The sequence below is a fragment of the Bradyrhizobium sp. 160 genome (assembly GCF_023073735.1).
Classification (GTDB): domain Bacteria; phylum Pseudomonadota; class Alphaproteobacteria; order Rhizobiales; family Xanthobacteraceae; genus Bradyrhizobium.
In genome coordinates, this window is record NZ_JADPKD010000015.1 from 1 (window position 1) to 56,163 (window position 56,163).

Annotated in this window: 58 protein-coding genes, 1 tRNA gene and 1 pseudogene (1 of these 60 only partly in view); 56 read left to right on the top strand and 4 right to left on the bottom strand. The window is 63.5% G+C overall.

What is annotated here, in order from left to right; translation table 11 throughout:
- Positions 1-225: 225 nt before the first annotated feature.
- Positions 226-1,011, bottom strand: a complete 786-nt coding sequence (locus IVA98_RS08240; protein WP_247337582.1) for an SDR family NAD(P)-dependent oxidoreductase — start codon at positions 1,009-1,011, stop codon at positions 226-228.
- 133 nt (positions 1,012-1,144) lie between these two features.
- Here IVA98_RS08240 and IVA98_RS08245 point away from each other — a divergent pair, with 133 nt between their 5' ends.
- Positions 1,145-1,843: a histidine phosphatase family protein gene (locus tag IVA98_RS08245; RefSeq protein ID WP_247307066.1), complete on the top strand. Its 699-nt coding sequence runs from the start codon at positions 1,145-1,147 to the stop codon at positions 1,841-1,843.
- A 70-nt stretch (positions 1,844-1,913) separates the two neighbouring features.
- Positions 1,914-2,681, top strand: a complete 768-nt coding sequence (locus tag IVA98_RS08250; RefSeq protein WP_247307067.1) for an SDR family NAD(P)-dependent oxidoreductase — start codon at positions 1,914-1,916, stop codon at positions 2,679-2,681.
- Between the two features lie 118 nt (positions 2,682-2,799).
- Here the strand turns inward: IVA98_RS08250 and IVA98_RS08255 are convergent, their stop codons facing one another.
- Positions 2,800-4,023, bottom strand: coding sequence for a serine hydrolase domain-containing protein (locus IVA98_RS08255; protein ID WP_247337583.1), 1,224 nt, complete (start codon positions 4,021-4,023; stop codon positions 2,800-2,802).
- Between the two features lie 150 nt (positions 4,024-4,173).
- Between IVA98_RS08255 and IVA98_RS08260 the strand changes: the two genes are divergently transcribed.
- The 45 genes from IVA98_RS08260 (at position 4,174) to IVA98_RS08480 (ending at position 44,249) form a co-directional block, all read left to right on the top strand.
- Positions 4,174-4,249: transfer RNA gene (locus IVA98_RS08260), tRNA-Trp, on the top strand.
- Between the two features lie 258 nt (positions 4,250-4,507).
- Positions 4,508-4,699, top strand: coding sequence for a preprotein translocase subunit SecE (gene secE / locus IVA98_RS08265; protein WP_027564420.1), 192 nt, complete (start codon positions 4,508-4,510; stop codon positions 4,697-4,699).
- Entirely contained in the window at positions 4,699-5,253 is a 555-nt protein-coding gene (gene nusG, locus IVA98_RS08270) for a transcription termination/antitermination protein NusG (RefSeq protein WP_018647229.1), read from the top strand. The genes secE and nusG overlap by 1 nt, the downstream gene beginning before the upstream one ends.
- Positions 5,254-5,385: 132 nt before the next feature.
- Positions 5,386-5,814, top strand: a complete 429-nt coding sequence (gene rplK / locus IVA98_RS08275) for a 50S ribosomal protein L11 (RefSeq protein WP_012045056.1) — start codon at positions 5,386-5,388, stop codon at positions 5,812-5,814.
- A 6-nt stretch (positions 5,815-5,820) separates the two neighbouring features.
- Complete coding sequence (gene rplA / locus IVA98_RS08280; RefSeq protein ID WP_018647230.1) at positions 5,821-6,513, top strand: 50S ribosomal protein L1; 693 nt, start codon at positions 5,821-5,823, stop codon at positions 6,511-6,513.
- Between the two features lie 101 nt (positions 6,514-6,614).
- Positions 6,615-7,568 carry a 2-hydroxyacid dehydrogenase gene (locus IVA98_RS08285; RefSeq protein ID WP_247337585.1) on the top strand — a complete coding sequence of 318 codons (954 nt, stop codon included), beginning with the start codon at positions 6,615-6,617 and terminating at the stop codon, positions 7,566-7,568.
- Positions 7,569-8,153: 585 nt separating this feature from the next.
- Positions 8,154-8,672 carry a 50S ribosomal protein L10 gene (gene rplJ, locus IVA98_RS08290; RefSeq protein WP_247279356.1) on the top strand — a complete coding sequence of 173 codons (519 nt, stop codon included), beginning with the start codon at positions 8,154-8,156 and terminating at the stop codon, positions 8,670-8,672.
- Positions 8,673-8,726: 54 nt separating this feature from the next.
- A complete protein-coding gene (gene rplL, locus IVA98_RS08295) occupies positions 8,727-9,104 on the top strand; it encodes a 50S ribosomal protein L7/L12 (RefSeq protein ID WP_124157674.1) in 378 nt (125 codons plus the stop codon).
- A 480-nt stretch (positions 9,105-9,584) separates the two neighbouring features.
- Positions 9,585-13,703 (top strand): DNA-directed RNA polymerase subunit beta, encoded by a 4,119-nt coding sequence (gene rpoB / locus IVA98_RS08300; protein WP_247337586.1) that lies wholly within the window; start codon positions 9,585-9,587, stop codon positions 13,701-13,703.
- A gap of 128 nt (positions 13,704-13,831) precedes the next feature.
- A complete protein-coding gene (gene rpoC / locus IVA98_RS08305) occupies positions 13,832-18,028 on the top strand; it encodes a DNA-directed RNA polymerase subunit beta' (RefSeq protein ID WP_247307074.1) in 4,197 nt (1,398 codons plus the stop codon).
- A 192-nt stretch (positions 18,029-18,220) separates the two neighbouring features.
- Positions 18,221-20,281, top strand: coding sequence for an FAD-dependent oxidoreductase (locus IVA98_RS08310; protein ID WP_247337588.1), 2,061 nt, complete (start codon positions 18,221-18,223; stop codon positions 20,279-20,281).
- A 131-nt stretch (positions 20,282-20,412) separates the two neighbouring features.
- Positions 20,413-22,437, top strand: coding sequence for an ABC transporter ATP-binding protein (locus tag IVA98_RS08315; RefSeq protein ID WP_247337590.1), 2,025 nt, complete (start codon positions 20,413-20,415; stop codon positions 22,435-22,437).
- Positions 22,438-23,328: 891 nt separating this feature from the next.
- Positions 23,329-23,700, top strand: a complete 372-nt coding sequence (gene rpsL / locus IVA98_RS08320; RefSeq protein WP_007603006.1) for a 30S ribosomal protein S12 — start codon at positions 23,329-23,331, stop codon at positions 23,698-23,700.
- Between the two features lie 15 nt (positions 23,701-23,715).
- The gene (gene rpsG / locus IVA98_RS08325) at positions 23,716-24,186 is read left to right on the top strand and encodes a 30S ribosomal protein S7 (protein WP_035709569.1); all 471 of its coding nucleotides are present in this window, start codon (positions 23,716-23,718) and stop codon (positions 24,184-24,186) included.
- Between the two features lie 33 nt (positions 24,187-24,219).
- On the top strand, positions 24,220-26,292 hold the full coding sequence (gene fusA / locus IVA98_RS08330; RefSeq protein WP_247337592.1) for an elongation factor G: 2,073 nt from the start codon (positions 24,220-24,222) through the stop codon (positions 26,290-26,292).
- A gap of 40 nt (positions 26,293-26,332) precedes the next feature.
- Entirely contained in the window at positions 26,333-27,523 is a 1,191-nt protein-coding gene (gene tuf, locus IVA98_RS08335) for an elongation factor Tu (protein WP_211406468.1), read from the top strand.
- Positions 27,524-27,610: 87 nt separating this feature from the next.
- On the top strand, positions 27,611-27,919 hold the full coding sequence (rpsJ, locus tag IVA98_RS08340) for a 30S ribosomal protein S10 (RefSeq protein WP_002712302.1): 309 nt from the start codon (positions 27,611-27,613) through the stop codon (positions 27,917-27,919).
- Between the two features lie 52 nt (positions 27,920-27,971).
- Positions 27,972-28,685, top strand: a complete 714-nt coding sequence (gene rplC, locus IVA98_RS08345; RefSeq protein WP_247306305.1) for a 50S ribosomal protein L3 — start codon at positions 27,972-27,974, stop codon at positions 28,683-28,685.
- A gap of 1 nt (position 28,686) precedes the next feature.
- The gene (gene rplD, locus IVA98_RS08350; protein WP_018647243.1) at positions 28,687-29,307 is read left to right on the top strand and encodes a 50S ribosomal protein L4; all 621 of its coding nucleotides are present in this window, start codon (positions 28,687-28,689) and stop codon (positions 29,305-29,307) included.
- The gene (locus tag IVA98_RS08355) at positions 29,304-29,606 is read left to right on the top strand and encodes a 50S ribosomal protein L23 (RefSeq protein WP_008136362.1); all 303 of its coding nucleotides are present in this window, start codon (positions 29,304-29,306) and stop codon (positions 29,604-29,606) included. Before rplD ends, IVA98_RS08355 begins: the two co-directional genes overlap by 4 nt.
- A gap of 12 nt (positions 29,607-29,618) precedes the next feature.
- Positions 29,619-30,452 (top strand): 50S ribosomal protein L2, encoded by an 834-nt coding sequence (gene rplB / locus IVA98_RS08360; protein WP_247337593.1) that lies wholly within the window; start codon positions 29,619-29,621, stop codon positions 30,450-30,452.
- A 12-nt stretch (positions 30,453-30,464) separates the two neighbouring features.
- Positions 30,465-30,743 carry a 30S ribosomal protein S19 gene (gene rpsS, locus IVA98_RS08365; RefSeq protein ID WP_008136357.1) on the top strand — a complete coding sequence of 93 codons (279 nt, stop codon included), beginning with the start codon at positions 30,465-30,467 and terminating at the stop codon, positions 30,741-30,743.
- Between the two features lie 10 nt (positions 30,744-30,753).
- Positions 30,754-31,143 (top strand): 50S ribosomal protein L22, encoded by a 390-nt coding sequence (gene rplV / locus IVA98_RS08370; protein ID WP_035729589.1) that lies wholly within the window; start codon positions 30,754-30,756, stop codon positions 31,141-31,143.
- Between the two features lie 17 nt (positions 31,144-31,160).
- Positions 31,161-31,886 carry a 30S ribosomal protein S3 gene (gene rpsC / locus IVA98_RS08375; protein WP_247279364.1) on the top strand — a complete coding sequence of 242 codons (726 nt, stop codon included), beginning with the start codon at positions 31,161-31,163 and terminating at the stop codon, positions 31,884-31,886.
- Between the two features lie 30 nt (positions 31,887-31,916).
- Positions 31,917-32,330, top strand: coding sequence for a 50S ribosomal protein L16 (gene rplP, locus IVA98_RS08380; protein ID WP_018647247.1), 414 nt, complete (start codon positions 31,917-31,919; stop codon positions 32,328-32,330).
- A 5-nt stretch (positions 32,331-32,335) separates the two neighbouring features.
- Positions 32,336-32,542 carry a 50S ribosomal protein L29 gene (gene rpmC / locus IVA98_RS08385; RefSeq protein ID WP_011088144.1) on the top strand — a complete coding sequence of 69 codons (207 nt, stop codon included), beginning with the start codon at positions 32,336-32,338 and terminating at the stop codon, positions 32,540-32,542.
- A gap of 13 nt (positions 32,543-32,555) precedes the next feature.
- Positions 32,556-32,804, top strand: coding sequence for a 30S ribosomal protein S17 (gene rpsQ, locus IVA98_RS08390; protein WP_008549247.1), 249 nt, complete (start codon positions 32,556-32,558; stop codon positions 32,802-32,804).
- 83 nt (positions 32,805-32,887) lie between these two features.
- Positions 32,888-33,256, top strand: a complete 369-nt coding sequence (gene rplN / locus IVA98_RS08395; protein ID WP_008549246.1) for a 50S ribosomal protein L14 — start codon at positions 32,888-32,890, stop codon at positions 33,254-33,256.
- A complete protein-coding gene (rplX, locus tag IVA98_RS08400; RefSeq protein WP_011088142.1) occupies positions 33,256-33,570 on the top strand; it encodes a 50S ribosomal protein L24 in 315 nt (104 codons plus the stop codon). The genes rplN and rplX overlap by 1 nt, the downstream gene beginning before the upstream one ends.
- On the top strand, positions 33,563-34,120 hold the full coding sequence (gene rplE / locus IVA98_RS08405; RefSeq protein ID WP_247354633.1) for a 50S ribosomal protein L5: 558 nt from the start codon (positions 33,563-33,565) through the stop codon (positions 34,118-34,120). The genes rplX and rplE overlap by 8 nt, the downstream gene beginning before the upstream one ends.
- A gap of 46 nt (positions 34,121-34,166) precedes the next feature.
- Complete coding sequence (rpsN, locus tag IVA98_RS08410) at positions 34,167-34,472, top strand: 30S ribosomal protein S14 (protein WP_018647251.1); 306 nt, start codon at positions 34,167-34,169, stop codon at positions 34,470-34,472.
- Between the two features lie 14 nt (positions 34,473-34,486).
- On the top strand, positions 34,487-34,885 hold the full coding sequence (gene rpsH, locus IVA98_RS08415; RefSeq protein WP_008549240.1) for a 30S ribosomal protein S8: 399 nt from the start codon (positions 34,487-34,489) through the stop codon (positions 34,883-34,885).
- A gap of 16 nt (positions 34,886-34,901) precedes the next feature.
- Positions 34,902-35,435 carry a 50S ribosomal protein L6 gene (rplF, locus tag IVA98_RS08420; protein ID WP_247354634.1) on the top strand — a complete coding sequence of 178 codons (534 nt, stop codon included), beginning with the start codon at positions 34,902-34,904 and terminating at the stop codon, positions 35,433-35,435.
- Between the two features lie 11 nt (positions 35,436-35,446).
- A complete protein-coding gene (rplR, locus tag IVA98_RS08425; protein ID WP_247337597.1) occupies positions 35,447-35,809 on the top strand; it encodes a 50S ribosomal protein L18 in 363 nt (120 codons plus the stop codon).
- A 47-nt stretch (positions 35,810-35,856) separates the two neighbouring features.
- A complete protein-coding gene (gene rpsE / locus IVA98_RS08430; RefSeq protein WP_247306313.1) occupies positions 35,857-36,453 on the top strand; it encodes a 30S ribosomal protein S5 in 597 nt (198 codons plus the stop codon).
- A gap of 24 nt (positions 36,454-36,477) precedes the next feature.
- The gene (gene rpmD / locus IVA98_RS08435) at positions 36,478-36,672 is read left to right on the top strand and encodes a 50S ribosomal protein L30 (RefSeq protein ID WP_011088137.1); all 195 of its coding nucleotides are present in this window, start codon (positions 36,478-36,480) and stop codon (positions 36,670-36,672) included.
- A gap of 76 nt (positions 36,673-36,748) precedes the next feature.
- Positions 36,749-37,234 (top strand): 50S ribosomal protein L15, encoded by a 486-nt coding sequence (gene rplO, locus IVA98_RS08440; RefSeq protein ID WP_247279368.1) that lies wholly within the window; start codon positions 36,749-36,751, stop codon positions 37,232-37,234.
- Positions 37,235-37,506: 272 nt separating this feature from the next.
- Positions 37,507-38,838: a preprotein translocase subunit SecY gene (gene secY / locus IVA98_RS08445; protein ID WP_247279369.1), complete on the top strand. Its 1,332-nt coding sequence runs from the start codon at positions 37,507-37,509 to the stop codon at positions 38,836-38,838.
- A 271-nt stretch (positions 38,839-39,109) separates the two neighbouring features.
- On the top strand, positions 39,110-39,979 hold the full coding sequence (locus IVA98_RS08450) for an adenylate kinase (protein WP_247337600.1): 870 nt from the start codon (positions 39,110-39,112) through the stop codon (positions 39,977-39,979).
- A gap of 185 nt (positions 39,980-40,164) precedes the next feature.
- On the top strand, positions 40,165-40,533 hold the full coding sequence (gene rpsM / locus IVA98_RS08455; protein WP_247279371.1) for a 30S ribosomal protein S13: 369 nt from the start codon (positions 40,165-40,167) through the stop codon (positions 40,531-40,533).
- 132 nt (positions 40,534-40,665) lie between these two features.
- Positions 40,666-41,055, top strand: a complete 390-nt coding sequence (gene rpsK / locus IVA98_RS08460) for a 30S ribosomal protein S11 (protein WP_007603045.1) — start codon at positions 40,666-40,668, stop codon at positions 41,053-41,055.
- Positions 41,056-41,164: 109 nt separating this feature from the next.
- Positions 41,165-42,196, top strand: a complete 1,032-nt coding sequence (locus tag IVA98_RS08465) for a DNA-directed RNA polymerase subunit alpha (RefSeq protein ID WP_247306321.1) — start codon at positions 41,165-41,167, stop codon at positions 42,194-42,196.
- 121 nt (positions 42,197-42,317) lie between these two features.
- The gene (rplQ, locus tag IVA98_RS08470) at positions 42,318-42,734 is read left to right on the top strand and encodes a 50S ribosomal protein L17 (RefSeq protein ID WP_247337602.1); all 417 of its coding nucleotides are present in this window, start codon (positions 42,318-42,320) and stop codon (positions 42,732-42,734) included.
- Positions 42,735-43,156: 422 nt separating this feature from the next.
- A complete protein-coding gene (locus IVA98_RS08475) occupies positions 43,157-43,945 on the top strand; it encodes an SDR family NAD(P)-dependent oxidoreductase (RefSeq protein ID WP_247337603.1) in 789 nt (262 codons plus the stop codon).
- A gap of 7 nt (positions 43,946-43,952) precedes the next feature.
- Positions 43,953-44,249 carry a DUF1330 domain-containing protein gene (locus IVA98_RS08480; protein WP_247337617.1) on the top strand — a complete coding sequence of 99 codons (297 nt, stop codon included), beginning with the start codon at positions 43,953-43,955 and terminating at the stop codon, positions 44,247-44,249.
- A 50-nt stretch (positions 44,250-44,299) separates the two neighbouring features.
- On the opposite strand, the gene IVA98_RS08485 is transcribed toward IVA98_RS08480, so the two are convergent.
- Positions 44,300-45,313, bottom strand: a complete 1,014-nt coding sequence (locus IVA98_RS08485) for a zinc-binding alcohol dehydrogenase family protein (protein WP_247337604.1) — start codon at positions 45,311-45,313, stop codon at positions 44,300-44,302.
- A 123-nt stretch (positions 45,314-45,436) separates the two neighbouring features.
- Between IVA98_RS08485 and IVA98_RS08490 the strand changes: the two are divergent.
- Positions 45,437-45,814: pseudogene (locus tag IVA98_RS08490) on the top strand (winged helix-turn-helix transcriptional regulator).
- A 41-nt stretch (positions 45,815-45,855) separates the two neighbouring features.
- Here the strand turns inward: IVA98_RS08490 and IVA98_RS08495 are convergent.
- Positions 45,856-47,472, bottom strand: a complete 1,617-nt coding sequence (locus IVA98_RS08495) for an OprO/OprP family phosphate-selective porin (RefSeq protein WP_247306335.1) — start codon at positions 47,470-47,472, stop codon at positions 45,856-45,858.
- A gap of 311 nt (positions 47,473-47,783) precedes the next feature.
- Here IVA98_RS08495 and IVA98_RS08500 point away from each other — a divergent pair, with 311 nt between their 5' ends.
- The 8 genes from IVA98_RS08500 to IVA98_RS08535 all read left to right on the top strand — a co-directional run.
- On the top strand, positions 47,784-49,190 hold the full coding sequence (locus IVA98_RS08500; RefSeq protein ID WP_247306338.1) for a DegQ family serine endoprotease: 1,407 nt from the start codon (positions 47,784-47,786) through the stop codon (positions 49,188-49,190).
- Positions 49,187-50,518 (top strand): replication-associated recombination protein A, encoded by a 1,332-nt coding sequence (locus tag IVA98_RS08505; RefSeq protein WP_247354635.1) that lies wholly within the window; start codon positions 49,187-49,189, stop codon positions 50,516-50,518. Before IVA98_RS08500 ends, IVA98_RS08505 begins: the two co-directional genes overlap by 4 nt.
- A gap of 56 nt (positions 50,519-50,574) precedes the next feature.
- Positions 50,575-51,789, top strand: a complete 1,215-nt coding sequence (locus IVA98_RS08510; protein ID WP_247354636.1) for an RluA family pseudouridine synthase — start codon at positions 50,575-50,577, stop codon at positions 51,787-51,789.
- Between the two features lie 139 nt (positions 51,790-51,928).
- Positions 51,929-52,723 carry an ATP12 family chaperone protein gene (locus tag IVA98_RS08515; RefSeq protein ID WP_247337606.1) on the top strand — a complete coding sequence of 265 codons (795 nt, stop codon included), beginning with the start codon at positions 51,929-51,931 and terminating at the stop codon, positions 52,721-52,723.
- Between the two features lie 57 nt (positions 52,724-52,780).
- Positions 52,781-54,403, top strand: coding sequence for a flagellar hook-length control protein FliK (locus IVA98_RS08520; RefSeq protein ID WP_247354637.1), 1,623 nt, complete (start codon positions 52,781-52,783; stop codon positions 54,401-54,403).
- Positions 54,400-54,663: an EscU/YscU/HrcU family type III secretion system export apparatus switch protein gene (locus tag IVA98_RS08525; protein ID WP_247337609.1), complete on the top strand. Its 264-nt coding sequence runs from the start codon at positions 54,400-54,402 to the stop codon at positions 54,661-54,663. The genes IVA98_RS08520 and IVA98_RS08525 overlap by 4 nt, the downstream gene beginning before the upstream one ends.
- A gap of 149 nt (positions 54,664-54,812) precedes the next feature.
- Entirely contained in the window at positions 54,813-55,631 is an 819-nt protein-coding gene (blaOXA, locus tag IVA98_RS08530) for a class D beta-lactamase (protein ID WP_247306350.1), read from the top strand.
- A 63-nt stretch (positions 55,632-55,694) separates the two neighbouring features.
- Positions 55,695-56,163 carry the 5' portion of a carboxymuconolactone decarboxylase family protein gene (locus tag IVA98_RS08535; protein ID WP_247337613.1) on the top strand. 188 nt of this gene lie beyond the right edge of the window, so only the first 469 of its 657 coding nucleotides appear in the window; it begins with the start codon at positions 55,695-55,697; the stop codon falls past the right edge of the window.

The window sequence follows — 56,163 nt, forward strand, 5'->3', positions numbered from 1 at the left end:
TTCCGAAAGATCCCACGGTCGGGACGAAGAGCTGGCCTGCAATCGAACAAAGAGCTGATCATAAATCTTGACACACCAAACCCCCATGTGAGCAATCCAAAAATGTATCCGCGGAAAGATTCTGGATTGCTTCGCGGAGCCTGTCACCGGACCGCGCTTCGCGCGGACCCGTTGGCTCGCAAAGACGACGTTGAGCCAGCTGTGCGCAAAAACTCCGGGTTCTTGTTAAACCGGCTTGCCCGTATACGGCATCGATGCCGTCAGGCCGCCGTCGACCGGGAATGCCTGACCATTCACGTACGAGGCCTCGTCGCTGGCCAAAAACAGTCCCATCGCCGCGAGCTCGTGCGGCTGGCCGGGACGCTTGAGCGGGTTGAGCTGGCCGATCTTGTCTTGAGTGCCGCGCTCCTTGGCGCGGTCGAAGATCGGTTTGGTCATGCCGGTCTCGATCAGGCCGGGGCACACCGCGTTGATGCGCACGCCGGTGCCGGTGAGCGAATAGGCTGTGGTCTGCACCAGGCTGATCACGCCCGCCTTGCTCGCCGCATAGGGATGTCCGCTGGCGCCGGCCTTGAGGCCGGCGACGGACGCCGTCAGCACGATCGCGCCGGACTGCTGCTTGACCATGTGCGGCATCGCGTATTTCACGGCGAGGAAGGGCCCGATGAGGTTGACGCGCAAAATCTCCTGCCAGTGCTCCACCGTCTGCTCGGCGAGCGGGATGAGCCCGCCCGAGACGCCGGCATTGGCCCAGATCACGTCGAGCCGGCCGTGCGCCTTCACCGCCTTGTCGATCATCGCGACGACGTCCGTCTCGGAGCCGGCATCCGCGATCATGGCTTCCGCGATGCCGCCGGCCTTCTTGACCTCCTCGACGGTCTCCTTCACCGCTTCGGTGCGATCGACGGCGATGAGCTTTGCGCCTTCCCTGGTGAAAAGCAGCGCAGCGGCGCGGCCGATGCCGCTGCCGGCGCCGGTGATGATGACGGATTTGCCTTGCAAGCGGCCCATGCGCTTCTCCCTTTGGCTCGCACGCGGCCCTTGCCGCGCGACGGAATTTCAAACAACATTTCAAACGGCAAAGTGTCTTGAGACACGTTCGCTACTGACGTACAGCGACATAACGCGGGATGGAAGGGTTTCGATGGCAGGCGCAGACAGGCCGAATGTGGTCACGACACGGTGGTGGTGGGTCCGGCACGCGCCGGTGCGCAATGACGGCGGCAACATCTACGGCCAGTCCGACATCGCCTGCGACATCAGCGACACCTATGTATTCAACGCTGTTGCCAAGGTGCTGCCACGCAACGCAGTCTGGTATTCGAGCAATCTAATGCGCACACATCAGACGGCCGCGGCGATCTGGGCAACAGGCTTTCCACGGCCTGCGTCGATGAAATGGGAAGCGGATCTCGCCGAGCAGAATCTCGGCCGTTGGCAGGGCATGAACCGCGCCGAGTTCATCGCGAGCCGCCCCGTCGGCGCCAGCTGGTTCGCCGACATCAATGAGCCTGCGCCCGGCGGCGAAAGTTTCATGGACCTCTATAATCGCACGCGACGCACCATCGAACGGATCAATGTGGAAGCGGCCGGGCAGGACATCATCGCGGTCGCGCATGGTGGCACCATCAAGGCGGCCGTCGGCCTTGCGCTCGGCGGCTTGCCGGAGCAGGGACTCGCATTCGATATCGACAATTGCTCGGTGACGCGGCTCGATCATTTCGCAAGCCCCGAGCGCACGGTCTGGCGGTTGCCGATGGTGAACCAGCAGCCGTGGATCGCCGATGCTGCGCACGCAGCGATGCACCAGCCTGCGGGACCGGAAGTCAAGAAGCTTGCGTGAGCCGTTGTCCCGCCGCGCGCCTGCGGCGTAAGGTTCAAAGCCAAGTCAAATCATACTCTGGGAGAGAAACATGACCTTGTTCGACATGAAGGGGAAAGTTGCCGTCATCACCGGCTCGACCCGCGGCATCGGGCTCGCGATCGCCGAGCGCATGGCCGAGCACGGCGCCAAGGTGGTGATCTCCTCGCGCAAGGCCGACGTTTGCGAGCAGGTGGCCAATAGCATCAACGATAGATTCGGCAAGGGCACCGCGGTCGCGATCGCCGCCAACATCTCCTCAAAAGAGAATCTGCAAAACCTCGTCGACGAGAGCAACCGCGCTTTCGGCAAGATCGACGTGCTGGTCTGCAACGCGGCGTCGAACCCGTACTACGGTCCGCTCGCCGGCATCTCCGACGATCAGTTCAGAAAAATCCTCGACAACAATATCGTCGCCAACAATTGGCTGATCTCGATGGTGGTGCCGCAGATGATCGAGCGCAAGGACGGCTCGATCATCATCGTCTCGTCAATCGGCGGCCTCAAGGGCTCGACCATCCTCGGTGCCTACGCGATCTCGAAAGCCGCCGACATGCAGCTCGCGCGCAATCTCGCCTGCGAATACGGCAAGCACAATATCCGCGTGAACTGCATCGCGCCCGGCCTGATCAAGACCGATTTTGCGAAAGCGCTTTGGGACAATCCGGAGAATCTGAAAGCCTCGACCTCGCGCTCGCCTCTCTTGCGCATCGGCATGCCCGACGAGATCGCGGGCGCGGCGGTGTTCCTGGGCTCTGCGGCCGGCGACTTCATGACCGGGCAGACCATGGTGATCGACGGCGGCGCGACGATCAGTTGAAGCTTTGGCGTCATCCCGGGGCACGCGAAGCGTGAACCCGGGATCTCGAGATTCTCAAGGTGCGCAATTGCGCACCATAGTTCGATGCTTTGCATCGAACCCGGAATGACCCTTCGGGTCACTCCACCGCCGCGTAAACCAGATCCCGCACCAGCGTGCGCGTATAGTCGCGTTGGCCTGGGCCTTGGCTCATGAACACCGCGAACAGATCCTCCTTCGGATCGATCCAGAAGAACGTGCCCGCAATGCCGCTCCAGAAATACTGGCCTATGCTGCCGGGGAAGGGCGCAATGCCGGCCTCACGGCGCACGGCAAAGCCGAGACCGAAGCCGTGGCCGGGCGACAGCAGCGTGCCATTTGTTGCAACATGCGGCCCGAGATGATCGGACGCCATCAGCTCCAGCGTCTTGCGGCCGATGATCCTGTTGCCGTCGAGCGTGCCGCCGTTGCGCAGCATCAGGCAGAAGCGGGCATAATCCATCGTGGTCGAGACCAGCCCGCCGCCACCGGACTGCATCACCGGCTGCTCGAGCATGTTGAAGAGCGCGACCTTGTCGCCGGTCCAGGGATCGGCCGCGAACGGTTCGGCGAGGCGGCCGGCATTGGTCTCGGACGTCGCAAAGCCGGTCTCGGCCATCTGCAAGGGCGCGAGGACGCGTTCGGCAAGGTACGCGCCGAGCGATTTGCCGCTGACGACTTCGATGATGCGGCCGAGGATGTCGGTGGAGCGGCTGTAGTTGAACTCGTCGCCGGGATGGCAGATCAACGGAAAGCTCGCCACCAGCGCGGCGTGCTCGGCATTGGTGATCTTGCGGCTGCGGACGCGGGACTCCTGGTAGAGCTTGTGCACGGGGCCGTCGCCCTGGTGCTCGTAGGTCAGGCCCGAGGTGTGACGGAGCAGGTCCTGCACCGTCATCGGCCGCCTCGGCGGAACCAGGTCGAGCCGGCCGCCGCTGACCACGCCGACCTTTTGCTCGGCGAACTCCGGAATGAACTTGGCGACCGCGTCGCTGAGAAGGAGATGGCCATCCTCGATCAGCGCCATGATAGCGACCGAGACAATCGGCTTGGTCATCGAGAAGATCCGGAAGATCGAATCGCGCGCCATCGGCGCCGCACCCGCCGGGCTCTGCCGTCCTAGCGCCTCGAACCAGCCGATTTCGCCGCGGCGGGCCACCAGCACGGTGACGCCGGGAACGGTTCCCTTGTCGATCTCGCGCTTGAATGCGTCCGACATGGCCCGGAGGCGGGGACGCGACAGCCCGAGCGTCTCGGGGCGGGCTTCCGGCAGAGGCGGGGTCTGCGGCGCGATCGTGGCGTGTTGGGCGGCTGTGGCGGTCATGGGCGCTCCCGGTTGCTCTTGATTATCTGGAATGGACTGTGGCCCCAAAACCCCGGCACAAACAAGCGAAGCCGGCGCGGTTCACCCTTGCAAACCGGCCGTCCCCTGTGCTTGAAAGCGGCCCTGATCCTAAGGCGACGCGGGGTCTGTAGGAGTGTAGCTCAATTGGTAGAGCACCGGTCTCCAAAACCGGGGGTCGCAGGTTCGAGCCCTGCCACTCCTGCCAGCAAAATCAATTAGGCGGCTCGATCCGCTCGCTTGCGGCGCAAGCCGTCCCCATATCTTGACCTTTGGCCCCATCCGCAGTATTTACCCCGCACTCGCAGCCGGCCCGTTAGACGCGGATTTCCGGCGCGGCTTTGAATCCCCGAACAATCGAGCCCGGTTTCCGGCTCATCCTTCAGACGAGGGCTGGGCCAAAGGCGGCTGTTCGGATCCCTTTGAAATCAGTAGCCGTCTTGCGACGGACGTTGGACATCAAACGATGGCAGTCAGCCCGTTCAAGTTCTTGCAGGAAGTGCGCTCGGAGACCGCCAAGGTCACCTGGCCGACCCGTCGTGAGACCACGATCACCACCATCATGGTGTTCGTCATGGTCGCCGTGGCCTCGGTCTTCTTCTTCGCCGCAGACCAGATCATCCGTTACCTCATCACCTTCCTTCTGGGCATCCACTGATGGCAACAGCAACCGCTCAAGTGTCCGACAAGCGCTGGTACATCGTCCACGCCTATTCGAACTTCGAGAAGAAGGTCGCCGAATCGATCCGCGAGCAGGCCAAGCAGCGCGGGCTCGAGGAGCTGTTCGAGCTGGTACTGGTGCCGACCGAGAAGGTCACGGAAGTGCGCCGCGGCCGCAAGATCGACGCCGAGCGCAAGTTCTTCCCCGGCTATGTGCTGGTGAAGATGAAGCTGACCGACGAGGCGTTCCATCTGATCAAGAACACGCCGAAGGTGACGGGATTCCTCGGCGCCGAGAACAAGCCGATGCCGATCTCGGAAGCCGAGGCTATGCGCATCCTGCATCAGGTGCAGGAGGGCGTGGAACGGCCGAAGGCGTCGGTCTCGTTCGAAATCGGCGAGAACGTGCGCGTTGCCGACGGCCCGTTCGCCTCGTTCTCGGGTGTGGTCGAGGAAATCGACGAGGCGCGCTCGCGCGTGAAGGTCGCGGTGTCGATCTTCGGCCGCGCCACGCCGGTCGAACTGGAATTCGGTCAGGTCGAGAAGGTCTGACCGGGTAGGCGTGAGACTTCGGTCTTGCGCAGCAAGAGGCCGTGGGAGGGAGAGGGCGGTTGCCAGCCGCATCCGACCCAGACCACGAACCTGAAACCGCCGGCGGATATGCCGGCACAACAGGAGTGATACATGGCAAAGAAAGTGACCGGATACCTGAAGCTTCAGGTCCCGGCCGGTGCGGCGAATCCTTCGCCCCCGATCGGTCCCGCGCTCGGTCAGCGCGGTCTCAACATCATGGAGTTCTGCAAGGCGTTCAACGCGCAGACCCAGAAGGAAGAGAAGAACACCCCAATCCCGGTGGTCATTACCATCTATGCGGACCGTTCCTTCACTTTCGAGATGAAGACGCCGCCGATGTCCTACTTCCTCAAGCAGGCCGCCAAGATCCAGTCCGGCTCGAAGGCGCCGGGCCGTGACAAGGCGGGCAAGGTGACCAAGGCGCAGGTGCGCGAGATCGCCGAGAAGAAGATGAAGGACTTGAATTGCGACAGCATCGAATCGGCCATGAAGATGGTCGAGGGCTCCGCCCGTTCGATGGGTCTGGAAGTTGCGGGGTAAGCGGTCATGGCAATCGGAAAGCGTTTGAACAAAGCCCGCGAAGGTATTGACCGCGAAAAGCTTTACCCGCTCGCGGACGCCATCAAGATGGTCAAGGAACGCGCCAAGGCGAAGTTCGACGAGACCATCGAGGTCGCGATCAATCTCGGCGTCGATCCGCGTCACGCCGACCAGATGGTTCGCGGCGTCGTGACCCTGCCGAACGGCACCGGCCGTACGCTCCGCGTCGGCGTGTTCGCCCGTGGCGCCAAGGCCGACGAGGCCAAGGCGGCGGGTGCTGACGTCGTCGGCGCCGAGGACCTGGTCGAGAAGGTGCAGAACGGCTCGATCGATTTCGACCGCTGCATTGCAACCCCCGACATGATGCCGCTGGTCGGCCGCCTCGGTAAGGTGCTCGGCCCGCGCGGCCTGATGCCGAACCCGAAGATCGGCACCGTGACCATGGATGTCACCGGCGCGGTGAAGGGTGCCAAGGGTGGCTCGGTCGAGTTCCGTGTGGAGAAGGCCGGCATCCTGCAGGCCGGCGTCGGCAAGGCGTCGTTCTCCGAGGAGAAGCTGGTTGAGAACATCAAGGCCCTGGCAGACGCCGTCTCCAAGGCGAAGCCGGCCGGCTCCAAGGGCACCTACATCCAGCGCGTTGCGGTGTCCTCGACGATGGGCCCCGGCGTGAAGGTCGAGCCGGGCACCATCCTCGGCTAGGGCTTGCCTCGGCTGAGATTTGCAAAATCCATGAGGGGCGGAATTGGGCAACCGATTCCGCCCCTCGTCGTTTGTGACCGCGTTCACGGGAAACAAGAACAATGGCTGACAAGGTCCTGATCTACTCCCGCTTTCCCAAGACGATGATGGTGCGTTTCGCCGAGCGCTTCGAACTGCTCGACACTGGCGGCAAGCCCGCGCGCGAGGTGTTTTCGGCTGACGAGCTCGGCGGCATCCGCGCGGTACTGACGGCAGGCGGCACCCCGCTGGGAGCGGAGGCGATGGACCTGTTTCCCAAGCTCGGTGCGATTGTCTGCTACGGCACCGGCTATGACGGCGTCGACTTGGAGGCGGCCGCCGCGCGCAAGGTTGCGGTCGGCCACAGTCCGGGCGCCAACGCAGCTTCGGTCGCCGATATTGCGATGACCCTGATGCTGGCGACGACGAGGCGGATCCTGGTTGCCGACCAATATGTCCGCAGCGGCGATTGGGCGGCGTCAAAACCCTCGCCGATGATGCGGCCACAGACGGGCATGCCCGGCCGCCGCATCGGCGTCTACGGCATGGGTGAGATCGGCCGCAAGATCGCGGCGCGCTGCGCCGCTTTCGAGAGTGAAGTCGGCTATTTCAGCCGCACCAAATACGATTTGCCATATCAATATTTCCCGTCACTGGAAGAACTCGCCGACTGGTGCAGCGTGCTGATGATTGCGGTCCGGGCCGGAGCCGAGACCCAGCACGTCGTCAGCGCCGACATCCTGAGGCGCCTTGGCGCGGACGGGTATGTCGTCAATATCTCCCGCGGCTCGGTCATCGACGAGAAGGCCCTGGTCGCGGCGCTGACGGACAAGACCATCGCCGGCGCCGGCCTCGACGTCTATGAGAGGGAACCGCACGCGCCCGACGCGCTGACCGCGCTGCCCAATGTGGTGCTCGCCCCTCATCTCGGCGGCCATACCCTCGAATCGCACGTCGCCATGCAGAATTGCGTGCTGGCCAACCTGACCGCATTTTTCGATGGCAGGCCGCTGCCCTATGAGGTCAAAAAGGCCTGAAGCGATCCTTCTCTGCCCTAATTGGTCAAACGCTTGCGGCAACGGATTGGAACTGGTGTGAATTTTGCTCTTGGCAAGCCGGCTCCGAGCGGTTAAAGAGCCGCTTCCGGACGTGCCGACCTCGGCTGGCGCGTTCGTGCTCGCATTCCGAAAACCCGACACGACAGGAGATCATTCCTTTCCAGGACGTCCGTAAGGATTTTCCGGACAAGGAAAGAGAGCCCTTCATTTGGTGGAATGCGGACAGAGGTCGGACGGTTCGCCGGCTGACCTTGTCCTGTCCAAGACTGCAGGCGCCCGCGGGGAATTTCGATTTCTCAACGGCTTAATCGCATGGCCTGCATAGACGGGTGAAGACCGGATTTCACTTCGCGCCCCAGCTTCAAACTGGTTTCGCGAAACGGGGTCTGGTTCGGACCTCGACACGCCGTGGGCCTCATGGGCTCCCGGAGGGCAGGCTTTGAATTGTCGTCTTGCCCGGCGTGTCCGATGGGTTTGGCCCGGAGGTTCAGGTTTGGGCGGGAGGATGGGTGCAACCCGGCGGTCCCGCTTCTCGCGATGACCGCCAACCGGAGAGAGCTTGCTGTGGAACGAGCGGCAAAAAAGGAAGCGGTCGAACAGCTCAACGAGGTCTTCAAGACCACGAGCGTCGCGATCGTTGCTCAATATTCCGGCCTCACCGTTGCCCAGATGCAGAAGCTGCGCACGCAGATGAAGCAGGCTGGCGCCTCGGTGAAGGTCTCGAAGAACCGTCTCGCCAAAATTGCTCTTGAAGGCACTGACGTCGTTGCCATCGGCCCCATGCTGAAGGGGCCGACCGTGATCGCGACTTCCAACGATCCGGTAGCGGCGCCAAAGGTCGCCATCGAATTCGCCAAGGCGAACGAAAAGTTCGTCATCGTCGGCGGCTCGATGGGCAAGACCGTCCTGAATGTCGACGGGGTGAAGGCGCTTGCCTCGCTGCCGTCGCTTGACGAACTGCGCGGCAAGATCGTCGGCCTCATCGTGGCCCCGGCGACCAAGCTCGCTCAGCTCGCCAACGCGCCCGCGGGCAAGCTCGCGCGCGTCATCCAGGCTCATGCCTCAAAGGGCGAAGCGGCCTGACGCCCTTCGCAAAACTCAAACCCGAACCAGACTTACACGTAAGGAAACTGAACAATGGCTGACTTGCAGAAGATCGTTGACGACCTCTCGAGCCTCACCGTGCTCGAAGCTGCCGAACTCGCGAAGCTCCTCGAAGAGAAGTGGGGTGTTTCGGCTGCCGCGGCTGTCGCCGTGGCTGGCCCGGCCGCTGGCGGCGCCGCTGCCGCTCCGGCGGAAGAGAAGACCGAGTTCACGGTCGTTCTCGCCAGCGCTGGCGACAAGAAGATCGAGGTCATCAAGGAAGTCCGCGCCATCACCGGTCTCGGCCTGAAGGAAGCAAAGGACCTCGTCGAGGGTGCTCCGAAGCCGCTGAAGGAAGGCGTGAACAAGGAAGAAGCCGAGAAGATCAAGGCGCAGATCGAGAAGGCTGGCGCCAAGGTCGAGCTCAAGTAAGCGCAGCTTGCTGGTGAGGTCCCGGGCGAGCATCAGCGCGACCCGGGGTCTTGGTCCGCTCCTCATCAAAGGGGTGAGCCGGATGCAAAAGGCGTGCGACGGAACGTCCCGACGCAGGCCGAACACGAAAAAGTGTGGGGATTTGAGGGTTTACCCCTCGAATCTCCACTATTGTCGCCCCATATCGGGTCGGCAGCACGAAAGCGCGGTGGGCAGGGACGGATTTCCCTGTAAGCCGTTGGGAGAGCAGGCTATTTCGGGCTTTTGCAGTCCGTGAAGACAATCGTTGTGACGGGCGGGCGCGCTTCTGCGCCCCGCGCGTCGTTTTGCGTTTTGAAGGTCTGAAGAACAGATTCAGGACATTCCCGCCTGAACTGAGCTTCTGGCCCCCAAGACGGGTTCGAAAAAATTCAACCCGGGAGCGGCGGCAGCCGCGTTCCGGACGGCGCGCCCAAGCGGGCGACGAAATGAGAGGCCACGATGGCGCAGCAGACATTCACCGGTCGCAAACGCGTTCGCAAGTTCTTCGGACACATCAAGGAAGTCGCCGAGATGCCGAACCTCATCGAGGTTCAGAAGGCGTCGTATGACCAGTTCCTGATGGTCGACGAACCGCCGGGCGGCCGTCTTGACGAGGGTCTGCAGGCGGTGTTCCGCTCGGTGTTTCCGATCTCCGACTTCTCGGGCACCTCGATGCTGGAATTCGTCCGCTACGAGTTCGAGCAGCCGAAATACGACGTCGACGAGTGCCGCCAGCGCGGCATGACCTTCGCGGCTCCGCTCAAGGTAACGCTGCGCCTCATCGTATTCGATATCGACGAGGAAACCGGCGCGAAGTCGGTGAAGGACATCAAGGAGCAGGACGTCTACATGGGCGACATCCCGCTCATGACGATGAACGGCACCTTCATCGTCAACGGCACCGAGCGCGTCATCGTCTCGCAGATGCACCGTTCGCCCGGCGTGTTCTTCGACCACGACAAGGGCAAGACCCATTCCTCGGGCAAGCTGCTGTTCGCCGCCCGCGTGATCCCGTACCGCGGCTCCTGGCTCGACATCGAGTTCGACGCCAAGGACATCGTCTATGCGCGTATCGACCGTCGCCGCAAGATTCCGGTGACGTCGCTGATGTTCGCGCTCGGCCTCGACGGCGAGGCGATCCTGTCCACGTTCTACAAGAAGATCCTCTACAAGCGGACCAAGGAAGGCTGGCGCGTTCCGTTCGACGCCAATCGCTTCCGCGGCTACTCGACCGTCAACGATCTGGTCGACGCCGATACCGGCAAGGTCGTGCTCGAGGCCGGCAAGAAGCTCACCGTCCGTGCCGCCCGCCAGCTCCAAGAGAAGGGGCTGAAGGCGCTGCGCATGGCCGATGAGGAACTGGTCGGCAACTACGTCGCCGAAGACCTCGTCAATCCGAAGACGGGCGAGATCCACGCTGAAGCCGGCGAGGAAATCACCGACAAGCTGATGAAGGCGCTCAACGAGCAGGGCTACAAGGAGCTGCCGCTGCTCGACATCGACCACGTCAATGTCGGCCCCTACATTCGCAACACGCTCTCGGCCGACAAGAACATGACGCGTGAGGACGCGCTGTTCGACATCTACCGTGTCATGCGTCCGGGCGAGCCGCCGACGCTGGAATCGGCGCAGGCCATGTTCCAGTCGCTGTTCTTCGACGCCGAGCGCTACGACCTCTCCGCGGTCGGCCGCGTCAAGATGAACATGCGCCTCGACCTCGATGCGCCCGATACTCAGCGTACCCTGCGCAAGGAAGACATCCTCTCCGTCATCAAGACGCTGGTGGATTTGCGCGACGGCAAGGGCGAGATCGACGACATCGACCATCTCGGCAACCGCCGCGTGCGTTCGGTCGGCGAGCTCATGGAGAACCAGTACCGCATCGGCCTCCTGCGCATGGAGCGCGCGATCAAGGAGCGCATGTCCTCGGTCGACATCGACACGGTGATGCCGCAGGACCTGATCAACGCCAAGCCGGCGGCCGCCGCCGTGCGCGAGTTCTTCGGCTCCTCGCAGCTCTCGCAGTTCATGGACCAGACCAACCCGCTCAGCGAGATCACCCACAAGCGACGCCTGTCGGCGCTCGGACCGGGCGGTCTGACCCGCGAGCGTGCCGGCTTCGAGGTGCGCGACGTGCATCCGACGCATTACGGCCGCATCTGCCCGATCGAGACGCCGGAAGGCCCGAACATCGGCCTGATCAACTCGCTCGCGACCTTCGCGCGCGTGAACAAGTACGGCTTCGTCGAGACGCCGTACCGCAAGGTCAAGGACGGCCGAGTCACCGACGAGGTCGTGTACCTCTCGGCGATGGAGGAGGGCCGCTACACGGTCGCGCAGGCCAACGTGCCGCTCGACCCGAAGGGCCGTTTCACCGAAGACCTCGTGGTCTGTCGTCACGCCGGCGAAGTCTTGCCGGTGACGCCCGACAAGGTCGACTACATGGACGTGTCGCCGAAGCAGCTCGTTTCGGTGGCCGCGGCGCTGATCCCGTTCCTCGAGAACGACGACGCCAACCGCGCGCTGATGGGCTCGAACATGCAGCGCCAGGCGGTGCCGCTGGTTCGCGCCGAGGCGCCGTTCGTCGGCACCGGCATGGAAGGCGTGGTTGCGCGTGACTCGGGTGCCGCGATCGCGGCGCGCCGTTCGGGCGTGATCGACCAGATCGACGCGACCCGCGTCGTCATCCGCGCCACCGAAGATCTCGATCCGACCAAGTCGGGCGTCGATATCTACCGGCTGATGAAGTATCAGCGCTCCAACCAGTCGACCTGCATCAACCAGCGTCCGCTGGTGAAGGTCGGCGACGTCGTCAAGAAGGGCGACATCATCGCCGACGGTCCCTCGACCGATCTCGGCGAGCTCGCTCTGGGGCGCAACGTGCTGGTCGCGTTCATGCCGTGGAACGGCTACAACTTCGAAGACTCGATCCTGCTCTCCGAACGGATCGTGAAGGAAGACGTCTTCACCTCGATCCACATCGAGGAGTTCGAGGTGATGGCCCGCGACACCAAGCTCGGGCCCGAGGAAATCACCCGCGACATTCCGAACGTCTCGGAAGAAGCGCTGAAGAACCTCGACGAAGCCGGTATCGTCTACATTGGTGCGGAAGTGCGCGCCGGCGACATCCTGGTGGGCAAGATCACGCCGAAGGGTGAAAGCCCGATGACGCCGGAAGAGAAGCTCCTGCGCGCCATCTTCGGCGAGAAGGCTTCCGACGTTCGCGACACCTCGCTGCGCGTTCCTCCGGGCGTGCAGGGCACCATCGTCGAAGTGCGCGTGTTCAACCGTCACGGCGTCGACAAGGACGAGCGTGCGCTGGCGATCGAGCGGGAAGAGATCGAGCGTCTGGCCAAGGACCGCGACGACGAGCAGGCGATCCTCGACCGCAACGTCTACAACCGTCTTGCCGAGCTGCTCGAAGGGCGGCAGGGCATCGCCGGTCCGAAGGGCTTCAAGAAGGACACCAAGATCACCCGTGCGGTGCTCGAGGAGTACCCGAAGTCGCAGTGGTGGCTGTTCGCTTCGCCGAACGACAAGCTGATGGCCGAGATCGAGGCCATGCGGAAGCAGTACGACGAGTCGAAGAAGGGGCTGGAACAGCGCTTCCTCGACAAGGTCGAGAAGCTTCAGCGCGGCGACGAATTGCCGCCCGGCGTGATGAAGATGGTCAAGGTGTTCGTCGCGGTGAAGCGCAAGATCCAGCCCGGCGACAAGATGGCCGGTCGCCACGGCAACAAGGGCGTGGTGTCCAAGATCGTGCCGATCGAGGACATGCCGTTCCTCGAAGACGGCACGCATGCCGACATCGTGCTCAATCCGCTGGGCGTGCCCTCGCGCATGAACGTCGGACAGATTCTCGAGACCCATCTCGGCTGGGCCTGTGCCGGCCTCGGCAAGCGGATCGGCCAGACGGTCGATGCTTACCTGTCGAAGCAGGACATCAAGCCGCTGAAGGAAACCTTGAAGAAGGTCTATGGCGAGGACGAGACGATCAAGTCGCTCAACGACAGCGAACTGATCGAGCTCGGCCACAATCTGAGCCGCGGCGTGCCGATTGCGACGCCGGTGTTCGACGGCGCCAAGGAAGCCGACATCGAGGAGATGCTGAAGCTCGCCGGTCTCGACGCTTCGGGGCAGTCGACCGTCTATGACGGCCGTACCGGCGATCCGTTCGATCGCAAGGTGACGGTCGGCTACATCTACATGCTCAAGCTGCACCATCTCGTCGACGACAAGATCCACGCGCGTTCGATCGGTCCGTACTCGCTCGTCACCCAGCAGCCACTGGGCGGCAAGGCGCAGTTCGGCGGCCAGCGCTTCGGCGAAATGGAGGTGTGGGCGCTCGAGGCTTACGGCGCGGCGTACACGCTCCAGGAGATGCTGACGGTGAAGTCGGACGACGTCGCCGGCCGCACCAAAGTGTACGAGGCGATCGTGCGCGGCGACGACACGTTCGAGGCCGGTATTCCGGAATCGTTCAACGTGCTGGTCAAGGAAATGCGCTCGCTCGGCCTCAACGTCGACCTGCACAACTCCAAGATGGGACCGGCGCCGACGTCGGAAGCGGCCGAGTAATTCGACCTGTCGTGCCCGGCCTTCGCGGCCGGGCATTGGCGCCCCGCCTGAGGCCTTGAGGGCAGGGCGCCCCGCTAAGTGATTTTCGAATTTGCGGCCGGAGGCGACCGGCACGCGAGGAGAAGACGATGAACCAAGAAATTATGAATCTCTTCAACCCGACGACGCCGGCTCAGGTCTTCGACCAGATCCGGATCTCGATCGCGTCTCCAGAGAAGATTCTGTCCTGGTCCTACGGCGAGATCAAGAAGCCGGAGACCATTAACTACCGTACCTTCAAGCCCGAGCGCGATGGCCTGTTCTGCGCCCGCATCTTCGGGCCGATCAAGGATTACGAGTGCTTGTGCGGCAAGTACAAGCGCATGAAGTACAAGGGCATCATCTGCGAGAAGTGCTCGGTCGAGGTGACGCTGTCGCGCGTCCGGCGCGAGCGCATGGGCCATATCGAGCTCGCAGCCCCCGTCGCCCATATCTGGTTCCTGAAGTCGCTGCCCTCGCGCATCGGCCTCCTGCTGGACATGACGCTGAAGGATCTCGAGCGGATCCTCTACTTCGAATATTACGTCGTGCTGGAGCCGGGCCTCACCGCGCTGAAGGACCGTCAGCTCTTGTCGGAAGACGAGTATCTGAAGGCGCAGGACGAGTACGGCCAGGATTCCTTCACCGCCATGATCGGCGCGGAAGCGATCCGCGAGCTGCTCAAGGGCATGGACCTCGAGAAGCTCGAGGCCTCGTTGCGCCTCGAGATGCAGGAGACCGACTCCGACATCAAGCACAAGAAGCTCGCCAAGCGCCTGAAGATCGTGGAAGCGTTCCGCCATTCCGGCAACAAGCCGGAATGGATGATCATGACCGTGGTCCCGGTGATCCCGCCGGACCTGCGTCCGCTGGTGCCGCTGGACGGCGGCCGCTTTGCGACCTCGGACCTCAACGACCTCTACCGCCGCGTCATCAACCGCAACAACCGCTTGAAGCGGCTGATGGAGCTGCGCGCGCCCGACATCATCATCCGCAACGAGAAGCGCATGCTTCAGGAAGCGGTCGATGCGCTGTTCGACAACGGCCGCCGCGGCCGCGTCATCACCGGCGCCAACAAGCGCCCGCTGAAGTCGCTCGCCGACATGCTCAAGGGCAAGCAGGGTCGCTTCCGTCAGAACCTGCTCGGCAAGCGCGTCGACTATTCGGGTCGTTCGGTGATCGTGGTCGGTCCCGAGCTGCGTCTGCATCAGTGCGGCCTGCCGAAGAAGATGGCGCTCGAGCTCTTCAAGCCGTTCATCTATTCGCGGCTCGACGCCAAGGGTCTGTCCACCACCGTGAAGCAGGCCAAGAAGCTGGTCGAGAAGGAGCGGCCCGAGGTCTGGGACATCCTGGACGAGGTGATCCGCGAGCATCCGGTGCTGCTCAACCGCGCACCGACGCTGCACCGCCTCGGCATCCAGGCGTTCGAGCCCGTGCTGATCGAGGGCAAGGCGATCCAGCTGCACCCGCTGGTCTGCTCCGCGTTCAACGCCGACTTCGACGGCGACCAGATGGCCGTGCACGTTCCGCTGTCGCTCGAAGCGCAGCTGGAAGCGCGCGTGCTGATGATGTCGACCAACAACATCCTGCATCCGGCGAACGGCCAGCCGATCATCGTGCCGTCGCAGGACATCGTGCTGGGTCTGTACTACGTCTCGATCATGCGCGAAGGCCTGCCCGGCGAGGGCAAGGTCTTCGGCGACATGGCCGAGCTCGAGCACGCGCTACACGCCAAGGTCATCCACCTCCACACCAAGATCAAGTATCGGTGGGAAGGCATGGACGAGACCGGCAAGGTCTCCAGGCGCTGGATCGAGACCACCGCCGGCCGCGTGATGCTGGGCAATCTGCTGCCGAAGAATCCGCGGATCTCGTACGAGATCATCAACAAGCTGATGACCAAGCGCGAGATCTCGGGCGTGATCGACCAGGTCTACCGTCATTGCGGCCAGAAGGAGACGGTGATCTTCTGCGACCGCATCATGGCGCTCGGCTTCTACAACGCGTTCAAGGCCGGCATCTCGTTCGGCAAGGACGACATGGTCGTGCCGCACGGCAAGTGGAAGATCGTCGATACTACCCGTACGCTGGCGAAGGATTTCGAGCAGCAGTACAACGACGGCCTGATCACTCATGGCGAGAAGTACAACAAGGTCGTCGACGCCTGGTCGAAGGCCACGGAAGAAATCGCCAAGGCGATGATGAAGGAGATCTCCGCCACCAAGAAGACGGCGAGCGGAGCCGACGCCGACATCAACTCGATCTACATGATGGCTCACTCCGGTGCCCGCGGTTCGCCGGCCCAGATGCGCCAGCTCGCCGGCATGCGCGGCCTGATGGCCAAGCCGTCGGGTGAGATCATCGAGACGCCGATCATCTCGAACTTCAAGGAAGGCCTCTCGGTGCTCGAGTACTTCAACTCGACCCACGGCGCCCGCAAGGGCCTCGCGGACACCGCGTTGAAGACCGCGAACTCCGGCTACCTGACCCGTCGTCTGGTCGACGTGGCGCAGGACTGCATCATCACGCAGAGCGACTGCGGCACCAAGCTCGGCATCAAGATGCGTGCCATCGTCGATGCCGGCACCGTGGTCGCCTCGCTCGGTTCGCGCATCCTCGGACGCACGGCCTGCGAAGACGTGCGTGACAGCTCGGGCAAGGTGATCATCAAGCGCGACACGCTGATGGAAGAGAGCCATCTGGATGCCATCCAGCAGGGTGGCGTGCAGGAGGTGAAGATCCGCTCGGCACTGACCTGCGAGCTCGTCAACGGCATCTGCGGTAAGTGCTACGGCCGCGATCTCGCCCGCGGCACGCCGGTCAACCACGGCGAAGCGGTCGGCGTCATCGCGGCGCAGTCCATCGGCGAGCCGGGCACCCAGCTCACCATGCGCACCTTCCACATTGGCGGTGCGGCGCAGCTCAACGAGCAGTCCTTCGTCGAAGCTAACTTCGACGGCAAGATCGTGATCAGGAACAAGGCCATCGCCCGCAACAGCGAAGGTCACCTGATCGCGATGGTGCGCAACATGGTGGTGGCGATCGTCGATGCCGACGGTACCGAGCGTGCGACGCACCGTATCCAGTACGGCTCGCGCCTGCACGTCGACGAGGGTGACAACGTCAAGCGCGGCCAGCGCATCGTCGAGTGGGATCCCTATACCCGTCCGCTCCTCACCGAGGTCGAGGGCACCATCGGCTTCGAGGATCTGGTCGAAGGACAGTCGATCTCGGAAACGCTGGACGAGGCCACCGGCATCGCCAAGCGCGTGGTCATCGACTGGCGTTCGACCCGCGGCGGTTCGGACCTACGTCCGGCCATCGTGGTCAAGGGCAAGGACGGCAAGGTGCTCAAGCTCGCCCGTGGCGGCGATGCCCGCTACATGCTGTCGGTCGACGCCATTCTCTCGGTCGACATCGGAGCCAAGGTTCAGCCGGGCGACATCCTCGCCCGTATCTCGACCGAAAGCGCCAAGACGCGCGACATCACCGGCGGTCTGCCGCGGGTGGCGGAGCTGTTCGAGGCACGGCGTCCGAAGGATGCGGCGATCATCGCCGAGATCGCGGGCACCATCCGGTTCGGCCGCGACTACAAGAACAAGCGTCGCATCTCGATCGAGCCGATGGACAAGACCGAGGAGCCGCGCGAGTACCTGATCCCGAAAGGCAAGCACATCCACCTTCAGGACGGCGACGTCGTCGAAAAGGGCGACTTCATCGTGGAAGGCAACCCGGCGCCGCACGACATCCTGGCGATCAAGGGCATCGAGGAACTCGCGGCCTATCTGGTCAACGAGATCCAGGAGGTCTACCGGCTCCAGGGCGTGCTCATCAACGACAAGCACATCGAGGTGATTGTTCGCCAGATGCTCCAGAAGGTGGAAGTCACCGACCAGGGCGACACGGACATGATCTCGGGCGAGCAGGTCGACAAGATCGAGTTCGACGCGCTGAACGAGAAGGCCAGGGAAGAGGGCAAGAAGCCCGCCACGGGAACGCCGGTTCTGCTCGGCATCACCAAGGCGAGCCTCCAGACCCGCTCGTTCTTCTCGGCTGCCTCGTTCCAGGAGACCACCCGCGTCCTCACGGAAGCGGCGGTCAACGGCAAGATCGATCCGCTCGAGGGTCTCAAGGAGAACGTCATCGTCGGCCGGCTGATCCCGGCAGGCACCGGCGCCTCCATGGCCAAGATCCGCGAAGTCGCCATGAAGCGCGACAAGCTGATCCTCGACGAGCGCGAGAAGCAGGCGGCCGTCGTGTCGCCGGCCCCAGAAGCGGAGCCGATGGCGCTGCCGCCGGCGGAATGATGCTTCATCCGTAGGAATACCGAGGACAATGAAAAGGCCGGCTTTTGCCGGCCTTTTTGCTGCTTTCCCTGTTTATTGCGATGCGGGATCAGCTCTTGTTCATCTTTCCTTCAGCCGCAAAAGCGCTTCTGCTAGGAGAGCTTAGGCCGGTGGTCCCGTGTCGGGGGCAGGGCCGGAGACCACGGAACTCACATGCTTGATCTTGCAATCGTAGGCGGCGGCCCCGGCGGGCTGATGAGCGCTTGGTATCTGAAGCGCAAGCTCGGCGACCTCTGCCGCGTCACCATCTTCGAGGCATCCGATCGGCTCGGCGGCAAGATCGTCACGCGCAAATTCGATTCTGCGCCCGCGATGTACGAGGCCGGCGTGGCCGAGATCTACGACTACTCGATGACCGGCCCCGATCCGCTGCGCGAGCTGATCCAGCATTTCGGGCTGCAGACCATTCCGATGGATGCCGAGCAGGTGCAGTTCGGCGGCGAGCTCCTCAACGACGTCGCGGGCATGCGCCGTAAATTCGGCGCCAAGACCGCGGCCGCGATCGAAGCATTCCGCAAGCGCTGTACCGAGGTGATGTCGCCGATCGAATATTACGAGGGCGTCGGCGCGCACGACAACGAGAACCCCTGGGCCTACAAGACCGCCGAGCAGGTGCTCGACGAGGAGGTCGAGGACGAGACGGCAAAGCGTTTCTTCAAGGTCATGGCGCGCTCGGACATTGCGACCGAGAGCCACAACACCAACGGCCTCAATGCGCTCAAGAACTATCTGATGGACGTCGACGGCTATATCGGCCTCTATTCCATCCAGAACGGCAACGAGCAGCTGATCGAGTGCCTGCAGTCGGAAGTCAATGCCGACATTCAGCTCAACCACCGGGTGCTCACCGTCGGCAAGGCGCCGACCGGTCGCTACCAGCTCAAGATGATGAACGGCAGGGGCCCCGAGACGCGCGATTTCGATCTCGTGCTGATGTGCCTGCCGCATTCCTGGCTCGCCACCGTCGGCTGGGAAGGCGAGCAGCTGCGCAAGTCGATGGTCAAGCACGTCTCTTACTTCGACCGCCCCGCGCATTACCTGCGCGTCTCGATCCTGTTCGACGAGCCGTTCTGGGGCGAGAAGATTTCCGGCGCCTGGTTCATGTCGGAGGCCTTCGGCGGCTGCTGCGTCTACAACGAGGGCGCGCGCCATGACGTCGGCAAGCATGGCGTCTTGAACTGGCTCATTGCCGGCTCTGACGCGCTGGCCTTTGCCAATCTGTCGGACCAGGAGCTGATCGACGCGGCGCTGAAATCGCTGCCGGCATTCCTCGGCAACGCGCGTTCGCATTTCATGGAAGGCAAGATCCACCGCTGGCTGTCGTCGGTGAACGCGTTGCCGGGCGGTCTGCCGGTGCGCGACGTGATGACCAATCACCGGCCCGAGCCGAAGGAGCATCCCGGCATCGTCGTGGTCGGCGACTATCTGTTTGACTCGACGTTGAACGGTCTGCTCGACTCCTCGGATGCGGCGACCGACATCATTCTGACCGAGATGATGCGGCTGCGCCGCGAGCGCGCGCAGGAGGACAAGCCGCGCTCCGACAAGATCGACCGCGATTATTTCGAGAACTATCGCGGCCTCGGTCCCTATCACGAGGCGTGGCGCCACTTCACCGATCCCGATTATCTCACCAAGCTGGTCGGCATCGTCTGGGGCGAGGCGAAGGGCGCCAAGCTGCTGGTCGCGGGCTCCGCCAGCGGCGAGCTGGTCGGTGCACTGCGCGATCGCGGCATCGATGCATGGGGAATCGAGAACAACCGCGCCATTCATGCCAAGACGCCGAAGGCACTGAAGAAGTACAACAAGCTCGGCTCGATCACAGACATGCCGTTCAAGGAGGGTGCGTTCGACTTCGTGTTCGAGACCAGCCTCTGCCACGTTTCCCCGAAACAGGTGGCCCGCGCGATCCGCGAGCTGAATCGTGTGGTCAAGACCGGCGTCGTGTTCGGCTCGATCACCTCGGACATGGCGCCGGCACTGATCGACCGCTACGACCTGCTGCGCGGGGTCAAGAAGCTCGGCACCTGGTGGGAATGGTCCGAACTGTTCTTCGGCAACGGCTTCGATCTGTCGATGCACCGCAAGGACTGCACCGATGCGCTCTGGGAGGCCACGCTCGCCGCCAACAAGGGGCCGGGCCAGTGGTATGCCGACGCTGACAGCTTGCGCTATTCCTTCTTCGACAAGGTCAAGGACGAGGACGACGACTAGCAAGCCGCGCCCCCCGGATCTGCCAATTGTTTTGCCGAATTCATCTTGATCGCATAGAATCGGTGCAATAGCGGTTGCCGCTATTCCTGCTTTCTCTGCGGTCATGCCGGCCGTCAGCATCGGTTGGTTTCATGGCGTCCAAGCCCCTCTCGCCCGACAAACAGAAGCCCGCCGCGGAAGAGGCGGCCGAGCGCGACGACAAGCTCGCCCCCAGCGCCAAGCCGGACCTCGAGGACGATGAGGAAGACGAAGGCAAGGGGAAGGATGAGCTGGAGCTCGATGAGGACGATGAGGACGAGGATCTCGTCATCTTTACTGCGCGCGAGGCTGCCGGCGCGCTCGCCACCATCGTCGGGTTCGTCAGGCCCTATCTGACCAATTACAAGCGCATGCTGTCATTCGTGGCGTTCGGCGTCTTGGTCGAGACGCTGTTCAACGTCATCATGCCGCTCAGCCTGAAGTACCTCATCGACGACGCGCTCGGCGAGGAGGACTTCCAGGCTCTCTACAAGATCCTCGGCGTGCTCGCGGTCGCCGGCATCTTCACCTCGATCGTCGCGGTCTGGTACGAGCGCTGGGACGCGCGGCTCGCTGCCTGCATCATTTCCGATGTGCGCAAACGCCTGTTCGAGCACGTCCAGGATCTGCCGGCCGCCTATTTCGGCCGCACCAAGCGCGGCGAGATCCTGTCGCGCTTTTCCGTCGATCTCTCGGCCTTCGAAGGTTCGGTCAAGACCTTTGCCAATAGCGCAGCGCTGCCGTTCCTGGAACTGATCGCCGGCATCATCCTGATGGTGTTCCTGAACTGGCAGCTCGCGGCGGTCGCGCTGCTGGTGTTCCCGATCACGCTGATCGGCCCGCGCATCCTCACTCCGAAGGCGGTGCAGGCCAATTACGAGCAGAAGCTCAACGAGAGTGCGCTGCTCGGCATGGTGCAGGAGAACGTGGCGGCCCAGGCCGTGATCAAGGCGTTCAGCCTGCAGCGCAAGATGTTCGGCTTCTTCACCTTCCGCAACGACGAGACGCGCAACAAGATCGCCTCCGCCGCGTTCCTGTCGACCATGGTGGAGCGGACGGTCACCATCTCGGTGCTGCTCCTGCACCTGGTCGTGCTCGCGATCGGCGCATATCTGGCGACCAAGGGCCAGATCACGATCGGCACCTTCGTCACCTTCGAGAGCGCGTTCTGGGAGGTCTCCTACAACATCGCCCATGTGATGCATTTCATCCCGGTGTCGATCTCCTCGGCCGCCGCGATCCGGCACATTCAGGAACTGCTCGACGAACCGACGCGCGGCGCCGATCGCCCCGGCGCGCCCGACCTGCCACGCATCACCCACGACATCACCTTCGACCGTGTGACGTTCCAATACGAAGGCAGCCAGACGCCGGTGCTGGACAATCTCAGCCTCAAGCTCAATGCCGGCAAGCGCATTGCCATCGTCGGTCCGTCCGGCTCCGGCAAGAGCACGCTGCTCAATCTGATCCTCCGGCTCTACGTGCCCGACGAAGGCCGCCTCACCATCGACGGCGTCGACGTCCGCAAGGTGACGCTGGATTCGCTGCGCCGGAGCATGGCGGTGGTGTTTCAGGAGAACATGCTGTTCAACATGTCGATCCGCGAGAACATCCGGCTCGGCAAGGAGGGCGCAACCGATGAGGAGGTGGAGGAGGCGGCCAAGAAGGCCGAGATCCACCGCTACATCATGGGCCTGCCGCAGCGATACGACACCCCGGTCGGCGAGCGCGGCGATACGCTTTCGGGCGGCCAGCGCCAGCGCATCGCGATTGCGCGCGCGATCATCCGTAATCCGTCGGTGCTGCTGCTGGATGAAGCCACCTCGGCGCTCGACCAGACCACGGAAGCCGCGATCAACCGCACGCTGCTGAAGGTCGCCAAGGGCCGCACCATGATCTGGTCGACCCACCGCCTGACCTCGGTGGTCGAGATGGACGAGATCATCGTGATATCAGGGGGCAAGGCGATTGAGCGCGGCTCCCATGCCGAGCTGCTCGCCGGCAACGGCACCTATCGCAAGCTGTGGAACGACCAGGTCCACCAGCCCCATGGCGCGGTGGCTTACGCCGACGACGGCAGCGACGATGATGACGAGGATGAAGACCTCGAGGACGATGAGGACGACGAGGAGGAGTGACCGGGGTCGTTCGGCTGCAAAGGAATCGCCGTGCGCGATCCATGTCGCCTCGCCCAAGAACGCGGACCCCGGCACCGAGTCGGTGATTCCCTGATGCACGGCGTTCGGCCGACGCGAAGCCGCAGATTTTCGGCGCTTGGATTGGCCGCGCCGGCCCCTTGCGGCTCGACCAACGCCAGCCGAAAATTCAGGCGAGACGGGGCATCGTGGCAAGCCTCGGAAGGCTGGAAAGCCTGCCACGAGCCAGCGGATTGGTGTGTGGGCGGGAAAACACGCTCACTTTGGTAATAAAGCTACATTTAGTCCGGGTATAATTGTCTTCGGACCTAGCAAATCGAGCGCTTCATTCCCATGTCAGGCAGGGGCGGTGAGGTGGCCGAGGGGCTATTTCTGCAGGCGCCTGAAGCGCTTTGTGACTGTCGTTTCACCTTGACTTGATCGATTCTCACTTATAGAAAGCGCCTCACTTAACGACAGGCGGTGAGCATCGCCAGCGTCGGAACGGGCCACCCGTTTGATCCCTCAGGGGGTCGCCAAGGCGGGCACCAACCTCGACGAATGCCGCTCAAACGCTGTCGATCATAGCTAGGCAATGCCAGTGCGATTTTAGTTCTCTTGAGCACGTTCTCATGAGATCGAACTCGGATGCATGACCTCAGTGCGCGGGCCACGGCATTGTGCTGACCGGTCCAATACTGCGGTCCTCTGTGGCGTCGAAGCGCTTTCCGCTCGGTGATGGAGCGGTTGGCGCAATTTCGCTTTGTGCGGATTGATCTGCGCAAGGCGGCTCCGTCGGGCCGGTAGCTCGAAAGAATTTGCGGTCCCGGCAACGGGCCGCGGCAAGACAGCGGACCCGGAAGGGGCCGCGGCAGAACAAAGGGTAAGGCCAGGATGCCGACGATCAACCAGCTGATCGCTCAACCGCGGGAAGTGCAGAAGTCGCGCAAGAAGGTGCCGGCGCTGCAGCAGTCGCCGCAGAAGCGTGGTGTTTGCACCCGCGTCTACACCACCACTCCGAAGAAGCCGAACTCGGCGCTTCGTAAGGTCGCCAAGGTGCGCCTGACCAACGGCTTCGAGGTGATCGGCTACATCCCCGGCGAAGGTCATAACCTCCAGGAGCACTCGGTGGTCATGATCCGCGGCGGCCGCGTCAAGGACTTGCCCGGCGTGCGCTACCACATCCTCCGCGGCGTTCTGGATACCCAGGGCGTCAAGAACCGTAAGCAGCGTCGTTCGAAGTACGGCGCCAAGCGTCCGAAGTAAGCGGGAACCTCGTCCATGTCTCGTCGCCATTCTGCTGAAAAGCGTGAAGTCCTTCCCGATCCGAAGTTCGGGAACATCATCGTCACGAAGTTCATGAACTCGGTGATGTATGCCGGCAAGAAGTCGGTCGCCGAGGGCATCGTCTACGGTGCGTTCGGTATCATCGAAACCAAGACCAAGCAGAACCCGCTTGGCGTGTTCGAGCAGGCGCTCGAGAACGTCATGCCGACGATCGAAGTGCGTTCCCGCCGCGTCGGCGGCGCGACCTACCAGGTTCCGGTCGAGGTTCGCTCGACCCGCCGGCAGGCTCTGGGCATTCGCTGGCTGATCGCGGCCGCGCGCGAGCGCAACGAGAAGACGATGACCGAGCGGCTCTCGGCGGAGCTTTTGGATGCGTCGAACAACCGGGGGAACGCCGTCAAGAAGCGCGAAGACGTGCACCGCATGGCGGAAGCCAACCGCGCCTTCTCGCACTATCGCTGGTAACGGCGAAACAAACGGACTCGCAAGGAACACCCCATGCCCCGCCAACATGCCATCGAGGACTACCGTAATTTCGGTATCATGGCGCATATCGACGCCGGCAAGACGACGACGACCGAGCGTATCCTCTATTACACCGGCAAGAGCCACAAGATCGGCGAAGTGCACGAAGGTGCCGCGACGATGGACTGGATGGAGCAGGAGCAGGAGCGTGGCATCACGATCACCTCGGCTGCGACTACCGCGTTCTGGAACGGCAAGCGCCTGAACATCATCGACACGCCCGGCCACGTCGACTTCACCATCGAAGTCGAGCGCAGCTTGCGCGTGCTCGACGGCGCCGTCTGCGTGCTCGACTCGAACCAGGGCGTCGAGCCCCAGACCGAGACGGTCTGGCGCCAGGGCGACAAGTACAAGGTTCCGCGCATCGTCTTCGCCAACAAGATGGACAAGATCGGTGCGGACTTCTTCAAGTGCCTGGCTGACATCGTCGATCGCCTCGGCGCCAAGCCCGTCGCGATCCAGCTTCCGATCGGTGCCGAGAACAACTTCAAGGGTCTCGTCGACCTCGTGAAGATGAAGGGCGTCGTCTGGAACGATGAATCGCTCGGCGCGAAATTCGACTATGTCGACATTCCGGAAGAGCTCGTCGACCAGGCCAAGGAATACCGCGAGAAGATGGTGGAAGCCGCCGTCGAGCTCGACGACGACGCCATGGCCGCTTATCTCGACGGCAAGGAGCCGGACGAGGCGACGTTGAAGCGGCTGATCCGCAAGGCGGTGCTGACCGGCGCGTTCTATCCCGTGCTGTGCGGCTCGGCCTTCAAGAACAAGGGCGTGCAGCCGCTGCTCGACGCCGTCGTCGACTATCTGCCGTCGCCGCTCGATGTGCCCGCGATCAAGGGCACCGACGACAAGGGCAACGAAGTCGTGCGCAAGGCGGACGACAAGGAGCCGTTGGCGCTGCTCGCGTTCAAGATCATGGACGACCCGTTCGTCGGCACCATCACCTTCTGCCGCATCTACTCCGGCGTTCTGCAGAGCGGCACCGGCGTCGTGAACTCGACCCGCGAGAAGAAGGAGCGCATCGGGCGCATGCTGTTGATGCATGCGAACAACCGCGAGGACATCAAGGAAGCCTATGCCGGCGACATCGTCGCGCTGGCCGGCCTGAAGGAAGCGCGCACCGGTGACACGTTGTGCGATCCCGACAAGCAGGTGATCCTGGAGAAGATGGAATTCCCCGAGCCGGTTATCGAGATCGCGATCGAGCCGAAGTCCAAGGCTGACCAGGAGAAGCTGGGCGTGGCGCTGGCCAAGCTCGCCGCGGAGGATCCGTCCTTCCGCGTGTCGACCGACCACGAGTCCGGCCAGACCATCCTCAAGGGCATGGGCGAACTTCATCTCGACATCAAGGTCGACATCCTCAAGCGCACCTACAAGGTCGACGCCAACATCGGTGCGCCGCAGGTGGCGTTCCGTGAGCGCATCACCAAGCGGGTGGAGCACAGCTACACCCACAAGAAGCAGACCGGCGGTACCGGCCAGTTCGCGGCCGTGTCGTTCATCGTCGAGCCAAACGAGCCCGGCAAGGGCTTCGAGTTCGAATCGAAGGTCGTCGGCGGCGCGGTGCCGAAGGAATACATCCCCGGCGTCGAGAAGGGCCTGGAGAGCGTGCTGTCATCGGGCGTGGTCGCTGGCTTCCCCGTGGTCGACGTCAAGGTGACGCTCGTCGACGGCAAGTATCACGACGTCGACTCGTCGGCGCTCGCCTTCGAAATCGCCTCGCGCGCCTGCTTCCGCGAAGCGCTCCAGATGGGCAAGTCCGTCCTGCTCGAGCCGATCATGAAGGTCGAAGTGGTGACCCCGGAAGACTACACCGGCTCGGTCATCGGCGACCTGAACTCCCGGCGCGGTCAGATCCAGGGTCAGGACATGCGCGGCAACGCCAACGTCATCAATGCGATGGTGCCGCTCATGAACATGTTCGGTTACGTGAACAATCTGCGCTCGATGAGCCAGGGTCGCGCGACCTTCACCATGCAGTTCGACCACTACGCAGAAGCGCCGGCCAACGTGTCGGCAGAAGTCCAGAAGAAGTTTGCCTGATTGTCGTCGGTCTCAAGCTGACGATTGAACGGAGAGTCAAATGGCCAAAGCAAAGTTTGAACGTAACAAGCCGCACTGCAACATCGGCACCATCGGTCACGTCGACCATGGCAAGACGTCGCTGACCGCGGCGATCACCAAGATCCTCGCCGAGACCGGCGGCGCGACGTTCACCGCGTACGACCAGATCGACAAGGCGCCGGAAGAGAAGGCGCGCGGCATCACCATCTCGACCGCCCACGTCGAGTACGAGACGAAGAACCGCCACTACGCCCACGTCGACTGCCCCGGCCACGCCGACTACGTCAAGAACATGATCACCGGCGCCGCCCAGATGGACGGTGCGATCCTGGTCGTGTCGGCCGCTGACGGCCCGATGCCGCAGACCCGCGAGCACATCCTGCTCGCCCGTCAGGTCGGCGTGCCCGCGCTCGTCGTGTTCCTCAACAAGTGCGACATGGTTGACGATCCGGAGCTGCTCGAGCTCGTCGAACTCGAAGTTCGCGAGCTGCTCTCGAAGTACGAATTCCCCGGCGACAAGATTCCGATCATCAAGGGTTCGGCGCTCGCCGCTCTCGAAGATTCCGACAAGAAGCTCGGCCACGACGCCATCCTCGAGCTGATGCGCAACGTCGACGAGTACATCCCGCAGCCGGAGCGTCCGATCGACCAGCCGTTCCTGATGCCGGTTGAAGACGTGTTCTCGATCTCAGGCCGCGGCACCGTCGTGACCGGCCGTGTCGAGCGCGGCGTCGTCAAGGTTGGCGAGGAAATCGAGATCGTCGGTCTGCGCGCGACCCAGAAGACCACCGTCACCGGCGTCGAAATGTTCCGCAAGCTGCTGGATCAGGGCCAGGCCGGCGACAACATCGGCGCGCTGCTCCGCGGCACCAAGCGCGAGGACGTCGAGCGCGGCCAGGTTCTGGCCAAGCCCGGTTCGGTCAAGCCGCACACCAAGTTCAAGGCCGAGGCCTACATCCTCACCAAGGAAGAGGGCGGTCGCCACACCCCGTTCTTCACCAACTACCGTCCGCAGTTCTACTTCCGCACCACCGACGTGACCGGTGTCGTGCACCTGCCGGAAGGCACCGAGATGGTGATGCCGGGCGACAACATCGCGATGGAAGTGCACCTGATCGTGCCGATCGCGATGGAGGAGAAGCTCCGCTTCGCGATCCGCGAAGGCGGCCGCACCGTCGGTGCCGGCGTCGTCGCCTCGATCATCGAGTAAACAAGCGAATAGGGAATGGTGAGTGGCGAATAGGGAATTCTATTTCGCTGCTCGCTACTCGCCACTCTACTCAAAGAAAGCACGGCAATGAACGGCCAAAACATTCGTATCCGTCTCAAGGCGTTCGACCATCGTATCCTCGATACGTCGACCCGTGAGATCGTGAACACGGCGAAGCGCACCGGCGCGCAGGTCCGCGGACCCATTCCGCTGCCCACCCGCATCGAGAAGTTCACCGTCAACCGTTCGCCCCACGTCGACAAGAAGAGCCGCGAACAGTTCGAGATGCGCACTCACAAGCGCCTGCTCGACATCGTCGATCCGACCCCGCAGACCGTCGATGCTTTGATGAAGCTCGACCTTGCCGCCGGTGTCGACGTCGAGATCAAGCTCTAAGATTTTGGATCCCGTTCGCGTCAAGCGGACAGAAAGAACAGGAAGCAAGCCGATGCGCTCCGGAGTGATCGCACAAAAGGTCGGGATGACGCGGGTCTTCACGGAGGCCGGCGAACATATTCCCGTGACCGTGCTGAAGCTCGGCAATTGCCAGGTCGTAGGCCACCGCACCGAAGAGAAGAATGGTTACGTCGCGCTCCAGCTCGGTTCTGGCAGCCGCAAGACCGTTTACATGCCCAAGGCCGAGCGCGGTCAGTTCGCCGTCGCCAAGGTCGAGCCGAAGCGCCGGGTCGAGGAATTCCGCGTCACCGCGGATGCCATGATCCCGGTCGGCGCCGAGATCCAGGCCGATCACTTCGTCGTCGGCCAGTTCGTCGACGTGACCGGCACCTCCGTCGGTAAGGGGTTTGCCGGCGGTATGAAGCGCTGGAACTTCGGCGGTCTGCGCGCCACGCACGGTGTGTCGATCTCGCACCGCTCGATCGGTTCGACCGGTGGCCGTCAGGACCCCGGCAAGACCTGGAAGAACAAGAAGATGCCCGGCCACATGGGTGTCGATCGCATCACCACGCTCAATCTTCGTGTCGTCCAGACCGATGTCGAGCGCGGCCTGATCCTCGTCGAAGGCGCCGTTCCCGGCTCCAAGGGCGGCTGGATCCGCGTGCGCGACGCCGTCAAGAAGCCGCTGCCGAAGGAAGCTCCGAAGCCCGGCAAGTTCAAGGTTGCTGGCGAAGCGGAAGCCGCCCCGGCTGCGCAGGAGGCGTGAGATGGAATTGAAGGTCACGACCCTCGAAGGTAAGGAAGCCGGCTCGGTCCAGCTTTCCGACGCCATTTTCGGCCTTGAGCCGCGCGAGGACATCATCGCGCGCTGCGTGCAGTGGCAGCTCAACAAGCGCCAGGCCGGCACGCACAAGGCCAAGGGCCGCGCCGAGATCTGGCGCACCGGCAAGAAGATGTACAAGCAGAAGGGCACCGGCGGTGCTCGTCACGGCTCGGCCCGCGTGCCGCAGTTCCGTGGCGGCGGCCGTGCCTTCGGCCCGGTGGTGCGCTCGCACGCCACCGACCTGCCGAAGAAGGTCCGCGCGCTCGCGCTGAAGCATGCGCTCTCGGCCAAGGCCAAGGACGGCGATCTCGTCGTGATCGAGAAGGCCGCGCTGGAAGCCGCCAAGACCAAGGCGCTGCTCGGTCACTTCTCGGGCTTGGGACTCACCAACGCGCTGATCATCGACGGTGCCGAGCTCAACAACGGATTTGCCGCGGCCGCGCGTAACATCCCGAACATGGACGTGCTGCCGATCCAGGGCATCAACGTCTATGACATCCTGCGCCGTCAGAAGCTCGTTCTGACCAAGGCCGCCATCGATGCGCTGGAGGCGCGCTTCAAATGACGAAGAACATCGAGCCTCGCCACTACGACGTGATCCTGTCGCCGGTCGTGACCGAAAAGGCGACGATCGCCTCGGAGCACAACAAGGTGCTGTTCAAGGTGGCCGCGAAGGCGACCAAGCCGCAGATCAAGGAAGCGATCGAGAAGCTGTTCGACGTCAAGGTCAAGAGCGTCAACACGCTGGTCCGCAAGGGCAAGACCAAGGTCTTCCGCGGCAATCTCGGCTCGCAGTCGAACAGTAAGCGCGCGATCGTGACCCTCGAAGAGGGCCACCGGATCGACGTCACCACCGGTCTGTAAGGTCGTACGACGATGGCACTGAAGACATTCAATCCCACGACGCCGGGCCAGCGCCAGCTGGTCATGGTCGATCGTTCGGCCCTCTACAAGGGCAAGCCGGTCAAGGCGCTCACCGAGGGTAAGCACTCCTCGGGCGGCCGCAACAACACCGGCCGTATCACCGTGCGTTTCCGCGGCGGTGGTCATAAGCAGACGCTGCGCACCGTCGACTTCAAGCGCGACAAGGTCGATGCGCCGGCGACGGTTGAGCGGCTCGAATATGATCCGAACCGCACCGCGTTCATCGCGCTGGTCAAGTACCAGGACGGCACCCAGGCCTATATCCTGGCGCCACAGCGTCTGGCCGTCGGTGATTCCGTCGTTGCCGGCAACTACGTCGACGTGAAGCCGGGCAACGTCATGCCGCTCGGCAACATGCCGGTCGGCACGATCATCCACAACATCGAAGTCAAGATCGGCAAGGGCGGTCAGCTCGCCCGTTCCGCGGGCACCTACGCCCAGCTCGTCGGTCGCGACCAGGACTACGTGATCATCCGCCTGAACTCGGGCGAGCAGCGCCTGGTGCACGGCCGTTGCCGTGGCACGATCGGCGCCGTGTCGAACCCGGATCACATGAACACCTCGATCGGCAAGGCCGGCCGCAACCGTTGGCTGGGCCGCAAGCCGCACAACCGCGGCGTTTCGATGAACCCGATCGACCATCCGCACGGCGGTGGTGAAGGTCGTACCTCGGGCGGTCGCCACCCGGTCACTCCGTGGGGCAAGCCGACCAAGGGCAAGAAGACCCGCACCAACAAGTCGACCAACAAATTCATTCTCCTAAGCCGCCACAAGCGGAAGAAGTAAGGAACGCCGGACATGGTTCGTTCAGTCTGGAAAGGCCCGTTCGTCGAGGGTTCTCTGCTCAAGAAGGCAGATGCCGCGCGCGCGTCCGGCCGTCACGACGTCATCAAGATCTGGAGCCGTCGCTCGACGATCCTGCCGCAGTTCGTCGGCCTGACCTTCGGTGTCTACAACGGCCAGAAGCACGTGCCGGTGGCCGTCAACGAGGAAATGGTCGGTCACAAGTTCGGCGAGTTCTCGCCGACCCGGACCTTCCATGGCCACTCCGGCGACAAGAAAGCCAAGAAGGCTTGAGGATTAAACGATGAGCAAACCTAAGCGCGAACGGAGCCTCGCCGACAACGAGGCCAAGGCGGTCGCCCGGATGCTGCGGGTAAGCCCGCAGAAGCTCAACCTGGTCGCCCAGCTCATTCGCGGCCGGAAGGCGTCTGCCGCGCTCGCCGACCTGCAGTTTTCGCGCAAGCGGATCGCGGTCGATGTGAAGAAGTGCCTGGAATCGGCTATCGCCAATGCCGAGAACAATCACGACCTCGACGTCGATGATCTCGTCGTGGCGCAGGCTTTCGTCGGCAACGGCCTCGTGATGAAGCGCTTCGCCGCCCGCGGCCGTGGCCGCTCGGGCCGTGTCTACAAACCATTTTCGCAGCTGACGATCATCGTTCGTCAGGTCGAAGCCGAAGCAGCAGCCGCTTAAAGGCGCAGGAGAACACGATGGGTCAAAAGATCAATCCGATCGGTCTGCGTCTCGGCATCAACCGGACCTGGGATTCTCGCTGGTTCGCCGGCAAGCAGGAATACGGCAAGCTGCTGCACGAGGACGTCAAGATCCGCGAGATCCTGCACAAGGAACTCAAGCAGGCCGCCGTCGCCCGCATCGTGATCGAGCGTCCGCACAAGAAGTGCCGCGTCACCATCCACTCGGCCCGTCCGGGCGTGGTGATCGGCAAGAAGGGCGCCGACATCGACAAGCTGCGCAAGAAGGTCGCGGACATTACCTCGTCCGACGTCGTCATCAACATCGTCGAGATCCGCAAGCCGGAGCTCGACGCGACGCTGGTGGCCGAGTCGATTGCGCAGCAGCTCGAGCGCCGCGTGGCGTTCCGCCGCGCCATGAAGCGCGCTGTGCAGTCGGCGATGCGTCTCGGCGCGGAAGGCATCCGCATCAATTGCTCGGGACGGCTTGGCGGTGCGGAAATCGCGCGCATGGAGTGGTACCGCGAAGGTCGCGTGCCGCTGCACACGCTGCGCGCCGACATCGACTACGGCGTTGCGACCGCGTTCACAACCTTCGGCACGTGCGGCGTCAAGGTCTGGATCTTCAAGGGCGAGATCCTCGAGCACGATCCGATGGCCCAGGACAAGAGAATGGCCGAAGGCGAGACGGGCGGCAGTGGTGATCGTGGTGGCCGTCAGCGCCGCGATTCGGCTGCAGCCTGAGCCAGCACAGGAATTTGAGGGCTTAAAGCCATGATGCAACCTAAGAAAACGAAGTTCCGGAAGGCGCATAAGGGCCGCATCCACGGCGTTGCGTCTTCGGGCGCGACGTTGGCTTTCGGCCAGTACGGCCTGAAGGCGACCGAGCCTGAGCGCGTCACCGCGCGCCAGATCGAAGCCGCCCGCCGCGCGCTGACCCGCCACATGAAGCGCGCCGGCCGCGTCTGGATCCGCGTGTTTCCCGACGTTCCGGTATCGAAGAAACCGGCCGAAGTCCGCATGGGCTCCGGCAAGGGTTCGCCGGAACTGTGGGTCGCGCGCGTCAAGCCGGGCCGGGTGCTGTTCGAGATCGACGGCGTCAACACCCAGACCGCGCGCGAGGCGCTGACCCTGGCGGCCGCCAAGCTGCCGATCAAGACGCGCTTCGTCGAACGAATTGCGGAGTAATGGCCATGGCCCAGATGAAGATCGAAGACATCCGCGCGATGAGCCCCGACCAGCAGGATGATGCCATCCTGAACCTGAAGAAGGAGCGCTTTAACCTGCGCTTCCAGCGCGCCACCGGGCAGCTCGAGAACACCTCGCGCCTGCGCGAGGCTAGGCGCGACATCGCCCGGATCAAGACCGTCGCCGCGCAGACGCGCGCGAAGAAGAAGTAAGAGGCTTACGAAGATGCCGAAACGTACTTTGCAGGGCGTGGTCGTCAGCGACAAGCAAGCCAAGACCATCGTGGTGCGCGTCGACCGCCGCTTCACGCACCCGATCTACAAGAAGACGATCCGCCGTTCGAAGAACTATCACGCGCACGACGAGAGCAACCAGTTCAAGCCGGGCGACGTGGTGTGGATCGAGGAATCGAAGCCGATTTCGAAGTTGAAGCGCTGGGTCGTGATCCGGGGCGAGCACAAGAAAAGCGCCTGATCTTTTGGCTTTAGCCGACTGACTTCAGGGAAATGTTGAGCGCCGGCTGGGCTGGCGCAAAGAGAAGAGGACGAGGTGCATCAATGATTCAGATGCAGACCAACCTCGACGTGGCCGACAATTCTGGCGCACGCCGTGTCATGTGTATCAAGGTGCTCGGAGGATCCAAGCGCCGCTACGCCACGATCGGCGACATCATCGTCGTCTCGATCAAGGAAGCCATCCCGCGTGGCAAGGTGAAGAAGGGCGACGTGATGAAGGCCGTCGTGGTGCGCGTCCGCAAGGACATCCGCCGCGCCGACGGTTCGGTGATTCGCTTCGACCGCAACGCGGCCGTCCTGATCAATAACCAGGCCGAGCCGGTCGGAACCCGCATCTTCGGGCCCGTGCCGCGCGAGCTGCGCGCCAAGAACCACATGAAGATCATTTCGCTCGCGCCGGAGGTGCTGTGATGGCTGCGAAGATCCGCAAGGGCGACAAGGTCGTCGTGCTGACCGGTCGCGACAAGGGCCGGACCGGCGAGGTGTTCGAGGTACGTCCCGACGCCGGCACTGCGCTCGTGCGCGGCATCAACATGGTCAAGCGTCACCAGAAGCAGACGCAGGCCCAGGAGGGCGGCATCATCTCGAAAGAGGCGCCGATCCAACTGTCCAACATCGCGTATGTCGGCAAGGACGGAAAGCCGACCCGCGTCGGATTCAAGATTCTGGCGGACGGCAAGAAGGTCCGCATCGCCAAGAGCTCGGGAGCTGAGATCGATGGCTGAGGCCGCTTACACGCCGCGCCTGCGCGCGGAATATGATGCGAAGATCCGCACGGCGCTGACCGAGAAGTTCGGTTACGAGAACGTCATGCAGGTTCCGCGTCTGGACAAGGTCGTGCTAAATATGGGCGTTGGCGATTCCGTCAACGATCGCAAGAAGGCCGAGACCGCCGCTGCCGAATTGACCCAGATCGCCGGCCAGAAGGCGATCGTGACCTATTCGCGCGTCGCGATCGCGAGCTTCAAGCTGCGTGAGAATCAGCCGATCGGCTGCAAGGTCACACTGCGCAAGGCGCGCATGTACGAGTTCATCGATCGCCTGGTGACGGTCGCGCTGCCGCGCGTCCGCGACTTCCGCGGCCTGAACCCGAAGAGCTTCGACGGCCGCGGCAACTACTCGCTCGGCATCAAGGAGCACATCATTTTCCCCGAGATCGACTTCGACAAGGTCACGGAAGCCCGCGGTATGGACATCACCGTCTGCACCACGGCCAAGACCGACGAAGAGGCGAGGGCCTTGTTGACCGCTTTCAATTTCCCGTTCCGGCAGTGAGACGCTGACCTAAAGCCTCTCAAACGCGGATACCCAGGAGCCAAGCATGGCAAAGAAGAGTTCAGTCGAGAAGAACAACCGGCGCAAGCGGATGGTGAAGAACGCCGCCGCCAAGCGCGAGCGGTTGAAGGCGATCATCGCCGACAAGAAGCTGCCGATGGAAGAGCGCTTCGCTGCGACGTTGAAGCTGGCGGAAATGCCGCGTAACTCGTCGGCGACCCGGATCCGTCTGCGTTGCGAGCTGTCCGGCCGTCCCCGCTCGAACTACCGCAAGAACAAGCTGTCCCGTATCGCACTGCGCGACCTTGGCTCCAAGGGCATGGTCCCGGGCCTCGTGAAGTCGAGCTGGTAAGGAGGGTCGTTTAGATGTCTACGCACGATCCAATCAGCGATCTGATCACCCGCATCCGCAACGCGCAGATGCGCTCCAAGACCAAGGTCTCCACGCCTGGCTCGAAGATGCGCGAGAACGTGCTCGAGGTGCTGAAGTCCGAGGGCTACATCCGCGGTTACGCCACGCTCGAGCATCCCTCGGGCCGCAGCGAGATCGAGATCGAGCTGAAGTATTTCGACGGCGAGCCCGTCATCCGCGAGATCGAACGGGTCTCCAAGCCGGGACGTCGTGTCTACGCCTCGGTGAAGGCTCTGCCGCGGGTCAACAACGGACTCGGCATTTCGGTGTTGTCGACGCCGAAGGGGATTATGGCCGACCACAGCGCGCGCGACGCGAATGTGGGCGGCGAAGTCCTCTTCACGGTGTTCTGAGAAGGATTTTTGATCCATGTCACGTGTTGGCAAAAGGCCTGTAGCGGTTCCGTCGGGCGTTACCGCGACCGTTGATGGGCAGACCGTCAAGATGAAAGGGCCCAAGGGCCAGCTTCAGTTCGTCGTCCATGACGACGTCGAGGTGAAGCTCGAGAGCGGCGAGATCAAGGTCAAGCCGCGGTTCGAGACCAATCGCGCGCGGGCGCTTTACGGCACCGCTCGCGCTCAGGTCGCGAACCTCGTCGAGGGCGTCACCAACGGCTTCGAGAAGAAGCTCGAGATCACCGGCGTCGGCTACCGCGCCGCGATGCAGGGCAAGAACCTGCAGCTCGCGCTCGGTTACAGCCACGACGTGATCTATCCGATCCCGGAAGGGATCACGATTACCGTGCCGAAGCCGACCGAGATCACGGTGACCGGCAGCGACGTCCAGCGCGTTGGTCAGGTCGCAGCCGAGATCCGCGGCTATCGCCCGCCGGAGCCCTACAAGGGCAAAGGCGTGAAGTATGTTGGCGAATTCATCTTCCGCAAGGAAGGCAAGAAGAAGTAACGGAGCCGGTCATGTCGAAAGCCAAGGTTACGAATGCCCGGCGCAAGCGGAGTGTGCGGCTGAAGCTGCGCCGCTCCGGGGGTGGCCGCCCGCGCCTGTCGGTGTTCCGCTCGTCCAAGCACATCTACGCCCAGGTCATCGACGACCTCAAGGGCGAGACGCTGGCGTCTGCCTCTTCGCTCGAGAAGTCGATGCGGGACGGCGGCAAGACCGGCGCCGACATCGATGCGGCGAAGGCGGTCGGCAAGCTGCTGGCGGAGCGCGCTGCCGAGAGGGGCGTCAAAGAAGTCGTGTTCGATCGCGGCAGCTATCTCTATCACGGGCGCGTCAAGGCTCTTGCCGACGCCGCGCGTGAGAGCGGGCTGAGCTTCTAACAGAATTTGAGGATTGAGGCGCAAGCCTCTGAAGGATTGGAAAAACCATGGCAGCTGAACGCGAACAACGTGGTGGACGCGATCAACGCGGCGGCGGACGTGAACGCAGGGAGCGCGAGGAGCGCGACAGCGAGTTCGTCGACAAGCTCGTCCACATCAACCGCGTGGCCAAGGTCGTCAAGGGCGGCAAGCGCTTCGGTTTCGCAGCGCTGGTCGTGATCGGCGATCAGAAGGGCCGCGCCGGCTTCGGTCACGGCAAGGCGCGCGAAGTGCCTGAGGCGATCCGCAAGGCGACCGAATCCGCCAAGCGCAACCTGACTCGCGTGTCGCTGCGCGAGGGCCGCACGCTCCATCACGACATCGCCGGCCGTCATGGCGCGGGCCGTGTCTACCTGCGTGCCGCTCCGGCCGGCACCGGCATCATCGCCGGTGGCCCGATGCGCGCCGTCTTCGAGACGCTCGGCGTCCAGGACGTGGTGGCGAAGTCGATCGGCTCGTCGAACCCGTACAACATGGTTCGTGCGACCTTCGACGCGCTGAAGCATCAGGATTCGCCGCGCTCGGTTGCTGCGCGCCGCAACATCAAGGTGTCCACCCTCCAGTCCCGTCGTATCGGCGGTGACGCCGAGGCGGCTGCCGAGTAACGGAAGCTTTCGGAGTAGACTCCCATGGCCAAGGCCGCAAAGACGATCAAGCTCGAGCAGACCGGCAGCGCGATCCGCCGCCATCACTCGCAGCGCTCGACGCTGATCGGGCTCAAGCTCAACAAGATCGGCCGCACCAGCGAACTGCCGGATACCCCGGCGGTCCGCGGCATGATCGAGAAGGTTCACCATCTCGTCCGCATCGTCGACGAGAAGTAAGAAACGGCGCAGGATCCCGAAAAGCGGGCACCCGGTTTTCGGTGAAGATCGTGCGCAAGACACAAGGAGAAGGGCGATGAAGCTCAGCGATATCGCCGACAACGCCGGCTCGCGCAAGAAGCGTATGCGCGTCGGCCGCGGCATCGGTTCGGGCAAGGGCAAGCAGTCGGGCCGCGGCGGCAAGGGCCAGACCGCGCGTTCGGGCGTGCGCATCAAGGGTTTCGAAGGCGGCCAGATGCCGATGCATCGCCGTCTGCCGAAGCGCGGCTTCAACAACATCTTCCGCGTCGAGTTCGCCGAGATCAATCTCGACCGGCTCCAGGAAGCGGTCGATGCCAAGAAGATCGACGCCGGCAGCGTCGTGAACGTCGAGGCGCTGGTGAAGGGCGGCGTGCTGCGCCGCGCCAAGGGCGGCCTGCGGCTGCTCGGCCGCGGCGAACTCAAGTCCAAGCTCAACATCGAAGCGCACGGCGCCTCAAAGACCGCGATCGCGGCGGTCGAGAAGGCCGGCGGTTCGGTGAAGATCCTCGCCCCTGCCAAGGAAGAAGGCGAGGCGGCGTAACAACTGCGTCATTGGCCCGCGCCTCGCGGGCCTTTACGCATGCGGGACGATGGACTTATCGAAGCCGAGCCCCAGATAATGTCCGGCGTCCGCTAAAGCATGATCGGGACCCGAAAGACCGCGTTAGCGCAAAGTGTGAAGCGGTTTTCCGAGAAGATCATGCTGAAAACGACAACCTAGAGCGCGATGATGAGGCATCCTGATCTCATCGCGCTTTAGAGTAGCCCGGCCGCGGGCATGACGGCGCAACAGGCGGCGGGAGAAAGTCCAAGATGGTCTCTGCAGCGGAACAACTGGCAGCCAACCTCAATTTCGGCGCGTTCGCCAAGGCCGACGAACTGAAGAAGCGCATCTGGTTCACCCTGGGTGCGCTGCTCGTTTATCGGCTCGGCACCTACATCCCGCTGCCCGGCATCGATCCCAACATCTGGGAGCAGGTGTTCCGGTCCCAGGCGGGCGGCATCCTCGGCATGTTCAACATGTTCGCCGGCGGTGGCATCCACCGCATGGCGATCTTCGCGTTGAATATCATGCCGTATATCTCGGCCTCGATCATTATCCAGCTCCTGACCACCGTCTCACCGCAGCTTGAGGCGCTGAAGAAGGAAGGCGAGGCCGGCCGCAAGACGCTCAACCAGTACACCCGCTATCTCACCGTCATCCTGGCCGCATTCCAGTCCTACGGCATCGCGGTGGGCCTCGAGGGCGCCGGCAACGTCGTCAGCGAGCCTGGCCTATTCTTCCGCCTGTCCACGGCGATCACACTGACCGGCGGCACCATGTTCCTGATGTGGCTCGGCGAGCAGATCACCTCGCGCGGCATCGGCAACGGCATCTCGCTGATCATTCTCGCCGGCATCGTGGCCGAGCTGCCCGCGGCGCTCGCCAACATGCTCGAGCTCGGCCGTCAGGGGGCGATGTCGACCGGTCTGATCCTGGTCGTCATCATCATGGCGGTCGCCGTGATCGCCTTCATCGTGTTCATGGAGCGCGCGCAGCGCCGCCTGCTGATCCAGTATCCGAAGCGTCAGGTCGGCAACAAGATGTTCGAGGGCCAGTCCTCGCATCTGCCGCTCAAGCTCAACACTTCGGGCGTGATCCCGCCGATCTTCGCGTCCTCGCTGCTGCTGCTGCCGACCACGGTGGCGAACTTCAACGCCGGCAGCGGACCGGAATGGTTCCAGTGGATCACCACCCAGCTCGGCCACGGCCGTCCGCTGTTCCTGATCATGTATCTGGCGCTGATCGTTTTCTTCGCCTTCTTCTACACCGCGATCGTGTTCAACCCGACCGAGACCGCGGACAATCTGAAGAAGCACGGCGGCTTCATTCCGGGCATCCGTCCCGGCGAGCGCACCGCCGAATATATCGACTACGTGCTGTCACGCATCACCGTGCTCGGCGCGATTTATCTGGCGATCGTCTGCTTGATTCCGGAGATCCTGATCTCCTACGCCTCGGTGCCGTTCTACTTCGGCGGCACCTCGCTGCTGATCGTCGTCAGCGTCACCATGGACACGGTGGCGCAGGTGCAGGGCTATCTGCTGGCGCATCAGTACGAAGGCCTGATCCGCAAGTCGAAGCTGCGCGGCCGCCGCCGCTAAGCGCGGCGTCCCCTGAAGGCGGCGCGATTACGCCGCCGATTCGCTCCGCCACCAACTTGCGGCGCTTGCACGGCAGCAGCCATTCGGTCGCATCGGCAGAGCTGTACTCACAGCAGCACAATCACTGATTTCAAAGCCCTTCTTGGCGTCAGCCCATCCGCTCCCCTATGATATGGGTAGCGGTGCAGCGCCGATTATGGTTTGCACTGTCCTTGATCTTCAAACACAGGTGCGCGACGTATCGCTCACCAATCCGGGGGGGCGTACGCCGATGAGAATTATACTTCTGGGACCGCCGGGGTCGGGCAAGGGGACCCAGGCGCAGCTGCTGGTGCAGCGCTATGGCATCGTCCAGCTCTCGACCGGCGAGATGCTGCGCGCGGCCGTTGCGGCAGGAACGCCGGTCGGGCTGAAGGCCAAGGAGATCATGGCCAGCGGCGGCCTCGTGCCCGACGAGGTCGTGGTCGGAATCATCTCCGACCGCATCGACCAGCCGGATGCCAAGAACGGTTTCATCCTCGACGGTTTCCCACGCACCGTGCCGCAGGCCGAGGCGCTGGACGAACTGCTCAAGCGCAAGCATCTCAAGCTCGATGCCGTGATCGAGCTGCGTGTCAACGAGAGCGCGCTCCTGAACCGCGTCGAGACCCGCGTCGCCCAGATGCGCGAGCGCGGGGAGGAGGTCCGGGTCGACGACACCCCGGAGGTCCTGACCAAGCGCCTCGCCAGCTACCGCAGCCAGACGGAACCGCTGATTCACTACTATTCCGAGCGGCGGAAGCTCTCGACCATCGACGGCATGATGGCCATCGACGAGGTCACCCGTGCCATCCACCGCCAGCTCCTGGCGCTCGGGGCGGTCGAGCCCAAGAGCCACGGCAAGACGCATGCCCGCAGTGCGGCCAAGGCTGCGCCGGCCAAGAAGGCCAAGGCAGCGAAGACAGCGGCCAAAAAGCCGGCAAAAACGGCCAAAAAGACAACCAAATCCGCAAAAAAGACCGCCAAGAAGGCCCTGAAGGGCGCCGGCAAGGCCGCCCGGAAGACAGCAAAGAAGGCGACCAGGAAGACTGCCAAAAAGGCCGTCAAGAAGGGTGCCAAAAAGGCCGCAAAAAAGGTCACGAAAAAGCGAGCCAAACGCTAGCAGCGGTTGACGAGCGCCCCCGGAATCCCCTAATAAGCCCCGCATCCAAGTCGGATAGTTTCAGACGATGCCGGGCCCCAGGAAGACCGGGGGTGGGCGTCGTGTTCGCGTTTGTGAACACCTGCCCGAGAACACAAGCACTTAAAGCCCGATCCTGACGAGGATCGGCGACAGGAGAGAAGGCCGTGGCCCGTATTGCCGGCGTGAACATTCCCACCAACAAGCGCGCGCTGATCGCGCTCCAGTATATCCATGGCATCGGCCCGAAGATCGCCAGTGAGATCCTGGAGAAGGTGAAGATCCCCGCGGATCGTCGCGTCAATCAGCTCAGCGACGCCGAAGTGCTCCAGATCCGCGAAGTGATCGACCGCGACTATCTCGTCGAGGGCGATCTGCGTCGTGAGGTCGGTATCAACATCAAGCGTCTGATGGACCTCGGCTGCTATCGCGGCCTGCGTCATCGTCGCGGTTTGCCGGTGCGCGGTCAGCGCACTCATACCAACGCGCGCACGCGCAAGGGCCCGGCGAAGGCCATCGCCGGCAAGAAGAAGTAAACTGGCGAATTGGAAGTGGCGAGTGGCGAGTAGGGGCGTTTCCCTATTCGCCATTTGCTACTCGCTATTCGCTTCCACAGGTGTAGCCGCTGGCATTACGGCGGCGTTTGAGATCGTCAGGAAAGGGACTCAATGGGCAAGGAAGCCACCCGCGTTCGCCGCCGTGAGCGCAAGAACATCGCCTCCGGCGTCGCGCATGTGAACTCGTCGTTCAACAACACGACTATCACCATCACGGATGCGCAGGGCAACACGATTGCCTGGTCTTCCGCCGGCACGATGGGCTTCAAGGGTTCGCGCAAGTCGACCCCGTATGCCGCGCAGGTTGCCGCCGAGGACGTGTCCAAGAAGGCGCAGGAGCACGGTATGCGCACGCTGGAAGTCGAAGTGGCCGGTCCCGGTTCGGGCCGCGAATCGGCGCTCCGCGCGCTCCAGGCCGCGGGCTTCACCGTCACTTCGATCCGCGACGTGACCACGATCCCGCACAACGGTTGCCGTCCCCGGAAGCGTCGGCGCGTTTAATACGAAGTTGCGAGCGCGTCGGCGCTCGCGATGTTTTTTGCGAAGCCGCGGGAATCATCTGCGGCCTTTCTCCAACGCCAGTATTTGAGTTTCAAATTGACTGGCCTGTATGGGTGAAACAGTGACGATCCAGAAAAATTGGCAAGAACTGATTCGACCGAACAAGCTCCAGGTTACGTCCGGCAGCGATTCGAACCGTTTCGCGACCATCGTCGCCGAGCCGCTCGAGCGCGGCTTCGGCCAGACCCTCGGCAACGCGCTGCGGCGCATCCTGCTCTCCTCGCTCCAGGGCGCGGCGGTGCAGTCGGTGCACATCGACGGCGTGCTGCACGAGTTCTCCTCGATCGCTGGCGTCCGTGAGGACGTCACCGACATCGTGCTCAACATCAAGGACATCTCGATCAAGATGCAGGGCGAGGGCCCCAAGCGCATGGTCGTGAAGAAGCAGGGCCCGGGCGTCGTCACCGCTGGCGACATCCAGACCGTCGGCGACGTCACCGTGCTCAACCCCGACCTCCAGATCTGCACCCTCGACGAGGGTGCGGAGATCCGCATGGAGTTCACGGTCTCGACCGGCAAGGGTTACGTACCCGCCGAGCGCAACCGTCCCGAGGACGCGCCGATCGGCCTGATCCCGGTCGACAGCCTGTACTCGCCGGTCCGCAAGGTCTCCTACAAGGTCGAGAACACCCGCGAGGGTCAGATCCTCGACTACGACAAGCTGACCATGACGATCGAAACCAACGGTGCGATCTCGCCGGATGATTCCGTGGCCTACGCCGCGCGCATCCTCCAGGATCAGCTCAACGTGTTCGTCAATTTCGAAGAGCCGCGGAAGGAAGTCGCCCAGGAGATCATCCCGGACCTCGCCTTCAACCCGGCTTTCCTCAAGAAGGTGGACGAGCTCGAGCTCTCGGTGCGTTCGGCCAATTGCTTGAAGAACGACAACATCGTTTATATCGGCGATCTCGTGCAGAAGAGTGAAGCGGAAATGCTCCGCACCCCGAACTTTGGCCGCAAGTCGCTGAACGAGATCAAGGAAGTGCTGGCCCAGATGGGGCTGCACCTCGGCATGGAAGTGCCGGGCTGGCCGCCGGAAAACATCGACGAGCTCGCCAAGCGCTTCGAGGATCACTACTGATCGACTTCACCGTCGTGGCCGGAGACATCCGGCCACGATTTTCATGGGCGAACGCAGGAAGCCCACCTGAGCAACTTGTCCGACGAACCGTCGCGGCAGTTCATACGTAAGGAATAAACACATGCGTCACGGCAAGGTTCATCGGAAGCTCAACCGCACGGCCGAGCATCGCAAGGCGATGTTCGCTAACATGGCGGCTGCGCTGATCAAGCACGAGCAGATCGTCACCACGCTGCCCAAGGCCAAGGAGCTCCGCCCGATCGTCGAGAAGCTCGTCACCCTCGGCAAGAAGGGTGGCCTGTCGCTACGCCGCCAGGCGATCGCGGAGCTGCGCGACCTCGACATGGTCAAGAAGCTCTTCGATACGCTCGCGGCCCGCTACAAGGACCGCCAGGGCGGCTACACCCGCATCATCAAGGCCGGCTTCCGCTACGGCGACAACGCCCCGATGGCCGTAATCGAGTTCGTCGACCGCGACGTCGATGCCAAGGGCCAGGATTCCGGTCCGGTGCAGGAAAAGGAAGCCGAGGCGGCGTAAGCCTTTCGGCAGTCCGAAATTTGAAAGCGGCGCCCTCGGGCGCCGCTTTTTTTCCGTGCCGTGCTTCGAGCGCCGGAAGGGTGGAGCTTCGCTTTTTTGGAGCAGCGGGAATCCGAAGGAGCTCGATCAAAGCCATCTGAGGATCAGCAGCAAGCCCTACGATAGCCGCGGAACGTGGCTTGTGCATCTGGATGTCTCTTCCGAAGTTTGGAAGACGCCCGACCCGGATCTGCAGAATTCGGCGACCGTGCGTTTCGCACCGAATGCTGCAGAAGGCTTCGCGAGCGCTCTGAATGATGCGCACGCTTGGCTTTGCCCGCCTACGATTCCGTGTTGTGGCCGTTGGTACTCACGCGTCGGTGAGCGGTGATTGCGATGGCACGCGGGGCACATATTTCCACCAACCTCAATGGAGATAACGCATGAACATCGACCTTTCGGGAAAAACCGCGCTGGTGACCGGCTCCACTGCCGGCATCGGCCGCGCCATCGCCAAGGGCCTTGCCGCTTCGGGCGCCAGCGTCGTGATCAACGGCCGCGGCCGGAACAAGGTCGATGCCGCCGTCCGCAAGCTGGAAGAGACCGGCGCCAAGATCCGTGGCATCGCCGCCGACGTCTCAACGGCGGCAGGCTGCGAGGCGCTCGTGGCGGCGCTTCCCGAGATCGACATCCTCATCAACAATGCCGGCATCTTCGAGCCGAAGGAGTTTTTCGAGATTCCCGACGAGGACTGGAGTCGCTTCTTCGAAGTCAACGTGATGAGCGGCGTCCGTCTGTCGCGGGCGTATATGAAAGGCATGTTGAAGCGCAATTGGGGCCGCATCGTCTTCATCTCCTCGGAGTCCGGACTCAACATTCCCGTCGAGATGATTCACTACGGCATGAGTAAGACGGCCCAGCTCTCGGTCGCGCGGGGCCTCGCGCAGCTCACTTGCGGCACCGGCGTCACAGTTAATTCCGTGCTGCCCGGCCCGACCATGTCCGAGGGCGTCGAGACCTTCGTCAAGGATCTCGCTAGGCAGAACGGACAGTCGGTGGAAGAGGCCGCCGCCAATTTTGTCAGGCAGCATCGCCCGAGTTCGCTGCTGCAACGCTTCGCCAGCGTCGACGAGATCGCCAACATGGTGGTCTATGTCGCGTCCAAGGAAGCATCCGCGACCAACGGTGCGGCGTTGCGGGCGGAAGGCGGCATCGTCAACACCATTGCGTGAGGTCGGCATGACAGCCTATGTGATTTCCGAAGTCGAGATGCGCGATCCCGATGAATTTGAAGCCTATCGTACGCTGGCCGAGAAGACGATCGCGCAATACGGCGGGCGTTATCTCGTCCGCGGCGGCAAGGCTGAACTGGCCGAAGGTAATCTTCCACCGAAGGCTATCGTCATCGTCGAATTCCCGTCGATGGCGAGGCTGAAGGAATGGTACGCTTCAACGGAATATGCCGAAGCGCTAAGAGTGCGGCAGACGGCGCTGGAGCGGCGGCTGATGTTCGTCGAAGGCGTGGCGGAAACGTAGGGTGGGTTACGCCTTCGGCTAACCCACCCTACGCACCGACGCCGGAGCCGCTACCACCCCTCCAGCACGATCTTGCCGCGCGACTTGCCGCTTTCGAGCAGCGCGTGCGCGCGCTTGAGGTTGGCCGCATTGATGGTGCCGAAGGTCTGGTCGAGCGTGGTGCGCAACACGCCCTTATCGATGAGGTCGGCGACGTCATCGAGCAGATGATGCTGCGCGATCATGTCGGGGGTCTGGAACGAGGAACGCGTGAACATCGACTCCCAGTGCACCGAGATCGCCTTGCCCTTGAATGTGCTCATGGCGAATTCCGGCGGATCGTCGATCAGGCCGAACTTGCCCTGCGGTGCCATGAACTCAGCGATCGCCTTGTAGTGCTGGTCGGTGAAGGTGAGGCTTGCGACCAACGCGACCGGCGGCAGCCTCAAGCTCTCGATCTGCTCCTTCATCGGCTTGCCGTGGTCGATCACCGCATGGGCGCCGAGATCGAGGCACCATTTTTGCGACTCCGGCCGCGTCGCGGTCGCGAGCACTGTGAGGCCAGTGAGGCGGCGGGCGAGCTGGATCAGGATCGAGCCGACGCCACCGGCGCCGCCGGTGATCAGCAGTGTGCGCGGATCGACGCTCTTGCCGGGTATTGCGCCGAGACGGTCGAACAGAAGCTCCCATGCGGTGATGGAGGTGAGGGGGAGGGCGGCCGCTTGCGCGAACGACAGGCTCTTCGGCTTGTTGCCGACGATGCGCTCGTCAACCAGGTGGTATTCCGAGTTGGTACCCTGACGCAGAATAGAACCAGCGTAAAACACTTCATCACCTGGCTTGAACAGCGTGACGTCGGGACCGATGGCATCGACCACGCCCGCCGCGTCATAGCCGAGGATCTTGATCTCGCCCTCGGGCGGGGCGGCGCGCTTGCGCACCTTGTAGTCGACCGGGTTGGCCGAGATCGCCTTCACGGCGACGCGGATGTCGCGCCCTCCAGGCTCGGGTTTTGCGGTCTCGAAATCAATGAGTGAATCCGCGTCCTCGATCGGAAGCGATTTCCTGTAGCCGACGGCCTTCATGGCTTGTCTCCATCAGATGGCTTCTGTTCGCTCGCCGCCCTAACTGTCGCTCTGGCCCCGATTTGGCAAGTACTGTAAATTTGGGGATATAGTCCCTGTTTGGATACTATCGGAAAAACACGCATGAAACGGCGCAATTTTGCCCGGCGCCCCGGCTGCTCGGTCGAGGCGACGCTGGATCTGATCGACGGCAAGTGGAAGGGTGTCATCCTCTACCACCTCCAGAGCGGCACCCAGCGCTTCGGCGAATTGCGTCGCCGGATGCCCGGCATCACCCAGCGCATGCTGACCAAGCAGCTTCGCGCGCTTGAGGAGGACAAGCTCGTGATTCGGAAGGTCTATGCGGAGGTGCCGCCGCGCGTGGAGTATTGCCTCTCCGAACTCGGCGAGAGCCTCTAGCCAGTCATCGACATCCTGAAGGCCTGGGGCGAGAGCCACCAGCAGCGGCTGTCCTGTGCGCCGCCGCCGGTCGTGGTGAAGAAGCCGAAGCGCGCGGCGTAAACATCCGGGAGCGGATCGATCTGCTCCCGGATGAGATTGCCTCAGAACGCGAACTGCGTGCGCATCGCGACGGCGTCGAACTTCGAGCCGACATCGGCGGTCGAGATCGGCGAGGCCTGCCGTGACACAGTTCCGTGCAGGTAGTCGAGCATGAAGCGGACGTTGCCGTTGACGTACCAGTTGAGCGCGAGCGTGTAGACCGTCTGCCGTCCGCCGGCGACGCCGTTGGCGGTTGCCAGCTGGTCGTTGAGATCGATGGTGGAGAAACGTCCCGCGATCTCCCAGGCGCCCCAGCCGCCACCGTCGAGCGAGAACGGGTGCGCCGGCTTGACGCCGCTATAGGCCGCGTTGGCCGCATTGTAGGTCCGGCCTTCGCCCGTCAGCACGTATCCGGCCTGGGCATAGCCGCCCTGGAATTTCAGGCTCGGTGCGCCGACCAGCGGCACGCCGGTGTTGGCTGTGCGATCGACATTGTACCAGAAGTACTCACCCTGAACGATGAACGGGCCGTAGGTCGCCGCTGCCTCGACGCTGTAGACCTGCGCGCCTGAGGCATTGGCGATAGCGCCGGTGGAGATCAGCGTGGTCGGGTCGAGACGCAATTCCGGACGGTCGCTGAGCGTGACCGTCTGCGTGTTGGCGATCAGGTTGCGCGGCGGCTGGATCAGCCATTGCGCGTCGGCGCCGATATGTACCGAATAATCCTTGCCGCTGATCGGATTGCCGGCCACGCGCGCCACCGCGCCATATTGCTCGCTGGTACCGGGTGGTGCCGCGCTCGACGCGGAGTGGATCGCACCGGTCGACGGTCCCGTGACATAGCCGCCGATCCAGAGCTGGTCGTTGAACCAGCGCGCACCGGCTGCGGAGCGGAAGTCGCCGGCCGCGATGTTGGTTGCGATCACGCCGGGCGAGGCGCGCTCCATGAACATGATGTCGTTGGAACTCGTCGCCTCGTCCATGGTGTAGGGCAGGTCCATGATGCCGGCCTCGATCGCCATCCGTCCGCCGAACGGCTTCAAGCCGGTGTAGCTGAGATAGGCGTTCTCGACCCCGGAGACGCCACCGCCCGGAAGGGATCCCGGCGCCGCGCCGCCAAATCCATCGGACGAGCCGCCGAAGTCGTAGACCAGCGCGAAGTTCCAGTCGTTGAAGAACTTGCCGGTGAGGCCGATGCGCGCGCGGCGAACGTTCTGGCCGCTGTCGAGCTTCTGCGGCACAGTCGCCGCGGTGTTCGGACGATAGTCATAGCCACCGACATCCCAGTGCAGGCGGCTGGTGATGGCAACGCAATTGGCCTGATCCGCGGTGCAGACAGTCGGCCGGTTGTTCGGCATCGTCACGACGACACCGGAGGCCGGCGCCGGTCCTTTGACGGGGATTGCCGCATTGGCGTTGGCAACGACGGCCTTTGCCTCCGAGCGCGCCTCGGCCTTAGCTTCAGCCTTCGCTTCGGCTCTGGCCTTCGCCGTAGCCGCTGTGTTCGCCGCGGTCTGGCTCTGGAGCTTGTCGAGCTTCTGCTCCAGCATCTTCAGCTGCTGCTTCAACAGCGCGATCTCCTCGCTGCTGCTTACCGTTTGGGCTTGGGCTTGGGCCTGCGAGGCCGCCAGCGCGCCGGCGAGACCAATCGCCGTGGCCGCAATCCTTGTTCTGCTCATGTCATGACTCCATCGTTTGACGAACTTCCCCAAGTCGCTGGCGGAGCCTAGGTGTGATCGATGACTGCCCCGCGACGCTGCGCCCGGTTGCGCGGTTCCCACTGATGCCAATTCGCCGCAACCGAATCCGCTCGACACTACAATGGTGGATGACACGCATCATGCCAATCCACCGCTCTGGCAAATTGCCCATTCGCACGCTGTGCTTGCACCTCGGACACCGCGGGGAATGGGCCGAATATTGCCGCCCGGCGCCCTTCTATTGGCGGGCGAACGCGCCTATATTCCGGCGTCTTTTCCAAGAGGTAGGAATGTTTCGATCGACCTGGAGCGCCGTCGTCGCGGCCCTGTGCATAGCGTTTTCAGCCCACTTCAATCCGACTGCTGCGCAGGACCGTCGGGTCCCATCGTCGCCGGCCGAGCTGCGGCTGTCCTATGCACCGATCGTGCAGCGTGTGCAGCCGGCCGTCGTCAACGTCTATGCCGCCAAGGTGGTGCAGAACCGCAATCCGCTGCTCGACGACCCCATCTTCCGCCGTTTCTTCGGCGTGCCGGGCCAGCAGCCCGAGCAGATGCAACGTTCGCTCGGCTCCGGAGTCATCGTCGATGCCTCCGGCCTCGTCGTCACCAATGTCCACGTCATCGAGGGCGCGGACCAGGTGAAAGTGTCATTGTCGGACAAGCGCGAATTCGAGGCCGAGATCCTGCTGAAGGATTCCCGCACCGATCTCGCCGTGCTCCGCCTGAAGGACTCCAAGGAGAAATTCCCGACCCTGGACTTCACCAATTCCGACGAATTGCTGGTCGGTGACGTCGTCCTTGCCATCGGCAATCCCTTCGGCGTCGGCCAGACCGTGACCCACGGCATCATCTCGGCGCTGGCGCGCACGCAGGTCGGCATCACCGACTACCAGTTCTTCATCCAGACCGATGCGGCGATCAATCCTGGCAATTCCGGCGGCGCGCTGGTCGACATGAGCGGCAAGCTCGCCGGCATCAACACTGCGATCTATTCGCGCTCCGGCGGCTCGCAAGGCATCGGCTTTGCGATTCCCGCCAACATGGTGCGCGTCGTCGTCGCTTCCGCCAAGGGTGGCGGCAAGGCAGTGAAGCGGCCGTGGCTCGGGGCAAAATTGCAGGCGGTGACGCCCGAGATCGCCGAAAGCCTCGGCCTGCGCTCGCCGACCGGCGCGCTGGTCGCAAGCGTGGTGCCGAATGGCCCCGCGGCGAAAGCCGGCTTGAAATCCTCTGACCTCATCATCGGGATCGACGGCCAGACCGTGGACGATCCCAACGCCTTCGACTACCGCTTCGCGACCCGTCCGCTGGGCGGTACCGCGCAGATCGACGTGCAGCGCGGCAGCAAGCCCGTCAAGCTGACGGTGGCGCTGGAGACTGCCCCCGACACCGGCCGCAACGAACTCGTCGTGACCGCGCGCTCGCCGTTCCAGGGCGCGAAAGTCTCGACCATCACGCCGGCGCTCGCCGACGAATTGCATCTGGATGCCGACACCGAAGGCGTCGTGATCACCGATATCGGCGGCGATACCGCGGCCGCTAATGTCGGTTTCCAGAAAGGCGACATCATCCTGGCCGTCAACAACCAAAAGATCAGCAAGACCGGGGACCTCGAGAAAGCTGCCGGCGAGCGGTCGCGGATCTGGCGCATCACGCTGGTGCGCGGCGGCCAGCAGATCAACGTCACGCTAGGCGGATGAGTCCGAAGCGACCACAGGAGACGCCAACTCTCTTCGCCGCGGCGGGGCTCGATCACGACGCTCCACATCCGCTGCCGGACCGGCTGCGTCCGCGCGCGCTGTCGGAGGTTGTGGGCCAGGACCACATCCTCGGTCCGGACGGTGCGCTGACGCGCATGTTGGAGACGCGCACGCTCGGCTCGCTCATCTTCTGGGGGCCGCCGGGTACCGGCAAGACCACGGTGGCGCGGCTGCTGGCGGATGCAACGGACCTGCATTTCGAGCAGATTTCGGCGGTATTCTCCGGTGTCGCCGATTTGAAGAAGGCCTTCGATGCCGCGCGCGCCCGCCGCGAGACGGGCAAGGGCACGCTGCTGTTCGTCGATGAGGTGCATCGATTTAATCGTGCCCAGCAGGATTCGTTTCTGCCTGTGATGGAAGACGGCACGGTGGTCCTGGTCGGCGCCACCACCGAGAATCCGTCGTTCGAGCTCAACGCGGCGTTGCTCTCTCGCGCGCGCGTCCTGGTGTTTCGCTCGCTCGATGCTGCCGCGATCGAAAAGCTGTTCGCCCATGCCGAGGCGGTCGAGGGCAAGAAGCTGCCGCTCGATGCCGAGGCACGCGCGGTTCTGGTGCGCATGGCCGACGGCGACGGACGTGCCTCGCTGACGCTCGCCGAGGAAGTCTGGCGCGCCGCGCGCAAGGACGAGATATTCGACGCCGCGCAGTTGCAAGAGATTTTGCAGCGCCGCGCCCCGATCTACGACAAGTCGGCCGACGGCCATTACAACCTGATCTCGGCGCTGCATAAATCGGTGCGCGGCTCCGATCCCGATGCCGCGCTCTATTACCTCGCGCGCATGCTCGATGCCGGCGAGGATCCGCTGTTCCTGGCCCGTCGCGTCGTGCGCATGGCCGTGGAGGACATCGGGCTTGCCGATCCACAGGCGCTCGTCATCGCCAATGCGGCCAAGGACGCCTTCGACTTTCTCGGCCATCCCGAGGGCGAGCTCGCGATCGCGCAGGCCGTGGTCTATCTCGCCACCGCGCCGAAATCGAACGCGGTCTACACTGCCTTCGGCATGGCGATGCGGGTGGCAAAACAAGCCGGCTCGCTGCTGCCGCCAAAACACATCCTCAATTCCCCGACCAAGCTGATGAAGTCGGAAGGCTACGGCGCAGCTTACGAATACGACCACGACACGCCGGAAGCCTTCTCCGGCCAGGATTATTTCCCGGAAGCCCTGGGCCGCCAGACTTTCTATGACCCGCCCGAGCGCGGTTTCGAGCGCGAGATCAGAAAACGGCTGGATTACTGGGCTAAGCTGCGCAAGGAGCGGGGTGGCTGAGGCCCAATCGCCATTTCGTCGTGACGAAAGGGCTCTTTTGGGATAGGCAGGCAGCCATGAACCGCCGCATCAAGAGAATGAACCCAAAGCCCCGTTCGCGTGACGAGCGCGGTGACGCGCGTCCTTTCAAGGCGCGCAGCGCGCAGAAAGCGGGGCCGCGGCCGGGCGGCAAGGCAGCGAGCAAGCCGCCGCGCTTTGCAGGCGAGCGCGCCGAGCGACGCGCACCCAAAGCTGCGCTGGAAAAGACCGCGCCGGAAAAGTCCGTCGAGGCATTGCTGCCGAGCAAGGTGCAGACCGTCACCGTCACGGCCGACGAGAACAACATGCGCGTCGACCGCTTTCTCGAAGCACGCTTTCCCGGCCTGTCGTTCTCCCACATCCAGCGCGTCGTGCGCAAAGGCGAGCTGCGCGTCGACGGCAAGCGCGTCGACAGCAAGGACCGCCTTGAGGAGGGCCAGAGCGTCCGCATTCCGCCGCTGAAGCTCGACACGCCGAAGGCCGCCGGCCCACTCTCGGAAGCCGCGCAGAAGACGCTGGCCGCGCTGAAGGAGATGACGATCTGGGAGGACGATGACGTGCTCGTGCTCAACAAGCCCGCCGGACTTGCCGTGCAGGGCGGCTCGGGCATGACGCGGCACATCGACCAGATGCTGGAGGTGATGCGCGATTCCAAGGGCCAGAAACCGCGCCTCGTGCACCGTATCGACCGGGAGACGTCGGGCTGTCTCCTGATCGCCAAGACGCGCTTTGCCGCCTCGCATCTGACCGGCGCGTTCCGCTCGCGGTCGGCGCGAAAGGTCTATTGGGCGCTGGTGCCGGGCCTGCCGAAGCCAAAGCAGGGCCGCATCTCGACCTTTCTCGCGAAGGAGGAGGGCGAGGACGACACTATCATGCGCATCGCCCAGCATGGCGATGAGGGCGCAAGCCACGCGGTGACCTACTATGCGATGGTCGAGACCGCCGGCAACAAGCTGACCTGGGTGTCGCTGAAGCCGGTGACGGGACGCACCCACCAGCTCCGCGCCCACATGGCCCATATCGGCCATCCCATCGTCGGCGACCCCAAATATTTCAACATCGAGAACTGGCAGCTGCCGGGTGGCTTGCAAAACCGTCTGCATCTCCTGGCACGCCGGATCGTCATTCCGCATCCGCGCGGCGGCGTGATCGACGCCACGGCACCACTGCCGCCGCATATGCAGCAATCGTGGAATCTGCTCGGGCTCGACGCAACCCGGTTTGATCCCATCGAGAACGCGCCGGAGGAGTAGGGCTAGGCGCCGCGGCCAGCCAAAGCCCGGCGAACGGGCCGCAATGCCCGCAAGTTCCCTTATGCCTGCCGCTCGCTTCATCGCCCGCCGCCCTTATCTTTGAAAGCTTAGCATTCAGCGACCGGGACCGAAGACTCACATGCGCGAATTGTTCGAAGAAGCTGCGGGGCAACCCCCGTCGGATCCGCAGGAATCGGCGCGCGCCTCCGCGCGCGCGCCCCTGCGCAAGCGCTTCTACAAGGATGCCGGCGCAGTCGAGGCCGAGGGCGGTTTCGCCATCGCCCTCGACGGCAAGCCGATCCGCACGCCCTCCGGCCGCCAGGTGCTGATTCCCTCGCGCGAGCTCGCCGATGCGGTTGCTGCCGAATGGGCGGCACAGGGCGAGACGATCGATCCCGTGACCATGCCACTGACGCGGATCGCCAACAGTGTGGTCGAGGGTGTGATCGACCGGATCGGTCTCGTCAGCGACGACCTCGCAAAATACTTCGAGACCGACCTGTTGTTCTATCGCGCCGGCCACCCCGAAGGGCTGGTTGCCCGCGAGGCCGCGCATTGGGACCCCGTGCTGTTTTGGGCCGCAGAGACGCTGGGCGCGCATTTCATCCTGTCCGAAGGCATCATGCATGTGAAGCAGCCGGACGAGGCGGTCAGGGCCGCGCGCGCCGCGCTGCCGGGGGATGCCTGGTCGGTCGCGGCGCTCCATATGGTGACAATGTTGACCGGCTCGGCGCTGCTGGCGCTGGCCCTAGCCCATCGCGCGCGCGATGCTGGGCAGGTCTGGGCCGCCGCCCATGTCGATGAGGACTGGAACATCGACCAATGGGGCGTGGATGAGGAAGCGGCCGCTCGCCGCGCCACGCGCCTGCGGGATTTCGAGGCCGCCGTGACGGTCTTGGCGATGGTAAAGCAGCAAGCACCCGAAGGTCCTTAACGAGAGGTTTACGACGGCGGCCTTAGGGTGGCGCCAGCATTCCCTGGGCCCTCCGAGATGCCGACGCCGATAAGCTCGATCGTTCCGGTCAGCGCCGCCAGTCCTGTGGCTGACGCGGCGACGCCCCATCTCGTGCTTCAGGCCGGCAGCGTTGTCGACGCCAAAGTGGTCAGCGTGCTCGCCGACAATCTCGTGCGGATCGCAATCGCCAACCTTTCGATGGACGTGATGTCGGAAGTGGCGTTGTCGCCGGGGCAGAATCTCCAGCTCGCGGTGTCGCAGAACGACGGCACCATCCGGCTCGCCGTCGTCGTGGGCGGGGCAGACGGGGCGGCGTCCGATCAGATTACGCTGACGCCGGCTGCGGCCTCGCTGATGGATAGCCCGCCGCTTGCGCCGTCGACGAGCGCTGCGCGCAATACGCTGACGCCAGCGGAGCAGATTGCCGTCACTGCGGCGTCCGCCGAGGCCGTGACCAGGCAAGGCAGCCAAGCGCCGCTATTCGCCAATCTCGCCGCGGTCGTCGGCAGCGATTTGCCGGCCGGGCTGAAGCAGGCCGTGCTGGACGTGCTGGCGCAGCAGACGCCGCTCAACGCCGGGCTCGACGGCGGCGATATCGAGACTGCCTTCCACAAGTCTGGCCTCTTCCTCGAAGCCTCGCTGGCCGCCGGCCGGACGCCGGCGTCCGGCGCAATGCCCGATTTGAAAGCGGCGTTGCTCGTGCTGCGCCAGACGCTGGCCGCGCTCGGGACCACCGCGCCTCAGACGCAAGGCGCCGCCATTCCCGCCAGCGACACAGGCACACCGCAGGTCAACGCCGCGCCGGCGCAGGCAGCAGGTGAGGCCGCGCAGGCCGCATTGTCGTCAGCGGCCCCCGATATTGCCCAACCGGCGCAACAGCCACGCAGCGCTAATCTCGCGGCCGCGGTACTCGCCGACATGGCTGCCAAGGCGCCACAAATGGCGATGCCGCAAACCTTGACGGCTGGCCTTGCCGCCAGCCTCTTGCAGGAGATGACGCAGAACCTGCCGCGGATCATCGGCAACGTGCCCGGCTCTAACAAGGCCGTACCGGACGGCCACATCTTCGAGGTGGCCAGCCATGCGACCACACCACCGCCGTTCCGCGGCGCATTGCCGGTGCCCCAATCCATCGCCTCGCCATCGCTCGCGCCCGATACCCCGCTCGCTACAACCGTGCACCGTCTGCTCGACGACACCGATGCCGCGATCGCGCGGCAGACATTGCTTCAGATCGCCTCGCTTCCCGATCGCGCCGATGCCTCCGCCCACCGCATCGACCCGGCCGTGCCGCAATGGAGTTTCGAAATTCCCTTCGCAACCCAACAGGGCACCGCGATGGCGCAGTTCGAGATCTCGCGCGACGGCGGCAACGAATCCGCCGATCCCGTCACGCGTGCCTGGCGCGCGCGCTTCTCACTTAATGTCGAGCCGGCAGGTCCCGTGCATGCGCTGATCACGCTGAGCGGCGACAAGACTTTTGTGCGGATGTGGGCGGAGCGGCCGGCGACGGCGCAGCAGCTCCGCGCCGGCATCGGTGAACTCAACCAGGCACTGACGAGAGCCGAGCTCAAGCCCGGTGATATCGTGGTGCGCGAGGGCACCCCGCCGCAACCGGCGCCGGCCCGCGCCGGACATTTCCTGGATCGGGCCACATGAGCGACGCCTCCAAGCTTGCGATTGCCCTGCACTACGAGAAGGGCACCAACGCCCCCGTCGTCGTCGCCAAGGGCAAGGGCACGATCGGTGAAAAGATCGTCGAGATCGCCAAGGCCCATGACATTCCGATCGAGGAGAACGAGGTCTTGGCCGGCGCGCTCTCCAAGGTCGAGCTCGGCGAGGAGATCCCTCCAGACCTCTACAAGGCCGTCGCCGAAGTGCTGGTGTTCGTGCTGCGGCTTTCGGGTCGGGGGCGGTAGAGCATGATCCGGTCCCCGGAGGACCGCGTTAGCGCAAAGTGTGGAGCGGTCTTCCGAAAAAACATCGTGCTGAAGAAATAACCTGTCATCGTTTCACCAGATATCGGCGGCATTGTCGCGACCACTCTCATCATCATTGGATACCGCTCTTGCTGACCCGTCGTTCCACCCTCGGTCTGCTTGCCGCAGCCGCCACCCTGCCGTCACGCGCGCTCGCTCACGTCGCGCCGCCGCGCAACGAAATCCGCGACAGCTTGGCCAAACGCTTCACCGATTTCGGCACATCGGGCACCTTCGTCGGCTACAAGGTCGAGGACTATCTGATCGTCGCCAGCGACAAGGAGCGCTCGGGCGAGGGGAAGCTGCCGGCCTCGACCTTCAAGATTCCAAACTCGTTGATTGCGCTCGAGACCGGTGTGGTCACTGACCCCGACAAGGACGTGTTTCCCTGGGACGGCGTGAAGCGTCCGATCGAGGCCTGGAACAAGGATCACACGCTGCGGACTGCGATTGCAGTCAGTGCGGTGCCGGTCTATCAGGAGATCGCGCGCCGCATCGGCCAGCAGCGCATGCAAAAGTATGTTGACGAGTTCGACTACGGCAACCGCGACATCGGCGGCGGCATCGACCAGTTCTGGCTCACCGGGGCCTTGCGCATCGATGCCGTCGAGCAGATCGACTTCGTCGACCGGCTGCGCCGGCGCGCGCTGCCGATCAGCAAGCGCAGCCAGGATCTCGTCTGCGACATCCTGCCGGTGACCAAGGTCGGCGAAAGCGTCATTCGCGCCAAGTCCGGCCTGCTGGGTGCTGAGCGCAGCGAGCCGTCGCTCGGCTGGATGGTGGGCTGGGCCGAGAAAGGCGAAGCGCACACGGTGTTCGCGCTCAACATCGACTGCCGCGAGCCACGCCACATCGAAGCCCGCATGACGCTGACGCAAGCCTGCCTTGCCGATATTGGTGCGATCTAGCGCTACCGCGCTGGTGCCGCTCGACTAGCATCCTCCCGCCAAAGAAAACCGGGAGGATGGAAAATGAATGCAACGCCGCTCTGGCTGTCGTCGCTCACGCTTGCCGCAGCAAGCGGCTGGTTCGCTGCCACGATGTTTGCCGGCTCCGCCATCAGCAAGGAGCCACGGTTTCCGCAGCTCACCATGGATCAGCTCGACGCTCGGCAGAAGCCGCTCGGCGAGCAGATCATGAAGGTGTCGAGCGTCGGCATCGGCGGACCCTACAATCCGATGATCCGCAGCCCCGTGCTCGGCCAGCGCCTGTTCGACCTGTTCCACTATCTGCGCTGGGAGACCTCGGTCCCGGTCAAGCTCAACGAGTTCGCGATCCTGATCATCGGGCGTCAATGGCGCTCGCAGGTGGAATGGTACGCGCACGCGCCGCTGGCGGCGAAGGCAGGGCTGTCGGCCGACATCATCGCGGAGCTGAAGGCCAACAAGCGGCCGTCGAAGATGGCCGATGACGAGGCGGTGGTCTACGACTTCCTCACCG

Bases quoted from the DNA above. Each gene is read 5' to 3' on its own strand.
- IVA98_RS08240 (WP_247337582.1), bottom strand. From the start codon at position 1,011: ATGGGCCGCTTGCAAGGCAAATCCGTCATCATCACCGGCGCCGGCAGC.
- IVA98_RS08245 (WP_247307066.1), top strand. From the start codon at position 1,145: ATGGCAGGCGCAGACAGGCCGAATGTGGTCACGACACGGTGGTGGTGG.
- IVA98_RS08250 (WP_247307067.1), top strand. From the start codon at position 1,914: ATGACCTTGTTCGACATGAAGGGGAAAGTTGCCGTCATCACCGGCTCG.
- IVA98_RS08255 (WP_247337583.1), bottom strand. From the start codon at position 4,023: ATGACCGCCACAGCCGCCCAACACGCCACGATCGCGCCGCAGACCCCG.
- secE (WP_027564420.1), top strand. From the start codon at position 4,508: ATGGCAGTCAGCCCGTTCAAGTTCTTGCAGGAAGTGCGCTCGGAGACC.
- nusG (WP_018647229.1), top strand. From the start codon at position 4,699: ATGGCAACAGCAACCGCTCAAGTGTCCGACAAGCGCTGGTACATCGTC.
- rplK (WP_012045056.1), top strand. From the start codon at position 5,386: ATGGCAAAGAAAGTGACCGGATACCTGAAGCTTCAGGTCCCGGCCGGT.
- rplA (WP_018647230.1), top strand. From the start codon at position 5,821: ATGGCAATCGGAAAGCGTTTGAACAAAGCCCGCGAAGGTATTGACCGC.
- IVA98_RS08285 (WP_247337585.1), top strand. From the start codon at position 6,615: ATGGCTGACAAGGTCCTGATCTACTCCCGCTTTCCCAAGACGATGATG.
- rplL (WP_124157674.1), top strand. From the start codon at position 8,727: ATGGCTGACTTGCAGAAGATCGTTGACGACCTCTCGAGCCTCACCGTG.
- rpoB (WP_247337586.1), top strand. From the start codon at position 9,585: ATGGCGCAGCAGACATTCACCGGTCGCAAACGCGTTCGCAAGTTCTTC.
- rpoC (WP_247307074.1), top strand. From the start codon at position 13,832: ATGAACCAAGAAATTATGAATCTCTTCAACCCGACGACGCCGGCTCAG.
- IVA98_RS08310 (WP_247337588.1), top strand. From the start codon at position 18,221: ATGCTTGATCTTGCAATCGTAGGCGGCGGCCCCGGCGGGCTGATGAGC.
- IVA98_RS08315 (WP_247337590.1), top strand. From the start codon at position 20,413: ATGGCGTCCAAGCCCCTCTCGCCCGACAAACAGAAGCCCGCCGCGGAA.
- rpsL (WP_007603006.1), top strand. From the start codon at position 23,329: ATGCCGACGATCAACCAGCTGATCGCTCAACCGCGGGAAGTGCAGAAG.
- rpsG (WP_035709569.1), top strand. From the start codon at position 23,716: ATGTCTCGTCGCCATTCTGCTGAAAAGCGTGAAGTCCTTCCCGATCCG.
- fusA (WP_247337592.1), top strand. From the start codon at position 24,220: ATGCCCCGCCAACATGCCATCGAGGACTACCGTAATTTCGGTATCATG.
- tuf (WP_211406468.1), top strand. From the start codon at position 26,333: ATGGCCAAAGCAAAGTTTGAACGTAACAAGCCGCACTGCAACATCGGC.
- rpsJ (WP_002712302.1), top strand. From the start codon at position 27,611: ATGAACGGCCAAAACATTCGTATCCGTCTCAAGGCGTTCGACCATCGT.
- rplC (WP_247306305.1), top strand. From the start codon at position 27,972: ATGCGCTCCGGAGTGATCGCACAAAAGGTCGGGATGACGCGGGTCTTC.
- rplD (WP_018647243.1), top strand. From the start codon at position 28,687: ATGGAATTGAAGGTCACGACCCTCGAAGGTAAGGAAGCCGGCTCGGTC.
- IVA98_RS08355 (WP_008136362.1), top strand. From the start codon at position 29,304: ATGACGAAGAACATCGAGCCTCGCCACTACGACGTGATCCTGTCGCCG.
- rplB (WP_247337593.1), top strand. From the start codon at position 29,619: ATGGCACTGAAGACATTCAATCCCACGACGCCGGGCCAGCGCCAGCTG.
- rpsS (WP_008136357.1), top strand. From the start codon at position 30,465: ATGGTTCGTTCAGTCTGGAAAGGCCCGTTCGTCGAGGGTTCTCTGCTC.
- rplV (WP_035729589.1), top strand. From the start codon at position 30,754: ATGAGCAAACCTAAGCGCGAACGGAGCCTCGCCGACAACGAGGCCAAG.
- rpsC (WP_247279364.1), top strand. From the start codon at position 31,161: ATGGGTCAAAAGATCAATCCGATCGGTCTGCGTCTCGGCATCAACCGG.
- rplP (WP_018647247.1), top strand. From the start codon at position 31,917: ATGATGCAACCTAAGAAAACGAAGTTCCGGAAGGCGCATAAGGGCCGC.
- rpmC (WP_011088144.1), top strand. From the start codon at position 32,336: ATGGCCCAGATGAAGATCGAAGACATCCGCGCGATGAGCCCCGACCAG.
- rpsQ (WP_008549247.1), top strand. From the start codon at position 32,556: ATGCCGAAACGTACTTTGCAGGGCGTGGTCGTCAGCGACAAGCAAGCC.
- rplN (WP_008549246.1), top strand. From the start codon at position 32,888: ATGATTCAGATGCAGACCAACCTCGACGTGGCCGACAATTCTGGCGCA.
- rplX (WP_011088142.1), top strand. From the start codon at position 33,256: ATGGCTGCGAAGATCCGCAAGGGCGACAAGGTCGTCGTGCTGACCGGT.
- rplE (WP_247354633.1), top strand. From the start codon at position 33,563: ATGGCTGAGGCCGCTTACACGCCGCGCCTGCGCGCGGAATATGATGCG.
- rpsN (WP_018647251.1), top strand. From the start codon at position 34,167: ATGGCAAAGAAGAGTTCAGTCGAGAAGAACAACCGGCGCAAGCGGATG.
- rpsH (WP_008549240.1), top strand. From the start codon at position 34,487: ATGTCTACGCACGATCCAATCAGCGATCTGATCACCCGCATCCGCAAC.
- rplF (WP_247354634.1), top strand. From the start codon at position 34,902: ATGTCACGTGTTGGCAAAAGGCCTGTAGCGGTTCCGTCGGGCGTTACC.
- rplR (WP_247337597.1), top strand. From the start codon at position 35,447: ATGTCGAAAGCCAAGGTTACGAATGCCCGGCGCAAGCGGAGTGTGCGG.
- rpsE (WP_247306313.1), top strand. From the start codon at position 35,857: ATGGCAGCTGAACGCGAACAACGTGGTGGACGCGATCAACGCGGCGGC.
- rpmD (WP_011088137.1), top strand. From the start codon at position 36,478: ATGGCCAAGGCCGCAAAGACGATCAAGCTCGAGCAGACCGGCAGCGCG.
- rplO (WP_247279368.1), top strand. From the start codon at position 36,749: ATGAAGCTCAGCGATATCGCCGACAACGCCGGCTCGCGCAAGAAGCGT.
- secY (WP_247279369.1), top strand. From the start codon at position 37,507: ATGGTCTCTGCAGCGGAACAACTGGCAGCCAACCTCAATTTCGGCGCG.
- IVA98_RS08450 (WP_247337600.1), top strand. From the start codon at position 39,110: ATGAGAATTATACTTCTGGGACCGCCGGGGTCGGGCAAGGGGACCCAG.
- rpsK (WP_007603045.1), top strand. From the start codon at position 40,666: ATGGGCAAGGAAGCCACCCGCGTTCGCCGCCGTGAGCGCAAGAACATC.
- IVA98_RS08465 (WP_247306321.1), top strand. From the start codon at position 41,165: ATGGGTGAAACAGTGACGATCCAGAAAAATTGGCAAGAACTGATTCGA.
- rplQ (WP_247337602.1), top strand. From the start codon at position 42,318: ATGCGTCACGGCAAGGTTCATCGGAAGCTCAACCGCACGGCCGAGCAT.
- IVA98_RS08475 (WP_247337603.1), top strand. From the start codon at position 43,157: ATGAACATCGACCTTTCGGGAAAAACCGCGCTGGTGACCGGCTCCACT.
- IVA98_RS08480 (WP_247337617.1), top strand. From the start codon at position 43,953: ATGACAGCCTATGTGATTTCCGAAGTCGAGATGCGCGATCCCGATGAA.
- IVA98_RS08485 (WP_247337604.1), bottom strand. From the start codon at position 45,313: ATGAAGGCCGTCGGCTACAGGAAATCGCTTCCGATCGAGGACGCGGAT.
- IVA98_RS08495 (WP_247306335.1), bottom strand. From the start codon at position 47,472: ATGAGCAGAACAAGGATTGCGGCCACGGCGATTGGTCTCGCCGGCGCG.
- IVA98_RS08500 (WP_247306338.1), top strand. From the start codon at position 47,784: ATGTTTCGATCGACCTGGAGCGCCGTCGTCGCGGCCCTGTGCATAGCG.
- IVA98_RS08505 (WP_247354635.1), top strand. From the start codon at position 49,187: ATGAGTCCGAAGCGACCACAGGAGACGCCAACTCTCTTCGCCGCGGCG.
- IVA98_RS08510 (WP_247354636.1), top strand. From the start codon at position 50,575: ATGAACCGCCGCATCAAGAGAATGAACCCAAAGCCCCGTTCGCGTGAC.
- IVA98_RS08515 (WP_247337606.1), top strand. From the start codon at position 51,929: ATGCGCGAATTGTTCGAAGAAGCTGCGGGGCAACCCCCGTCGGATCCG.
- IVA98_RS08520 (WP_247354637.1), top strand. From the start codon at position 52,781: ATGCCGACGCCGATAAGCTCGATCGTTCCGGTCAGCGCCGCCAGTCCT.
- IVA98_RS08525 (WP_247337609.1), top strand. From the start codon at position 54,400: ATGAGCGACGCCTCCAAGCTTGCGATTGCCCTGCACTACGAGAAGGGC.